This is a genomic window from Janthinobacterium sp. GW823-FHT03B06 (assembly GCF_058796955.1).
In genome coordinates this window covers 527,040-584,232 of the sequence record NZ_JBXAJE010000004.1, presented here as the reverse complement: position 1 = coordinate 584,232, position 57,193 = coordinate 527,040, and the positions used below count along the sequence as shown (strand labels likewise).

Genomic DNA, 57,193 nt, shown 5'->3' with positions numbered 1-57,193 from the left:
CGGCATCACTGACGGCAGCGTCAGCGAAGGGCAGATCGCGGCGCTCGGCATGGCCGTCTATTTCAACGACATGAACATGGACGAGCGCGTGGCGTTCACCCTGGCCATGCGCGATTCCGGCCAGGTGCTGGACTGGCGCTCGCTGAACCTGTCGGGCCCCATCGTCGACAAGCATTCGACGGGCGGCGTGGGCGACGTGGTCTCCTTGCTGCTGGGCCCCATGGTCGCCGCGTGCGGCGGTTACGTGCCGATGATCTCGGGCCGCGGCCTGGGCCACACGGGCGGCACCCTCGACAAGTTCGACGCCATTCCCGGCTACTGCACGGTGCCGGACAATGCACTGTTCCGCAAGGTAGTGCAGGAGATCGGCGTGGCCATCATCGGCCAGACGGCGCAGCTGGCGCCGGCTGACAAGCGCTTCTACAGCATCCGCGACGTCACCGCCACGGTGGAATCGGTGGCGATGATCACCGGCTCCATCCTGTCGAAGAAACTCTCGGCCGGCCTGGACGCGCTGGTGATGGACGTGAAAGTGGGTTCCGGTGCCTTCATGCCCACCTACGACAAGTCGGTGGAACTGGCCGAGAGCATCGTCGCCGTCGGCAATGGCGCGGGCATGCAGACGTCGGCGATCCTGACGGACATGAACGAGGCGCTGGCGCCATACGCCGGCAATGCGCTGGAAGTGCGCGGCGCCATGGATTACCTGACGGGCCGTTCGCGTCCCGCGCGCCTGCACGAAGTCACCCTGGCGCTGTGCGCCGAGATGCTGGTGCTGGGCGGCCTGGCCGCCACCGAAGAGGAAGCGCGCGTGAAATTGATCGCGGCCCTCGATTCGGGCGAAGCGGCAGAGCGCTTTGCGCGCATGGTGTCGGCCCTGGGCGGCCCGGCCGATCTGGTCGAGCATCCTGATAAACACCTGGAACAGGCGCCGTTCGTCGTGCCGGCGCCAGCGCTGTCGGCCGGCTTTGCCAACGTGCGCGATTGCCGCGCCATCGGCCTGGCAGTCGTGGCATTGGGCGGTGGCCGCCGCCGTCCGAGCGACAGCATCGATTTTGCCGTCGGCCTGACGGACCTCGTGGGCCTGGGCGAGCAAGTGGCCGTTGGCCAGCCGCTGGCCATGGTGCACGCGCGCACGGAAGCGGCGGCGCAGCAAGCCGTCAAGGAAATCCAGGACGCGTATGCAATCAGCGCCGTGGCGCTGGCGGGCAATCCGGTGATTTATCGTACCATTCGACCGTAGTTGAAAACTGGGGTCAGACCCCCGTTTGTGATGGCGCTGAGCTATGTGTGAGCGGTGTTGAGGGTCTGACCCCGGCCTTAATGATTTCAAAGGTATAACAGAAAAAATGAACAACCAAGAACTGATCGCCGAAGCCAATGCCGGCCGTGAACTGGCCTACGCGCCATACTCGCGTTTCAAGGTGGGCGCGGCGCTGCTGTGCAAGGATGGCCGCGTCTTCCGCGGCTGCAACGTGGAAAACGCCGCGTATGGCCTGTGCAACTGCGCCGAGCGCACGGCGTTTTTCAGCGCCATCGCGCATGGCTGCAAACCGGGCGACTTCGCCAGGCTGGCCGTTACGGGCGACACGGCTGAACCGATTTCGCCATGCGGCGCCTGCCGCCAGGTGATCTTCGAGATGGGCGGCGCCGACCTGCCCGTGATCCTGACGAACCTGAAAAACGATGTCATGGAAGTGACGGCCGGCTGGCTGCTGCCGCACGGCTTCGGCAATTCCGACCTGGACATGAAGTAACAGGATCCGCTTGAACAAGACGATCGACATCCAGGCCGCCGTGGCGATAGCCGCGGCCGAAGCCATGGCGGCGAAGACGCAGGGTACCTTTGGCGTGGGCGGCGTGCTGCTCGACGGCGCCGGCAACGTGCTGCAATCGATGCATAACAACGTCGTGCGCCAGGGGCTGGTGTTCGACCCCACGGCGCATGGCGAGCGCCAGCTGGTGGACTGGTATTTCGCCGAGCGGGCCAAGGGCGCGCTCTTGCCGCCGCCGGGCGAACTGACCATCGTCACTTCGCTCGACCCCTGCTGCATGTGCACGGGGGCGATTCTGGCGGCAGGCTTCAACGTGGTGGTGGCCGCGCCCGACGTCAAGGCGGGCATCAATTACGATGGCAGCGCCACGTTTACGGCCTTGCCGGCGCCGCTGCAGGCGCAGGCCGGCCGCAGTTTTTGCTATCCGGCCGTGCGCGGCGCCACCGAGTATGCGCGCGCCCCGTCCGGCGCCGCGCCCAAATCTTTTTTTATCGGCAAGAGCATCCATGAGGCGACGCAGGCACTGTGCTCGCTCGTGTTCGAAGCGACATCGGCGCAGGTGATGCAGCTGCTGAACGCCGGCGACGACGTGCCCCTGCGCGATCCCGCCGCCTTGCCGCCCGAGCATGTCGTGGTGCGCGCCTTGCGCCGCCGCTATCCCGACGCCCTGACTTACCGCTGCGACCCGCACGCGCCCGACGCGGGCCTGGCGCCATTCCTGCAGGCGGCCATGGAGCAGGACGCGCGTGATGGCGGCCAGGGCGATGCGGCCGCCTTGCTCGATTCCTTCGGCAACCTGCTGCTATGCATGCCGGGTAAGTTGAGCCAGTCGGCCATACGCACGCCGTTCATGGAATGCACGCGCCAGTACGCGCAGCTGCGTTTTGAATTGATGGCGAATGCGGTGCCGGCGCTGCAGGAGGAAATCAAAAGCTACCTGGGCCACCCCAAGCACGGCACCTTCGTGCTGGCCATCGGCCCGGACGACAGCGCCGCCAGTTTCATGACCCTGGGTGCCTACGGCTCCACCATGGAAGGGGCGCTGCCGGAGAATAATCCCGCACAGTTCCAGTACGTGCGCCCGGCCATGGCGCAAGACGCGCTGCTGGCGCTGTGCGAGTCGATGCCGCCGCTGTACCGCAAGTTGATACGCATCCGGCCGCGCCAGGTGGCGGACCAGGCCCTGGTTCAGGCGCTAGGCTAGTCTAGGCGTCATCGTCCGGCAGGTTCTTCAGCAGGAAGTCGCGCACGTTTTCGCCTGCCACGCGGCGGATCTGCGCTTCCGACAGGCCAGCATCCAGCAGCGCCTGCGTCAAGCGCGGCAAGCCGGCCGCGTCGATGGCCGTGGTGACGGCGCCGTCGAAGTCCGAACCATAGGCCACGTGTTCGGCGCCGATCAGCTTGACCGTGTACTTGATGGCGCGCGCGATCGAGGCCACGTCCTTGCCGCAGACGGCCGTATTCCAGAAGCCGATACCCACCAGGCCGCCCTGGGCGGCGATGCGTTTCAGCTGGGCGTCGCTCAGGTTGCGCCCGTTGGCGCAGGTGCCGCGCACGCCCGTGTGCGACACCATCACGGGGCGTTTCGCCAACGTCAGTACGTCGTCGATGGTGGCCGGCGAGGCGTGCGCCAGGTCGACGATCATCTTGCGCTGCTCCATGGCGCGCAGCCATTGCTTGCCCAGCGGCGTCAGGCCGCCTTTTTTCAGGCCGTGCTGGGAGCCGGAAAGTTCCGTGTCGAAGAAATGCGTGGGCGCGGCCATGCGGTAGCCGGACTGGTACAGGGTGTCGAGATTGTCCAGCTTGCCTTCGAGCGCATGCGCGCCTTCCAGTGTCAGCCAGCCGGCCAGCAGGGCGGGGTCTTTTTCGCGCGCGGCGATGAAGCTGCGCAACTGGGCGCGGCTGCCGATGACGCGCACCTTGCCATGGCTCTTGCCCGCTTGCTGGCGCAGCTCGTCGGCCTGCCAGGTGGCGCGCGCCAGCAGGCTGTTCCACGTGGCGGGCGGCAGGCCTTGCGCCACCACCAGGGCCGTGATGTTGTCCGTGTCGCTGCCATTGCGCTCGATATTCATCTTGCGCGGCGTCTTGGTGACGACGGAAAAGGCTTGCAGCGCCACGTTGGCCCGCTGCAGGCGGGGAAAGTCGACGTGGCCGCGCTGGCTGTCGCGGTTCAGGTCGCGTTGCCACAGCAGGCTGTCGGCGTGCAGGTCGGCGATCCACAGGCTCTGGTGCAGGGCCACAGTGGCTGCCGACGGCGCCTTGCCGGACGGGGGATGAATGCGGTTGAGATGTTCGTCGACGAGGACGGGAGCGGACAGGAAACCGCCGATCAGCGCAAGGCTGGCGGCGGTGAGGGTAGCGACAATCATTGTTCTCCGTTTTACCATGGATCGTAGGTGCCCAGGCTCCAGATGTGGCCTTCCGGGTCGCGGCAGGTAAAGCCCCGTCCGCCGTAATCTTCATCCTTGATGTCGAGCACGATCTCGGCGCCGGCTTCGCGCGCGCTGCGGTAGACGGCGTCGGCGTCGTTGACGACCAGGTAGCAGTTTTGCGTGTTGGCGCCGCCGATGTCGCTTGGCAGTTTCATCAGCCGGCCATAGTCGCTGTCGAGTGCGGGTGCCACCATGACCATGCCATTGCCAAAGCTCAGTTGCGCATGGGCGACACCACCATTGCCGTCAGGCACGATCAATTGTTTTTCGAAACCGAGTGCCTTGCACAGCCATTCGATGGCGGCGGGCGCGTCGCGGTAGCGCAGGCAGGGAATGGTCGTATTTACTGTAGCTTTTGCTGTCGTGGTCATCAGAAAACTCCTATGGCTGAGGGGGAGTAGCTTCGATCATGGATACTGCGTAGCGTTCCGTATCAAATCCCTCCATTTGGATGGTTTTGATGCCCGTCAGTGCCGCGCCCATCCATAGTGCCATAGAACCATCATTGCACTCTTGCCACGACGCAAATTTTTATTGCGGCGAATGCTGCGAAGCCGACGCTTTCTGATCTGCGCCGGCATCGTCGTTGTTGCTTGCCCATCTCAGCAGCATGACGAGGGCAAACAGCATGATGGCCAGCGGCAAGATGGTGATCAGGAACGCCAGGCCCAGGCAGCAGACCAGCAGCATGGGCCAGGACATGGTGCGCAAGGCAGCCATCCCCTGGCGCGCGTAAGCGCACAGCTCGTTCCAGAAAGCGCTGAAGGAAGTGCTGCCCGGTGCCGAATTGATGTCTTTCATGCCGTTCTCCTGTCGTGTGGGTGCCGCTGCCGTATGCATGCTGGCAATGAAACCACTATAGGCAAATCCTTGCTGCCGGGTATGGCGTATGCGACGAATGGCAGGAATGGCGGACCGAACGGCGACAGGCAACGACAAACGGTTACTCGAAGACCTTCAGTTTCAGCTGGAAACTGAGCGCGCCATACAGGCGGTCCTTGTAAGACGGCACGATGGCGATATTCACGCCCACGCGCTGGTATTCATAGCTGATGGTGGGGACCAGGGCCGGGAACCAGCCGCCATCGCGCATCTTCGGATAGCCGCTGAAGCCGCCAACGACGGCGCCGATGCGCAGCGGGCCCACCTTGATCGGCTGGTAGTACACGCCCAGGTAATTCGAGTAGGCGCGATCGCTATTGTAGAAGCGGCCGGCCGTGACCGACGCGACCGTGGAGAAGCGGTATTCGGCGCCCAGGCCCGGATTGCTGTCGTTCAGGTTCTTGTCGCGCTGAAAGTGATACGAATAAAAGCCCGCGTTGAGCCAGGTTTCGCTGAGCGGCTGGTTGTCGATCATGTTAAACACGTCGGCTTGCGCGCCGCAGGCATATGCCAGCATCAGTGCGCCTAGGGACAATCGTTTCATGCGTGCTTCATCCTTATGATTTCATACTTCGTGGGCTCGCCTGGTCTGGCGCTGCCGCGATCGTATCACCAAGTTGGCTGCGCTTCTAAGCAATATTGAAAGTGCAGAACAGACGGCTGTTTGCCCGTCTGTTTTCAGCGTTAGCCGGATGGCTGGGGCGTTCTCCGGGCAGCGCCAGGAGAATGATTCCCGCCGAGCAACTATGTTTTCATTATTGTTACAAAAGTTGTTGGTTTGCGACATATCAAAGCGAATGGATATGATATTCTGGCGTCAAGTTAATTTTCTTTTTGGAAATAAAATGTCAATCATGCCTAAATCATCATTCGTTCTCGTTTTGTCGACCGTGTTTGCCGCCGGCGCCGCGCAAGCCGGTGTTGTCGATTTGGGCATCGGTGGCGCCAATTTGTATTCCCTCAGTAACTTCAGCGCGTCCGGCAGCGATGTCGAAGGCGGCGTGCTGGTGGCCGGCAATCTGACGGCATCGAACTATTCGGTCAATGACAAGAACAAGGATGCCTACGTCACGCATGGCAACACCGGCTATGCGCTGGTCGTTGGCGGCAACCTGAACTACAGCTCCGGCTCGATCAAGAACGGCAATTACTATGTGGGCGGCAGCACGACGACGAGCAGCGTGGGCCTGAACACGGCTAGCAAGACCACGGTGTCGCCCGTGTCGTTCGCCACGACGTCGGCGCAGCTGAAAAACACCTCGACCTCGCTGGCCAACGTGGCAGCGACGGGCAGCAGCTCGGTGGCCTATGGCGGCATGACCCTGAAGGGCGGCACGGGCAATGTGCAAGTGTTCGACCTGACTTCCGCGGCGCTGGGCTCGGTGAACAACTTCAAGTTCAGCAATCTGCACACGAACGACACCCTGATCCTCAATATCAGCGGCACGAACGTGAACCTGTCCGGCGGCTACGGCGATTTCAGCAAATACAATGTGCTGTACAACTTCTATGAAGCGCAAACCATCACCTTGAACGGCGTGGGCCTGTACGGCAGCGTCCTGGCGCCGCTGGCGACCCTGGCCGGCGGCAATGGCCAGATCAACGGCAGCGTCGTGGTGGGGAACTGGGCCTCGAACATCCAGGTCAATGCGAACCATTATTTCAATGCTACCAACGTGTCCGGTTATGTGTCGGCCGTGCCGGAACCGGAAACCTATGCGATGCTGCTGGCAGGCCTGGGCATGATCGGCTTCATGGCGCGCCGCCGCAAGAACAAGACGGCTGCGTAAGCGTTCGCGCTGTTCAGAAAACCGCCTGTCGAGGCGGTTTTTTTTCGTCCGCTGGCGGCATGGCCACCGCCGCCAGCACCATGTGCGCGATCAGGGCTTCCGCATCCTCATAGTCCTTGCGCGTGAGCTGCTTGCGTTCCAGCACCAGGGCCATCTGCGCCGAAAAATCCGCATACGATTGGGTCATGGCCCAGATGGCGAACATCAGGTGCGTGGCGTTGACGGGAGCGATCCGGCCTGCGGCGATCCACGCTTCGAAGACGGCGATATCCTTGCGCAGCAGGGGCACGACCCGGTCGCGTATCTGCGTGCCGTACAGGGGCGCGCCATTGATCACTTCCAGCGCATACACGCGCGAGGCCCACGGCTGTTCGCGCGAAAAACGCAGCTTGGCGCCGATATACGCGCGCAGCACGTCGCGCGGCTCGTCGTCTTCATTGGCCAGCATGTCCATGCGCGCCAGCCAGTCGTCGAGCACGTCGTCGAGCACGCGCTGGTACAGCAGCTGCTTGGACGGGAAGTAATACATCAGGTTTTGCTTCGACAGGCCGGCCCGCTCGGCGATGGTGGCGATCGACGCGCCCTCATAGCCGCATTCGGCGAACGCGCGCACGGCTTGCTCCAGGATGTCCGCTTCCAGGCGGTCGCGGTTTTGCAAACGCCGGCCGCCGGCATTTTTCACGGGAAGGGCAGGGGATTTGTCGCTGGCCATGGCGGGTTCTTTAGCGTGGGCGGATCGATTGCAGGAATGCCTGCAGCACGGGGGTATCGGTGTAGGCCACGTTGAAGCGGAACCACACCGTCTCGGGCGCGCGCAGCATGAAAAATTCGTTCGGCGACAGCAGGATGCCCGCCTTCAAGGCCATGTCGGCGATGACCTTGCCATTCCATTCCGGCGTTTGTACGTCGGGCCAGCCGGCGCTGACGAACATGCCGCCGCGGGGCCGCGCCACGGGCGCCATGCCCGCCTGCGCCAGGCAGTCGATGCTGCGCTCGCGGGCCGCATCGAGCTGCGCCACGAGCCGTTCGACCATGCGCTTGTAGGGCCGCGCGCAGATGGCGTGGTAGACGGCGCGCTCGTTGATTTCCGACGTCGTCAACCCTGCCAGCATTTTGACGCGCACCAGTTCGGCCACCAGCGGCGGCGAGGCGCAAATCGACCCCACGCGCAGCACGGGCGACAGAGTCTTGGAAAAACTGCCCACGCGGATCACGCGGCGCAAGCCGTCCATCGCCGCCAGCGACGCTTCGCCGCGCGCCGCCAGTTCGCGGTAGATATCGTCTTCCACCAGCCAGAAATCGAATTGCTCGGCCAGTGCCAGCAGGCGGTGCGCCTGCGCCTGGGTGAGCGATGTACCGAGCGGATTTTGCAGCACCGTGTTGACGAACATGAGCTTCGGCTGGGTGCGCGCGGCTTCAACGGCCAGCGCATCGAGATCGAGGCCCGCTTCGCCGCGGTGGACGCCCACGGGGATGCAGCCGTGGTGGCGTATCAGCGACTGCAGGTTGCTGTAGCCGGGGTCTTCCACCAGCACCGTGTCGCCCGGCTTGGTCAGGCTGCGCAGGATCAAGTCAAAAGCATGCGTGGCGCCGTGCGTCAGCAGGACCTGGTCCGGCTCAACCTGGAACAGCTCTTCCGACAGGCTGCTTGCCAGGTGCTGGCGCAGCGAGGGAAAGCCGAGAGGGTGGCCATAGCCGCGCAGGCGGCTGGCGGGAATGCGCATGGCCTGGCGCACGGCGTCGAGCACGGTCGCTTCGCCATACATCTCGGGCGGCAGCCAGCCCGCCCCCACGGGCAGCGCGTCGGACACGCCCGAATACAGGTCCGGCGTGAGGGCGTCGATGGCCGTGGGGCTGGCATGCACAGCCAATTGCGGCGAGGCGGCGATATCGTGGCGCGCGACGAAATAGCCGGAACCGCGTCGCGACGACAGCAAACCGAGGTTGACCAGGCGGTCATACGATTCGACGACGGTAAACGTCGACACGCCATTGCAGCGGGCGAACTGGCGCACGGACGGCATGCGCGTGCCGATGCGCAGGGCGCGGCTGCCCACCATGACGCTGATGGCGATGACGATCTGCTCGACGAGGCCGCCCTTCTTCTGGCGGTCGATGTCCAGCACGGGCCAGCCGCTTGCTTGCTCGGGGGCATCGTCTGTGCTGTCGCTGTGCTTCACGGTGGCTCCTTATGCTGCCTTGCACAAAACTGTAGTGTTTTTCCGACCTGTACGGTTGGGATACTTTGCCGTTTGTGTATCTGTGCCATTGGGGATGGCCTGTCTATTATTACATCAGCTTTTTGCCAACTGGTAAATTATTTTACGCTTCGTCAAAAACGATCCTGGCCCCGCGCCAGCCCATTCCAAGGAGAAGGTCATGAACGAAACAAGGCCGGAATCGATGTCGGCATTCTGGATGCCGTTTACGAACAACCGCGATTTCAAGGCCAACCCGCGCCTGCTGGTATCGGCCGAAGGCATGTATTACAAGGATGTCGATGGCAACGCCATCCTCGATGGCACGGCGGGCCTGTGGTGCGTGCCGTGCGGCCATGCGCAGCCGAAAATCGTCGGCGCCATCCGCGAGATGGTGGGCCAGCTCGACTTCGCTCCCACCTTCCAGATGGGCCATCCGGCCGCCTTCGACCTGGCGGAAAAACTGATGGACTACACGGGCCACAAGTTCGGCCACGTGTTCTATACGAATTCCGGTTCCGAAGCCGTCGATACGGCGTTGAAGATCGCGCTGGCCTACCACCGGGCGCGCGGCGAGGGTGCACGCACGCGCCTGATCGGCCGCGAACGCGGCTACCACGGCGTGGGCTTCGGCGGCATTTCCGTGGGCGGCATCGGCGGCAACCGCAAGACCTTCGGCCCCCTGCTGCCGGGCGTGGACCACCTGCCGCACACGCACAACCTGGACAAGAACGCCTACACGGTGGGCGAACCCGAATACGGCACCCACCTGGCCGACGAGATCGAGCGCATTGTCGCCCTGCACGACGCCTCGACGATCGCCGCCGTCATCGTCGAACCGGTGGCCGGTTCCACGGGCGTGCTGATCCCGCCGAAAGGCTATCTGAAACGCTTGCGCGAACTGTGCACCAAGCACGGCATCCTGTTGATTTTCGATGAAGTGATCACGGGTTTCGGCCGCATGACGACGCCGTTCGCCGCCGACTATTTCGACGTCGAGCCGGACCTGATGACGACGGCGAAGGGCCTGACCAACGGCATGGTGCCGATGGGCGCCGTATTCAGCAAAAAGTATATCCACGATGCCTTCATGGATGCGCCACCCGGTATCGAACTGTTCCACGGTTATACGTATTCCGGCCACCCGCTGGCCTGCGCCGCCTCGCTGGCCACCTTGCAGGTGTTCGAGGAGCAGGACATCCTGGGCCACGCGAAAGCGATGCAGGCGTACTGGAGCGACGCCGTGCACTCGCTGAAAGGCTTGCCGCACGTGATCGACCTGCGCAGCATCGGCCTGATCGCCGGCATCGAACTCGATCCCATCGCCGGCAAGCCGGGCACGCGCGCCTTCAACGCCTTCAAGCAGGCCTTCGCCGACGGTGTGCTGATACGCACGACGGGCGACATCATCGCGCTGTCGCCACCGCTGGTGCTGGAAAAACAGCACGTCGACGAGCTGTTCGGCAAGCTGGCCAAGGTGCTGAAGAACCTTGATTAAGCCCCGGGGTCAGACCCGCCGGGTCTGACCCCAGAATTTGCCCTTGGGGTAAAGAGAGGAAATAACGTGAACCAAATTAACACACAGCTCGACACCATCACCCACTACATCAACGGCGCCAAAATCGACACCCAAAGCGGCCGCTACGGCGACGTCTACAACCCGGCCCTGGGCGAGCCTGTGGCGCGCGTGGCGCTGGGCACCGTGGAAGACGTGGACGCGGCCGTGCAGGCGGCGGCCACCGCCTTTCCCTCGTGGTCGGCCACGCCGCCGCTGACGCGCGCCAGGGTCCTGTTCCGCTACCTGCAGCTGTGCCAGCAGCACACGGACGAATTTGCCGCCATGCTCACGCGCGAGCATGGCAAGACCTTTGCCGATGCGCAGGGCGAAGTGGCGCGCGGCATCGAGATGGTGGAATTTGCCGTCGGCATACCGCAATTGCTGAAGGGCGAATTCACGGACCAGATTTCGCGCGGCATCGACGCCTGGTCCATGCGCCAGGCACTCGGCGTGGTGGCCGGCATCACGCCATTCAATTTTCCCGTGATGGTGCCGATGTGGATGTTCCCCGTCGCCATCGCTTGCGGCAATACCTTCGTCTTGAAACCGTCCGAGCGCGATCCGTCCGCGTCGCTGCTGCACGCGAAATTGCTCAAGGATGCAGGTTTACCCGACGGCGTCTTCAACGTGGTACAGGGAGATAAAGTGACCGTTGACGCCTTGCTCGACCACCCCGTCGTGCAGGCGATCAGCTTTGTCGGCTCCACGCCGATCGCCGAATACATCTATGCGCGCGGCAGCGCCAGCGGCAAGCGCGTGCAAGCCCTGGGCGGCGCGAAAAACCACATGGTGGTGATGCCCGACGCGGACATGGAGATGACGGTCGACGCGCTGATCGGCGCGGCCTACGGATCGGCGGGCGAGCGTTGCATGGCCATCTCCGTCGTCGTGGCCGTGGGCGACGCGGGCGACAAGTTGATCGATGCACTGGCAACGCGCACGGCCGCACTGAAAGTGCGCGACGGTATGGAAGATGGTGCGGAAATGGGACCGGTGGTGTCCTTGGCCGCCAAGCAGCGCATCGAAAAACTGATCGCCTCCGGCGTGGAGCAGGGCGCCACCTTGGTCGTCGATGGCCGCAACCACGTAGTGCCGGGCCGCGAGAACGGCTTCTTTGTCGGCGGCACCTTGTTCGATCACGTCACGCGTGACATGAATATCTACAAGGAAGAGATTTTCGGCCCCGTGCTGTGCGTGCTGCGCTGTCCAGACGTGGTGCAGGCGGTGGAGCTGATCAACGCCAACGAGTATGGCAACGGCGTGGCCATCTACACGCGCGACGGCGGCGTGGCGCGCGAATTCGTGCGCCAGATCCAGGTCGGCATGGTGGGCGTCAACATCCCCTTGCCCGTGCCGATGGCCTTCAACAGTTTCGGCGGCTGGAAGCGCAGCATGTTCGGCGACCACCACGCGTATGGCCCCGAAGGCGTGCGCTTCTACACGCGCCACAAGGCCGTGATGCAGCGCTGGCCGAACACGGCAAGCGCTGGTGTGGAATTTGCTTTTCCCCAGATGAAGTAAGGGTTTCAGACGACAAATTGGCCGCACAGAAAAAGAGGAATACGCGATGATCGAGTCCTTGAGTTATTTACCGCATCCCGCCCTGCCCAACGAGGAATTGGCTGGCCATTTCACGGACCTGGCGCCGCCCCTGACGGCGCGCCAGGCCGCCATCGAAAGCGCCCGCTGCCTGTATTGCTACGACGCGCCGTGCAGCCGTATCTGTCCGTCGGAAATCGACGTGGCCAGCTTCATCCGCAACATCCACGACAAGAACATCAACGGCGCCGCCGCCGGCATCCTGAAGCAGAACATCCTGGGCGGCAGCTGCGCGCGCGTCTGCCCGACGGAGATTCTGTGCGAAGACGTCTGCGTGCGCAACCACGACGCCGAAGGCCAGCCCGTCAAGATTGGCCTCTTGCAGCGCTATGCCGTCGACCACATGCATTTTACGGCGCACCCTTTCAAACGGGCGGCCGCCACGGGCAAGACGATCGCCATCGTCGGCGCGGGACCGGCGGGACTGTCGTGCGCGCACCGCCTGGCCATGCTGGGCCACGACGTGGTGATCTTTGAAAAAGAGGGCAAGGCGGGCGGCCTGAATGAATACGGCATCGCCAAGTACAAGCTGACGGACGATTTCGCGCAAAAGGAAATCGACTTCCTGCTCGATATCGGCGGCATCGCCATCCGATGTCGCCAGGCGCTGGGTGAAAACGTGCAGCTGCGCGACTTGCATGCGCAGTACGACGCCGTCTTCTTGGGCCTGGGCCTGGGCGCCAGCCGCAAACTGGGCTTGACGGGCGAGGACGCACCGGGCTTGCTGGCGGCCGTCGATTACATCGCCGCGTTGCGCCAGGCGGACGACCTGGCCGCGCTGCCCGTGCCGAAACGCGCCATCGTCATTGGCGCCGGCAATACGGCCATCGACATGGCCGTCCAGATTCAAAGGCTGGGCGCCGAGGAAGTCACCCTGGTCTACCGGCGCGGTTTCGACGCCATGACGGCCACCCATCATGAACAGGAGATCGCCAAGGCGAACCAGGTGCGCATGCTGACGTGGGCCCAGCCGCAGCAGGTGCTGCTCGATACTGCCGGCAAGGTGGCCGGCATGCGTTTCGAGAAAACGCGCATGCAGGGCACGCGCCTGGCGGGCACGGGCGAAACGTTCGACGTGGCGGCCGACGCCATCTTCAAGGCCATCGGCCAGAGCCTCGACACCGAGGTGCTGATTGACCCGATGGCGTCGTTGCTGAAACGCGAAGGCGACAAGATCGCCGTCGACGCGGGTTTCCGCACGGTGCTGCCGGGGATCTACGCGGGCGGCGACTGCGTGGCGCCGGGGCAGGACCTGACGGTGCAGGCCGTCCAGCATGGCAAGCTGGCCGCACTGGCCATCCATTCCGATCTGTTCAATAAAGTGGAGGCTGCATAATGGCTGATCTCAGCATCGAATTTTGCGGCATCAAGGCGCCGAATCCCTTCTGGCTGGCGTCCGCACCGCCGACCGACAAGGCGTATAACGTGGTGCGCGCCTTCGAGGCGGGGTGGGGCGGCGTCGTGTGGAAAACGCTCGGTGAAGACCCGGCCGCCGTCAACGTCTCGTCGCGCTATTCCGCCCTGTACGGCAAGAACCGCGAAGTGGTCGGTTTCAATAACATCGAGCTGATTACCGACCGCTCTTTGGCAATCAACCTGCGCGAAATCACGCAGGTGAAAAAGGACTGGCCGGACCGCGCCATGATCGTCTCCCTGATGCTGCCCTGCGAAGAGCATTACTGGGCCGACATCCTGCCCAAGGTCGAGGCGACGGGGGCGGACGGCATCGAGCTCAATTTCGGCTGCCCGCACGGCATGCCGGAGCGCGGCATGGGCGCGGCCGTGGGCCAGGTGCCCGAGTACGTGCAGATGGTGACCGCCTGGTGCAAGAAGCACAGCCGGCTGCCCGTCATCGTCAAGCTCACGCCCAACATCACGGACGTGCGCATGCCGGCGCGCGCGGCCAAGACGGGCGGCGCGGACGCCGTCTCGCTGATCAACACCATCAATTCGATCACCTCGCTGGACCTGGACCGCATGGTGGCCTTGCCCATCGTGGGCGGCGCCAGTACGCACGGCGGCTATTGCGGCTCTGCCGTGAAACCCATCGCCCTGAACATGGTGGCGGAAATCGCCCGCGATCCGCAGACGCGGGGCTTGCCCATTTCCGGCATCGGCGGCATCGGCAACTGGCGCGACGCGGCCGAATTCCTCGCCCTGGGCGCCGGCTGCGTGCAGGTGTGCACGGCCGCCATGCTGCATGGTTTTCGCATCGTCGACGAGATGAAGGATGGCCTGTCGCGCTGGATGGACGAGAAGGGCTATGCACGCATCAGCGATTTTTCCGGCAAGGCCGTGGCCAACACGACGGACTGGAAATACCTGGACATGAATTACCAGGTGATCGCGCAGATCAACCAGGACGACTGCATCAAATGCGGCAAGTGCTACGTGGCTTGCGAAGACACCTCGCACCAGTCGATTGCGCAGTTGATCGACGCGGCCGGTACGCGCACGTATGAGGTGATCAAGGAGGAATGCGTGGGCTGCAACCTGTGCGAAATCACCTGTCCGGTGCAGGGCTGCATCACGATGGTGCCGCAGGCCACGGGCAAGCCTTACATGAACTGGACGCAGGATCCGCGCAACCCTCGGGCATTGGCGGAATCGGTATAGGGCACGTTTTTTGCGTACGCATATTTTATAAACAGTTGCCCAACTTTGCAGTAAGCTAGGCCGCAGCCGTTTTTAAAACGCCCAACCTCCCAACCGATGGAGCATACCTGTGAACCACGACTATTCAGGCAACACGCAACTCTGGAATGAAGACCTGGCGCCCACCACGGCGGCGCAGCGCACCTGGCGCTGGTATCACTTCGCCGCGCTGTGGGTGGGCATGGTGATGTGCATTCCCGCCTACACCCTGTCGGCCAGCCTGATCGACAGCGGCATGTCCGGTTACCAGGCCGTGCTCACGGTCTTTCTCGCCAACGCCATCGTGCTCTTGCCCATGCTGCTGATCGGCCATGCGGGCACCAAGTACGGCATCCCGTATGCCGTGCTGGCGCGCGCCTCGTTCGGCACCATGGGCGCGCGCCTGCCGGCCCTGATGCGCGCCATCGTCGCCTGCGGCTGGTACGGCATCCAGACCTGGTTCGGCGGGCAGATGATTTACACGCTGATGGGCGTGCTGATGGGGCATGAGCTGGGCGGCGAGAAGATCGCTGGCCTGGGCATCAACGGCAGCCAGCTGCTGTGCTTCCTGGCCTTCTGGGCCATCCAGTTCTATTACATCCTGCATGGCATGGAATCGATCCGCAAGCTCGAAACCTACACGGCGCCCCTGAAAATCCTGATCTGCTTCGTGCTGCTGTACTGGGTGCACAGCAAGGCCGGCGGCGTGGCCAGCCTGCTGGACCAGCCATCGCAATTCATCCCCGGCGGCAAAAAGGCGGGCCAGTTCTGGAGCGTCTTCTGGCCGTCGCTCACCGCCATGGTGGGCTTCTGGGCCACCTTGGCATTGAACATTCCCGACTTCACGCGCTTTGCCAAGACGCAGCGCGACCAGATCGTGGGCCAGTCGGTCGGCTTGCCCGTGCCCATGGGTTTGCTGGCCATGCTGGCCGTGATCGTCACTGCCGGTTCGGTCGTCATGTACGGCAAGGCCATCTGGGACCCCGTCGACCTGGCCAGCCGCATGACGGGTGCCGCTGTGCTGATCGCCCTGATCATCCTCCTGATCGACACGGTCAGCGTCAACCTGGCGGCCAACCTGGTGGGGCCGGCCTATGACTTTTCCTCGCTGGCGCCGAAGCAGATTTCGTACAAGATGGGCGGCTACATCACGGCCTTCATCGCCATCGTCATGATGCCGTGGAAGGTGCTCGAGTCGACGCAAGGCTATATCTTCACGTGGCTGATCGGCTACTCGGCCCTGCTGGGCCCCATCGCCGGCATCCTCATCGTCGACTATTACTTTGTGCGCAAGACGCAGCTCGACGTCAGGCAGTTGTACCGCGACGACGGCGTCTACTCGTATGGCAATGGCTGGAACATGGCGGCGCTGATCGCCTTTGTCATCGCCGTGCTGCCGAATATCCCGGGCTTTCTGAATGCGGCCTTTCCCACGGCGTTTCCCGGCGTGGGCGAAGGCTTCAAAACCATCTATACCTACGCCTGGTTCGTGGGCGTGGCCATCGCCGCCGTCGTCTACGGCGTCATGATGAAGGGCAAGGTGGCGGCGCACGTGCAGCAGGCGCCGCAGTCGTAATCACTCAAGGAGAGAAGATGACTACACTGATACGTGGCGGTAACGTCGTCAACGCCGACCGCGCGTTTCGCGCCGATGTGCTGATCGAGGGCGACGTGATCGCCGCCGTCGGCGAGAACCTGCCCGTGCCGGCTGGCGCCACCGTGATCGACGCGGGCGGCCTGTACGTGATGCCGGGCGGGATAGATACGCACACGCACATGAACCTCCCTTTCATGGGCACCGTGACGGCCGACGATTTTTTCACGGGCACGGCGGCGGGACTGGCGGGCGGCACCACCACCATTATGGACTTCGTCATCCCCGCGCCGAAGCAGTCGCTGATCGAGGCCTATCACCAGTGGCGCGAGTGGTCGGCCAAGGCGGCTGGCGACTACACCTTCCACGTGGCGATCACCTGGTGGAGCGAACAGGTACATGAAGAGATGGGAGTGCTGGTGCGCGAGCATGGCGTGAACAGCTTCAAGCATTTCATGGCCTATAAAAACGCCATCATGGCCGACGATGAAACCCTGGTGAAAAGCTTTACCCGCTCGCTGGAACTGGGGGCGCTGCCCACCGTCCATGCGGAAAACGGCGAACTGGTTTTCCAGTTGCAGCAAGCCCTGCTCAAAAAAGACATCACCGGGCCGCAGGCGCACCCGCTGTCGCGCCCTCCCGCCGTGGAAGCCGAGGCGGCCAACCGCGCCATCGCGATCGCCAACGTTTTGAATACGCCCGTGTACATCGTGCACGTCTCGTGCGCGGAGTCGCTCGACGCGATCACGCGGGCACGCGCCAACGGCCAGCGCGTGTATGGCGAAGCGCTGGCGGGCCACCTGGTGATCGACGACAGCGTCTACCAGAGCGACGATTTCGACTACGTGGCGGGCCACGTCATGAGCCCGCCGTTCCGCGGCAAGCACCATCAATCGGCCTTGTGGCACGGCCTGCAAAGCGGCAACCTGCACACGACGGCCACCGACCACTGCACTTTCTGCGCAGAGCAGAAGGCGGCAGGCAGACAGGACTTCACGCGCATCCCGAACGGCTGCGGCGGCGTCGAGGAACGCATGGCCGTGGTGTGGGACGCTGGCGTCAATTCCGGCATGCTCACGCCCTCCGAATTCGTCAAGGTGTCATCGACCAATGCGGCGCAGATCTTCAATATGTATCCACGCAAGGGCGTCATCGCCGCAGGCAGCGATGCCGACATCGTGCTGTGGGACCCGCAAGGCACGCGCACCATTTCCGCCGCCACCCAGTTCGCCAAAGGGGGCTTCAATGTCTTCGAAGGGCGCACCGTGCGCGGCATCCCCCGCACCACGATTGCCGCCGGCAAGGTGGTGTTCCACCAGGGCGAACTGACGGCCGTCGAAGGGGCAGGGCGCTATATCGAACGCCCCGCCTTTTCCGCCACGACCGCATAAGGAGTTGACGATGGATGCATTGCGTATCAATGGCGAGCGCCTGTGGGCGGCCCTGATGGAACTGGCGCGTATCGGCGCGACAGTGAAGGGTGGCGTCAAGCGCCTGGCCCTGACTGACCTCGACAAAGAAGGCCGCGACCTGGTCGTGCGCTGGGGCCGCGAGGCGGGCATGAGCATCACGATCGACCAGATCGGCAATGTCTTCATGCGCCGCGACGGCACCGACAATACCTTGCCGCCCGTGATGACGGGCAGCCACATCGATACGCAGCCCACGGGCGGCAAGTTCGATGGCAATTACGGCGTGCTGGCGGGCCTGGAAGTGGTGCGCACCCTGAACGATCTGAAGATCAAGACGCAGGCACCGATCGAAGTGGCCTTCTGGACCAACGAGGAAGGCTCGCGCTTCGTGCCCGTGATGATGGGCTCGGGCGTGTTTTGCGGCGCCTTCTCGCTCGAAACCGCGTATGCGGCCAAGGACACGGAAGGCAAGACCGTGGGCGAGGAGCTGGCGCGCATCGGATACAAGGGCGAGCAGGTGCCGGGCGACCATCCGATCGGCGCCTATTTTGAGACGCATATCGAACAGGGCCCCGTGCTGGAAGACGCGGACAAGGTTATCGGCGTGGTGCCGGCCGTGATGGGGCTGTCCTGGTACGACTGCGTGGTGACGGGCATGGAAGCGCATGCGGGCCCCACGCCCATGGGCTTGCGCAAGGATGCGCTGCAGGTTGCCACCACCATCATGCAGGAAGTGGTGGCGATTGCCAACCGCTACCCGCCGTACGGGCGCGGCACGGTGGGCATGGTGCAGGTCTTCCCGAACAGCCGCAACGTGATCCCCGGCGAAGTCAAATTCAGCATCGACCTGCGCAACGTGAACGACGAGCTGCTCAACACCATGCACGGCGAGATCACGGCTTTCATCGATGCCACGCGCGAAAAAACAGGCTTGGGCATTTCACTGGAAAGAGTCTCCTACTACCCGCCATGTCCGTTCCACCCCGACTGCGTGGGCGCCGTGCGCAACGCCACGGCCAAACTCGGCTACTCCGTGATGGACGTGGTGTCCGGCGCCGGCCACGACGCCATCTACGCGGCCCGGCTGGCGCCGGCCGGCATGATCTTCGTGCCGTGCAAGGACGGCATCAGCCACAATGAAATCGAGGACGCCAGGCCCGAGCACCTGGAAGCGGGCTGCAACGTGCTGCTGCATGCGATGCTGGAGCGGGCCGTGGCCGTGTAGCCACGACCGCTATCCCTGCGGCTTGGGCTGGAAGTTGCGCAAAAACGCCAGCAGCGCGCGCGCCGCGATGTCGGCGTCGTCGGCCGTCATGGTTTCCAGCGGGTTGTGGCTGATGCCGCCATTGCCGCAGCGGGTAAACAGCATGGCCACGTCGGTGATGGCGGCCATGGCCATGGCGTCGTGGCCGGCGCCCGACAGCAGCGCGTACGGTGCGATGCCGACGGATTCCACGGCTTGCGCCAGCTGCGCCATCAGCCACGGCGCGCATGGCGCCGCCCGCGCCGACAGCAGCAGTTCCAGCTGGTAGTCGATCTGGCGCCGCGCGCAGATGGCGGCGATACCATCCAGAATATCGTCGACGGCAGCCTGGCGCACGGCATCAACGGCCGCGCGGATATCGAGCGACAGGGTGCAGGCGCCGGCGATCACGTTGACGGAGCCGTTGGGCACCTGCAGCTGGCCCACGGTGCCCACCAGCGCTTCGCCCTGGCTGCAGCGCCGTTCCACCAGCAGGATGATTTCCGCGGCCGCGCTGGCCGCATCCTTGCGCATGGTCATGGGCGTGGTGCCCGCATGGCTGGCCACGCCGCCAAGATTGACCAGGTAGCGCGAGCTGCCGGCGATCGCCGTGACGATGCCCAGCGGCAGGTCGCGTTCGAGCAGCACGGGGCCCTGTTCGATGTGCACTTCCACATAGCCGAGCAAGTCTTCGGGATCGCGCGCGATGGCGCCGATGGCGCTCGCCTCGTGGCCGGCGGCGGCCAGCGCGTCGCGCATGCTCACGCCATCCGCATCCAGCTGCTCCAGCAGCGACACGTCGAACTTGCCCGTCACGGCCGTGCTGCACAAAAATGTGCTCTTGAAGCGCACGCCTTCCTCTTCCGCGAAGCCGACAACCTCGAAATGAAACGGCAGCTTTTCGCCCCGCTCATGCAGGTGGCGCACGACGGCGATCGGCAGCACGATACCCAGGCGGCCATCGTACTTGCCGCCGTTGCGCACGGTGTCGTAGTGCGATCCCGTCATCAGGGTCTTCGCGCCCGGTGCGTCGGACAGATAGCGGCCGACGACATTGCCGACGGCGTCGATGTGCACCTGCATGCCCGCGTCCCGCATCCAGTCGGCCAGCTGCGCGGCCGTTTTGCGGTGCGCCGGCGTCAGGTAAGCGCAGGTCAGGTTGTAATCGCTGTCGCTCCAGCCGGCCAGCGTTTCCGCCTGCTGCATGATGGCGGGGCCGAAGTCCAGGCGCACGTCGAACAGGTCGTTCAGGCGCAGTTCGGCGATGCGCTTGATCTGCCGCAGCGATTCGGCCAGTTCATCGGCGCGCCGGTTTTTCAGGCGCCGCGCAAACGTGGCGATGATGTCCTGGCGCGTCAGGCCCTCGCCCGTCGGACCCTTGACGGCGAGGATGAAGGGAAAGCCGAACTTGGCGTTGTATTCGCTGTTGAGGCGCTGCAGGGTGGCGAATTCATCAGGGCTGCACAGGTTCAGGCCCGACTTGGCCTGTTCGCGCGTCGATTCCGCCGTCAGCTGCCCGGCGATGGCGGCCTTGCCGGCCAGTTCCGGGTGGGCGCGTATCAGTCCCAGCTGCTCTTCGGGCGAGGCTTGCGCCAGCACGCGCTGCAGCTCCGTCTTGAGGGCCGTCAGGCTGGCAAACGGCCGGGCGGCGGCCGCGCGCTGGGCGATCCAGGGCGAGTGTTCGTAGATGCCATGCAGGTGCGCGATAAAATCGGCCTGGCTGCCGGCGTTCAGGTCTGAAAGGGTGGTCATGGTTTTCCGATCATGCAAGCGGTGATGATAGCGCCCCGTTCCTGCCTCCATTATATGCGCGCGTTGATAGCGGCTATCGCTGCACCAGCGCCTTGGCCGCTGCGCTGACCTGGTCGCGCAGCCATTTGTGTTCGGGCGCCTGGTGCACGCGCTGGTGCCACAGCTGGTAAAAGCGCATCGGCGGGAATTTCAAGGGCACGGTGTACGTTTTCAGCGGCAGGGTCTTTTCATAGAAGCGCATGAATTGCCGGCCCGTGGTGAGCACCAGATCCGTCTGCGTCAGCATGTAGGGGATCAGGCCGAAATACGCCGACTCCACCACCACGTTGCGCTGCAGGTTTTGCCGTTCGAGGAAGGAATCGATCACGCCGTGGTAGCCGGGCATCATCTGCGACGGCGCCACGTGGGGCAGGCTCAGGTAGTCGTCGAGCGTCATGGCGTCGCTGGCGGTGCGGCGCGCATAGGCGTTTTCCGCATGCATGGCGCAGATGATGGGGTCTTCGAACAGCTTCGAGATGTGCAGGTGGGCGGGTGGTTCGTCCCAGTTGGCGATGACCAGGTCCAGGCCACCATCGGACAGCTGGCGGATATGGTCGATGCCCGGCCCCAGGCTGTGCAGCACGACGCGGCTTTTCGGCGAGCCGCGGCGCAGCAGGGCCACCACGTTGGGCAGGAACTGGCTGTCCAGGTAGTCGGGCGCGGCGATATGGAAGGTGCGCGCCTCTTCCTGCGCCACGAACGGCGTCTTCTTGACGAACAGGCTTTCCGTCTGGTCGAGGATGCGCTTGGCCGGATTGAGCAGGCTTTCGCCATGCTGGGTCGGCACCATGCCGCGCGCGCCGCGCACGAGCAGCGGGTCGCCCGTCAGTTCGCGCAGCTTGCGCAGGGAGGCGGAAATCGAAGGCTGCGGCTGATTGAGCTTGAGCGCCACGCGCGAGACATTCTTTTCCACCAGCAGCAGGTAGAGGATGCGGATCAGGTGCAGGTCGAGGTGTTGCGGCAGGCTGGACATGTGGCGGCGGCTCTGTTGTATATCGATTTGAATATGTCAAATATACGATATTTTTCATGTGATGGGCGGTAAATCCGTTTATCTTGTGTAGATTGGCACGAATATGGGTTCGGTCTGACTAGAGGAAATTTATGGAAGTATTTGCCTACCTGATTCCGTACGGCCTTGAGTGGCTGAACCTGATCGTCCGCTGGCTGCACGTCATCACGGGCATCGCCTGGATCGGTGCTTCCTTTTATTTCGTCTGGCTCGACAATTCCATACGTCCGCCCGCGCCCGGCTCCGAGCTGGCGAAGAAGGGCGTGTCGGGGGAATTGTGGGCCGTGCATGGCGGCGGCTTCTATAACCCGCAAAAATACCTGGTGGCGCCCGCGGAACTGCCGAAGGAACTGCACTGGTTCAAGTGGGAAGCGTATTCCACCTGGCTGTCCGGCTTTGCGCTGCTCACCATCGCGTATTACTTCAATGCCCAGGCCATGATGATCGACAAGGCCGTGGCCGATATCTCCAGCGGCCAGGCCGTCGGCATCGGTATCGCCACCCTCGTCATCGGCTGGACCGTGTACGACCTGCTGTGCCGCTCGAAGCTGGCGCAATATGAACTGTGGTTCGGCGTGACGGTGTTCGCGCTGATCGTCGGCGCCGCCTACGTGCTCACGCATTTGCTCAGCGGGCGCGCCGCCTACATCCACGTGGGCGCCATGATCGGCACCATCATGGTGGCCAATGTGCTGATGCTGATCATTCCCGGCCAGCGCAAGATGGTCGAGGCCATGGCTGCCGGCAAGCTGCCCGATCCCAAACATGGCCTGAAAGCCAAGCAGCGCAGCGTGCATAACAATTATTTTACGTTACCCGTGCTGTTCATCATGATCAGCAACCACTACGCGATGACTTACCGCAACGATCACGCGTGGCTGGTGCTGGCACTGATCATGGCGGCCGGCGTCTTCATCCGCCACTTCTTCAACCTGCGCCACAAGGGCCGCGTCGAGTGGCGTTATCCTGCCCTCGGCGTGGCCCTGCTGGTGGCCGTGGCCGTGGCCATCGCGCCGAAAGCGCCCGTGGCCTTGGCGGCCGCACCGGCGGTGGACCCGGCGGCGCAGTTCACGAGCGTGCACGCCATCATCGCCCAGCGCTGCGCCACCTGCCATTCGGCCCAGCCCACGCAGCCGGGCTTCGCCACGGCGCCGGCCGGCATGATGCTGGATAATGAGACGCAAATCCGCCAGCACGCGGCGCAAATCTACAAGCAGGCCATCGAGCTGAAGGCCATGCCGATCGGGAACCTGACCAATATGACGGAGGCCGAGCGCAGCGAACTGGGCGCCTGGCTGCAACAGACCATGCAAGGAGCAAAATGACTACGCACGCAGAAAAAATCACGGCCTGGATCGACGAGCACTTCGACGAAGAAGTCGCCTTTTTACAGAAGGTGGTGCAGCAGCCGACGGATACCCCGCCCGGCAATAACGCGCCGCACGCGGACCTGGTGGCGCAGCTGCTGCAGGCGTATGGCTGGAACGCGGAAAAACACGCCGTGCCGGCGGACCAGGTCGAGGCGTATGGCATGCAGAGCATCACCAACCTGATCGTGCGCCGGCCATACGGCGCAGGCGGGCCGACCGTGGCCCTGAATGCGCATGGCGACGTGGTGCCGCCCGGCGACAACTGGACGTATCCGCCGTACGGCGGCCAGATCGACGGCGGCTATATCTACGGCCGCGCGACGGCCGTCTCGAAAGGCGATTTCGCCACCTATGTGTTTGCCGCGCGCGCGCTCGAAGCGCTGGGCATTCCCCTGAAGGGGCAGCTGGAACTGCATTTTACCTACGACGAGGAATTCGGCGGCTTGCTGGGGCCGGGCTGGCTGCTGGAACAGCAGCTGACGAAGCCCGATTTCGTCATCGCCGCCGGTTTCAGCTACGGCATCGTCACGGCGCACAACGCCTGCCTGCAGCTGGAAATCACCGTGCACGGCAAGTCGGGCCACGGCTCCATGCCGGAAACGGGCCACGATGCGCTGCAGGCGGCCAACAAGATCCTCAACGCCATTTACGGCCAGCTGCCGGAACTGAAAAAGATCAAATCGAAAGTGGCCGGCATCGACTCGCCCACCATGCTGGTGGGCCGCATTGACGGCGGCACGAATACCAATGTGGTGCCGGGCAAGGTCGTCATGAAGATGGACCGCCGCATGATTCCCGAAGAAGACCCGGTGGCGGTGGAAGCGCAGGTGCGCGCGCTGATCGAAGACGCGGTGCGCGGCGAGCCTGGCATCCGCATCGAGATCCGCCGCCTGCTGCTGTCGCATGCGCTGCGGCCCTTGCCCGGCTCCGAGCAGCTGGTCGGCAGCCTGCAGAAAAACGCGCAAGCGATTCTGGGCGAGACCATTCCCGCCGTCGGCACGCCGCTGTATGCGGATGCGCGCCTGTATGGCGAACGGGGCATTCCCGCCGTGCTGTATGGCGCCGGCCCGCGCACGGTGCCCGAATCGAATGCGAAGAAGGCCGACGAGCGCCTGGCGCTCGACGACTTGCGCAAGGCCAGCAAGATCGTGGCCCTGACCTTGCTCGATTTCCTGGCGCAGAAATAGGGCGGGGCGCTTTGGCTTACAATGGGGCGACCACACTCTAGGTGAAGAAGAGCTCCATTGAATACCCGTTTTCTCGAAGCGTTTGTCTGGGCTGCGCGGCTGGGCAGCTTCCGCACGGCGGCCGACAAGCTGCACATCACGCAGGCGGCCATTTCCAACCGCATCGCCTCGCTGGAGCAGGACTTCGGCACGCGGCTGTTCGACCGCGATGCGCGTGACATCCGCCTGACCTTCGCCGGGCGCAACCTGCTCGTGTACGCCGAGCGCATGCTGGAGCTGTGCCGCGACATGTATGCGGCCAATTCCTCGCCCGCGCAGATCACGGGCGAAGTGCGCATCGGCGTCATCGAAACCATCGTGCATACCTGGCTGATCCCGTTCCTGCAGCGCGTGCAGGAGCGCTATCCGGGCATCGAGATTCAATTGACGTCGGAATCGACGCGCCGCCTGCACGAACAGCTGCAGCAGGGCGAACTCGATATCGCGCTGCAGACGGACATGCTGACGGGCGACCATATCCGCAGCACGGGCAGCGGCGCCATCGCCATGGGCTGGGCCGGCAGGGCCGCCGACTGGCCCGATACGGGCGTGCCGTTCACGGTGGCGCAACTGGCGCAGCACCCGATCATCACCATGAACCGCGGCTCGCAGCCGCATTCAGCATTGAAAGCGCTGTGCCAGGACGAGGGCGTGCAGCTGGGAAGGGTCCATTGCGTCAGCTCGATTTCCGCCATCGTGCGCCTGGTCAAAGCGGGCTTCGGCATCGCCGTGCTGCCGCTGGCGCCCCTGCGCGAGGAAATCGAGCAGGGCCACATCGCGCTGATTCCCTGCGCCAGCAGCCTGGCGCCGCAGCGTATCGTCATCAGTTACAGCGAAGACATCACGACGGAAGCGATTCAATTGGTCGCTATGCTGGCGTGCGAGGAGGCGGCCAGGTTCACGCTGGCGCTGGGCGAGGAATATGGTGCCGGGTGATGTCGGCTTACGCTGATGCTAAGCCGACCTACGATGCATATTAGTCGGGTAGGTAGGATTAGCGGCGGGACGCCGCGTAATCCGACAACATTGTTGGCCCGTCCCCAACGCGACCCACAAGAAAAACTTATCAGTCGCGTTCAGAATAACCCGTTTGCCAAGTGATGGCGTGCCACCTATTCTGGGTTGGCACTCCACTTACAACGCAAACGGAACCCTCATGACGACGTCCACCACCTTGCCCGGCATCCTGTTCGTCTGGACCAGCGCCGACCCGGAACACGAGCTTGATTTCAACCGCTGGTATGACCGCGAGCACGTGGAAGAGCGCGTGCGCATTCCCGGCTTCGTCAGCGGCACGCGCTACCAGAGCGTGCGCGGTCCGCGCAAATACCTGGGCCTGTACCGCACCGTGTCGCTCGCCGCCTTCCAGACGCCCGATTACTTCAAGGCCTTCGGCCAGCAGACGCCTTGGTCGCAGACGAATCTGCAGCGCATGGTCGACCCGATGCGCCGTGTCTGTGCCATCGAGGCGGAAACGGGCATGGGCACGGGCGCCTGGCTGGCCGTGCTGCGTATGGGCGCGCCGGCCATCGGCCAGGACGCGCAAGCGGTGGCCGGCTTGGCCACGCTGGGAACGACGCTGCTGCAGATCGACGGCGTCATTGCCACGCGCTTGCTCACGCCCGACGCCAGCCTGTCCGGCCCCCTGCCGGCGGAACGGACGGAGGCCCGCGTGCTCGATCCGATCTTCCTGATCGACGCATCGTCCGAAAGCGCCGCCATGGCGGCCGCGAATGCCGCCAGCGCGGCGCTGGGCCTGGACGCCGAACAGGCAGCCATCCTGCAACTGTCCTGGCAGCTGCGCGAGGCGGACCTGCACGCTGCCTGACGCGCCGCAAGCGCATCTTGCCGGCACTGATAACACGAGACACGGGCCACGGCGCAGGGCAAAGCATCCTGCGCCGGGCCTGCAATAAAACTGACGAGAGAGGTAGGCTATGACCACATATACGAACGCCGCGCATCCGGCAGCCCAGGCACCGGGCGAGAAGGCCACGACGGCCAAGACGGGCCGCCTGGCCACGGCCAGCATGGTCGGCACGACCCTGGAATGGTATGACTTCACCGTCTACAACACCATGGCCGCGCTGATCTTCAATCACCTGTTCTTCCCTTCCTTCGATCCGCTGACGGGCACCATCCTGGCCTTTTCCACGTATGCCGTCGGCTATATCTCGCGTCCGATCGGCGGCGTGATCTTCGGCCACCTGGGCGACAAGCTGGGACGCCGCTGGGTGCTCGTGGTGACCCTGATGCTGATGGGCGTGACGACGGGCCTGATGGGCCTCCTGCCGACGTACGCGACGGCCGGCATCTGGAGTCCCGTCCTGCTGGTGGCGCTGCGTTTCGTGCAGGGCATCGCTTTGGGCGGCGAATGGGCCGGTGCCGTGCTGATCTCCGTCGAACACGGGGCGCCGGACAAGCGGGGCCGCAACGCTTCGTGGACGCAGGTGGGGCCGTCGTTCGGCACCTTGCTGGCGACGGGCTGCATCGGCCTGATCACCTATCTGCTGCCGCATGAAGCGTTCATGGACTGGGGCTGGCGCATGCCGTTCATCGCCAGCCTGCTGCTGGTGGCGTTCGGCATGTGGATACGCAGCGGCATCGAGGAAACTCCGCTGTTCAAGGAACTCGACCAGCAGGATGCCAAGGCGGAAGCGCCGATCGGCGACGTGCTGCGCCTTTACTGGCGCCGTCTGCTGATCGCCGGCGGCGTGCGCATCGGCTCGGACGTGCTGTATGCGCTGGTGGTGGTGTTCACCCTGACGTATGTGACGACGGTGCTGCATTTGTCGTCGACCCTGGCACTGACCGCCATCATGATCGGCACGGCCTGCAATGCGCTGTCGGTGCCGCTGTTTGGCGCCCTGTCGGACAAGATCGGCCGCCGCCCCGTGTATGCGCTGGGCGCAGCGCTGGGTCTCGTGTGGGCGTTTGCCTTCTTCACCTTGTTAGACACGGCCAGCCCGGCCGCCATCGTCACGGCCGTCGTCGTGGGTCTGGTCATCCACGCCATCATGTACGGCCCGCAAGCGGCCTTCGTCATCGAACAGTTCCCCACCAAGGTGCGCTATGCGGGTTCCTCGCTGGCCTACACCCTGGCCGGCGTCATCGGCGGCGGCTTCGCGCCGCTCGTCATCGCCAGCCTGTACCGTTCGTACAACAGCACCGTGGCCGTCTCGCTGTACGTGGCGGCGGCCTTGCTGATCACCGGCGCGGCAGTGTTTGCCGCACGCGAAACGGGCCGCGGCCCCCTGGAGGAATAAAATCATGACGACATTGCATTTTCAACTGGCCGGCCACGGCCCCGTCACCTTCGACATCGATAACTTGATCATCGCCGGCTGGACGGGCCGCGACATGGCGATGGTGGAACACCATATCGCCGAACTGGAAGCCATCGGCGTGGCGCGTCCGAAAAGCGTGCCCACGTTTTACCGCGTGGCGGCAGCGCTGCTGTCGAGCGACGCGGCCATCGAAGTGCCGGGCGGCGATTCGTCGGGCGAGGCCGAATTCGTGCTGTTTTCCACGGAATACGGCCTGCTGGTGGGCATCGGTTCCGACCACACGGACCGCAAGGTGGAGAGCTACGGCGTGACGGTATCGAAGCAGATGTGCGGCAAGCCCGTGGGCGACACCCTGTGGCGCTATGCCGACGTGGCCGGCCACTGGGACCAGCTGCAGATGCGCTCCTGGCGCGAGCGTGCCGGCGTGCCGGCCCTGTACCAGGATGGCCCCGTGACGCGCATGCTGTCGCCGGAAGACCTGATTTTGCGCTACACGGGACAAAGCAGCCTGCCGGTGGGCAGCGCCATGTTCTGCGGCACGCAGCCGATCATCGGCGAGATGGGCCATGGCGACGCGTTTGAGCTGGAGCTGTATGATCCAGCCTTGCAGCGCCGCCTGCAGCACCGCTATGCCGTGCAAACCCTGCCCGTGGAAGGATAAGAGAATGACCGAACTGACCAAGACCATCCGCGCACTGGCGGCCGACCTGGCCGCCGGCCGCATCACCAGCGTGGCACTGACGGAGCGGATGCTGGCGCGCGCCGAGGCCCACCGGGCGCAGGGCGGCCATGCCTATGTCAGCCTCGATGGCGAACAGGCGTTGATGGAAGCGCGGGCCAGCGATGCGGCGCGCGCCGCCGGCATCATTGCCTCGCCGCTGGCCGGCATCCCCATTTCGATCAAGGACCTGTTCGACGTCAAGGGGCAAACCAGCAGCGCCGCCTCGCTGGCGCTGGCCGGCGCGCCGCCCGCCGTGGCCGATGCGCTTGCCGTGGCGCGCCTGCGCGCGGCCGGCGCCATCCTGCTGGGGCGCACCAATATGAGCGAATTCGCGTTTTCCGGCCTGGGCTTGAATCCCCATTACGGCACGCCGCGCAATCCGCACGACGGCGCGCGCGTGGCGGGCGGTTCCACCTCGGGCGGCGCCGTGACGGTGGCCTTGGACATGGCGGCCGGCGCGCTGGGCACGGATACGGGCGGCTCGATCCGCATTCCATCGGCCTTTTGCGGCCTGACGGGTTTCAAGCCGACGGCGGCGACTGTGCCGCTGGCAGGCACGGTGCCCTTGTCGCGCTCCCTCGATTCGGCCGGCCCCATCGCCCGCAGCGTCGATTGCTGCGCCATTTTGTATGCAGCGCTGTCGGGCCATGATATCGGCGCGCAGGCGCCGGCACTGAAAGGCTTGCGCTTCGGCTTTACCCTGGACTACGTCGGTACGCACGTGGCGCCGCAGGTGCAGCAGGCTTTCGACGCCGCGCTGGACAAGCTGCGGCAAGCCGGCGCCCTGGTGGAACAGTTCGATTTTCCCGAATTGCTGGCGCTGCCGACGATTAATGGCGGTGGCGGCCTGGTGGCGGCGGAAGCGTGGCACTGGCACAGGGCGTTACTGGAAGAGAAGGGCGCGCAGTATGACCAGCGCGTGGCGGCGCGCATCCGCCGCGGCCAGCAGCAGGGCGCGTTTGACTACATCGACCTGCTCGATGCGCGCGCGCGCCTGATCGCCATCGCCCGGCGGCGCCTGGCGCCGTTCGACGCCTGGCTGATGCCCAGCGTGGCCATTCTGGCGCCGCAGGTCGCGCCGCTGGAAGCGGACGACGCCACCTTCTTTGCCACGAACGGCCTGGTGCTGCGCAACGCCAGCGTCATCAACTTCCTCGACGGCTGCGCGCTGTCGCTGCCTTGCCATGCCGACGGCGGGCTGCCCGTGGGGCTGGGCATCTGCGGCCTGGCCGGCGCCGACGATACGGTGTTGCAAATCGGCCGCGCCGTGGAGGCGTTGTTGCGGGGGAGTGGAAAAGAATAGTGCCGTAGTGCAGGAAAATGCCAATTCTGTCATGATGGCTGGCATTGACATGGGATAGTCGCGCTGCGGGCGCCGGCAAACTTCACACTGTGCACCGATACGACCTGATTAGCTGTCATGACTGCGGCGTGCTGTACCGCAAACGTCCGCTGCGTCCACGCGAAAAGGCGCGCTGCATCCGTTGCCGCTCGGTGCTGTATCGCGCCGCGCCAGGCCGGGGCGCATCGGCCGAATTGAGCAAGGTGGTGGCGCTCACCCTGGGCGCCGCCTTTGTCTTCCTGATTGCCCAGTTTTTCCCTATCGTCGAACTCGACGTCAATGGCCTCACTTCCAGTGCCACCTTGCTCGGCTCCATCCGCGTGCTGTGGTACGAGCAGATGCACATCGTGGCGACGATGGTCTTCCTGTTTACCATCCTCTTTCCCGCCATCGAACTCGGTTCGCTGCTGTATGTGGCGCTGGGCTTGCGCGGCGGCGTCAAGGTGCCCGGATTTAACCGCGTGCTGCGCGCCGTGCAGACGGCGCGCGAATGGGGCATGACGGAGGTGCTGATGATCGGCATCCTGATCACCGTTGTCAAGATGACCAGCCTGGCCACGGTGCTGCCGCAACCGGGCTTGTTCGCGTTTGGCGCGCTCACCGTGCTGCTGGCCATCGTCGTCTCGTTCGACCCCAAGGCCCTGTGGAACCTGGGCGACGACCTGACCCGGCAAGCGCTGCCCGGCATCCGCTACAAGGCTTTCGCGCCCGGTGAAAAGGTGGTGCCCTGCCATGCCTGCGGCCTGGTGGCGCCGCCCGTGGGCACGGGCAGGCACCTGGCGTGCGTGCGCTGCGGCACGGCCCTGCACGTGCGCAAGCCGGACAGCATCAACCGCACCTGGGCCTTGCTGATCGCCGCCATGATCCTCTACATTCCCGCCAACCTGCTGCCCGTGATGGTGACGCAATCGCTGTTCGGCGCGCAGGACGACACCATCATGAGCGGCGTCGTGCTGTTCTGGACCAGCGGCTCGAAGGGCCTGGCCATCATCATTTTCATCGCCAGCGTGGTCGTGCCCATGCTCAAGCTGGGCGTGCTGGCGCTGCTGGCGTTTACGGCGCAGCGGCGTTCGCGCTGGCGGCCGCGCCAGCGCACCATCTTGTACCGCATGGTCGAATTCATCGGCCGCTGGTCCATGCTCGACATCTTTGTCGTCACCCTGACGGTGGCGCTGGTGCGCTTCAAGTCGCTGGCCGTGATCACGGCGGGAACCGGCGCGCTGGCCTTCGGCGCCGTGGTGGTGCTGACCATGCTGGCGGCGATGCAGTTCGACCCGCGCCTGATCTGGGACCCCGTCGACGGGCAGGTGCCTGGCGAGGAAGAGCCCGTGGTGGTGGCAAATACCGGAAACAATACAGTGATTGGAGAACAGCATGTCTGACAAAGAAGCGGGCGGTCTTGCCGAAACGGGTGGCCAGGGCATCCCCCCGTTGCCGGAACCCGATGTGGAACAGGGCAGCCGCTGGCTGCCGTCGCTGGTATGGCTCATTCCGCTGCTGGCCGCGCTGATCGGCGCCGGCCTGGCCGCCAAGTCCATCCTCGACCAGGGACCCACGGTGACGGTCAGCTTCAAGAGCGCCGAAGGCCTGGAGCCGGGCAAGACCAAGGTCAAGTACAAGGATGTCGACATCGGCCAGGTGCGCGCCATCACCCTGGGCGACGACTTGAGCAAGGTCCTCGTGACGATCGACATGAGCAAGGAAGCGCGCCGTTTCGCCACCGCCGATTCGCGCTTCTGGGTGGTGCGCCCGCAGATCGGCGCCAGCGGCGTGACGGGCCTGGGCACCTTGCTGTCGGGCGCCTACATCGGCGTCGACACGGGCAAGTCGGAGCAGAAGAAGGAGAGCTTCATCGGCATGGAGAGTCCGCCCGCCGTGGCAGGGGACCAGAAGGGCAAGCTGTACACCCTGCATGCGGACAGCCTCGGCTCCGTCGACGTGGGCTCGCCCCTGTTCTTCCACCGCCTGAGGGTGGGCAAGGTGGTCAGCTTCGCGCTGGACAAGGATGGCAACGGCATCACCATATCGGTCTTCGTGAATGCGCCGTACGACCAGTTCGTCGGCAAGGATGCGCGCTGGTGGCATGCCAGCGGCGTTGACGTGCGCCTCGATTCCAACGGCTTCAAATTGAATACGCAATCGCTGGCGGCCATGCTGGTGGGCGGCATCGCCTTCGAGGCGGAAAACGGCCGCAAGCCCGTCGAACCGGCGCCGGCCGGCACCAATTACCGCCTGGCGGCCGACGAGGCGAGCGCCATGCGCGAGCCCGATGGCGAGGCGATCACCACCGTGTTCTATTTCGACCAATCGCTGCGCGGTTTGCAGCCCGGCGCCACGGTCGATTTCCGCGGCATCGTGCTGGGCGAGGTGCGTTCGGTCGGCATCGAGTTCGATCCCGTGAAGAAGAACTTCCGCATGCCCGTCACCGTCAACCTGTACCCGGCCCGCCTGGGCATGCGCTTCAAGGCCGCCGTCGACGATGAGGAAGGCTCGGCCGGCCACCAGCTGCTCGAACGCATGGTCAGCCGCGGCTTGCGCGCGCAGCTACGCACGGGCAACCTGCTGACCAGCCAGTTGTATATCGCGCTGGACTTCTTCCCGAAAGCGCCGAAGGTGGCGCTCGATCCGAACAGGTATCCGCTGGAAGTGCCGACCGTGCCCAATACCCTCGATGAATTGCAGACGCAGATCGCCAGCATCGCCCGCAAGCTCGACCAGGTACCGTATGCGGAGATCGGTAACAACCTGAACGCCACGATCAGGCAGGCCAATACCCTGTTCAAGCAGCTCGATGGCCAGGTGGTGCCGGAAATGCGCGATACCCTGACGGCGGCGAAACAGACGTTCGGCACGGCCGAACAGGTGCTGCAAAAGGATTCGCCGCTGCAGTCGGACGTGCGCCAGGCCTTGCAGCAGCTGACGCAAACCCTGCAATCGCTCAATGCCCTGTCCGATTACCTGGAACGCCACCCCGAATCCCTGATCCGCGGTAAAAAAGGAGATGAAAAAAAATGATGAAGCCGATGTTTTCCGCGCTGCTGGCGGCCAGCCTGCTGGGCGCCTGCTCCACGCCCCAGCCCGAGCATTTCTATACGCTCAGCGGCGGCGCCGACGCGCAGCCGGCCAAGCCCGTCAAATACTATGTCGAGGTGCTGGCCGTCAGCGTGCCGCAGCAGGTGAGCCGCAACCAGTTTGTCGTGACGGCGCCGTCGGGCCGCATCGAATTGCTGGAGCAGCAGCGCTGGGCGGGGCCGCTGGCCGGCGAGATCGGACAGGCCTTGTCGACGGCCGTGACGAACGACCTGGGCGCCATCGACGTGTTCCGCACGCCGCATCCGGACAATCTGCCCGTGTACCGCATCAGCACCAATGTGCAGCGTTTCGAGTCCGTGATGGGCCAGTATGCGCTGATCGATGCCGTGTGGAGCGTGCGCCAGCTGGCCAGCAGCAAGGTGGTCACTTGCCGTACGATCGCCAATGAAAAGGTGGGCGCCGGCTATGATGAACTGGTGCTCGGTCACCGCCGCGCCGTGAACCGCATCGCCGCCGATGCGGCCAGCGTCGTGCGTGCTTTTGACAACGGCAGCGCCGCCTGCCCGGCCGCCTGAGCCGCTTTCCGCTACCCAGTCCCGGCGGCCGCTGGTAAAATGCGGCCATGGGAATGACCTTGTTCACGCGCCGCTTCGCCGCCTGGATCGCCTGTTTCGCGATCCTGCTGGCGGCGCTCGCGCCATCGATTTCCCGGGCCGTCGCCAACGCCAAGCAGGAATCCGGCTCCGGCTGGGCGGAAATCTGCTCGGTGGCCGGCATCCGTTTTGTGCAGCTTGATCAGGCCGATGACGGCGCCGCCGATGGCAAGTCCGGCGGCAAGGCCATGCAGATGGAGCATTGCGCCTTCTGTTCCACGCATGCGGGTTCCGTCGGCTTGCCGCCGGCCAGTCCCGTGCTGCCGCTGCTTGTGGCCAGCGGCACGGCCATCTTCCCGGCCCTGTACTACCAGTCCCCATCCCCGCTGTTCATCTGGTCCACCGCGCAGTCGCGCGCGCCGCCCGGTCTCATTTAAGTTTTTGCATTTTCAATGCTGGCGCTGTCCACCTTGCGGTGTGACGCCCCGCATCCGCACACTTAAACGAGAATCACATGAACAAGAAATTATTGATGCTGGCGGCAGCCATCGCCCTGGCCTATCCCTGCGCGCAGGCGCAGCAACTTGACCACGCCATCGACACGGTCGTCGTTTCCGGCTCGCGCGCGCAATCGTGGCTGTCCGAGACGCCGCAGGCGATCGGCGTCGTCAATGCCAAAACCCTGGAGCGCGACAAGCCCAGGACCATGGGCGATATCCTCAACCGCATCGCCGGCGTGTACTGGAATGACCTGGGCAACGAGCAGCACAGCATGAGCATCCGCCAGCCCATCGGCACGAATGCCGTCTACCAGTACCTGGAAGACGGCATACCCATCCGCCCGCTGGGTGTCTTCAACCACAACTCGCTCAACGAGATGAACATGGCGGGCGCCAGCGGCGTGGAAGTGGTGAAGGGCGCCGCCTCGTCGCTGTACGGCAGCAATGCCGTTGGCGGTGCCGTGAATTTCCTCACGGCCGGCGCCAGCGCCACGCCGACGGCAAGCGCGGGCGTGCGGCGCGACAACGTGGGCGGCTTCACCCGCTACGACACGGCCGCCAGCGATACCTGGGGGCCGCTGGGACTGCGCTTTTCCCATTACAGTTCGCGCCGTTCGCGCGACAACTGGCAAGAGTACAGCTATGGCGACAAGGATTCGTTCTCGCTGCGCGCCGACTATGCGCTCGGCCCCGCGTCGCAGCTGCGCGCCACCCTCGTGCACACGGATCTCGATGCGGCCATGACGGGCAGCCTGTTCGAGAACGATTACCGCAGCAATCCCGGCAAGAGCCTGAATACGTTTACCTACCGCAAGGACAAGACCACGCGCATGAACCTGGCATGGGAGGGCGCGACGACGGCCAATGGCACGAGCACCGTCACCGTGTTTACGCGCAAGAACGACCATGGGCAGCTTCCCGCGTATTCCATCGGCAGCTGCGCGGGCATGCTGTGCAAGGGCGTCATCAACAACAACCATGTCGATTCGCTGGGGCTGGACGTGAAACACCAGCAGGAATTCGCGTGGCTGCGTTCGCGCCTGGTCGCCGGCGTGTACGTGGACAAGAGCGACAATCCCTTTGTCAGCGATAACCTGTCCATCGTGCGCGATGCGGCCACGGGCCGCTATGTGCGCTACACCCTGGCCAATGCCAGCAATCCGCAGGGCGTGCGCGACTACCAGACGGACATCTTGAACACGGCCGTCTTCGCGCAGTGGGAATTTTCTCCGCTGGCGGGCACGCGCGTGGTGCTGGGTGGACGCTCGGACGCCATCCGCTACGACTATCATAACAATCTGGCGCCCGGCGGCAGCGTCAACTACGGCGCGCCCGACGAGTCGCGCAGCTTTTCTCATGTGAGCCCGAAGTTGGGCGCCACCTACGCCATCGGCCATGCGGGCAGCGCATATGCGAACGTCAGCCAGGGCTTTACCCCGCCCGAGGTCAGCCAGCTGTATGGCAAGACGGGCATCGCCGACTTGCAGCCGTCCGTCTACAACAACTATGAACTGGGCTTGCGCTGGGCCTTCCTGCAGGGCCGCTTGAAACTCGACACGGCACTGTACCGGCTCGACGGGCGCGACACCATCGTCAGCTACACGCTTTCGCCGGGCAACAGCGAAAACCGCAATGCGGGACGCACGCGCAGCGAAGGGCTGGAGCTGGGTTTGAACTACGACAGCGGGCCGTTCGACGCGCGCTTCGCCACGGCCATCGCGCGCCACCGCTACCTGCGCTACCAGGTCTCCAGTACCCTCGATTACAGCGGCCGCATCATGCCGCAGGCGCCGCGCGACATCACCTCGTTCGAGATCGGCTACAAGCCCGTGACGGGCGCGCGTATCGCCCTCGAAGCCGTGCATCAGGGCCGCTACTGGATGAACAACGCCAACACGGTGGAGTATGGCGGCCACGCCTTGCTGAACCTGCGTGCCAGCTACCAGCTCGCGCGGGGCCTGGAAGCGTGGGCACAGGTGCGCAATGTGGCCGATAAACGCTATGCCGATTCGGCCAGCAGCAGCTATGCGGGCACGGGCAGCTATGCGCCGAACAGCCAGAACCAGTACACGCCCGGTGCGCCGCGCAGCGTGATGCTGGGCCTGGCCTATACCTATGGCGGACTGTGAGGATGGCCATGGACGACGCAACTTTTCTTGTCGCACGGCGCAAAAGCCTGTACTGGCGCATCCACTTCTGGGCCGCGCTGATCGCCTCGCCATTCGCGCTGGTGGCTACCCTGACGGGCATTTTGTATGTATTCACGCCACAGATCGAGGCAAGGCTGTACCAGCACCTCGACCATGTGGCGCCGCAAGCGTCCATGCTGCCGCTGGACGCCGCCGTGGCGGCAGCGGAGCGGGTGGCCCCGCATGGCTGGACGGTGCAGCACGTGGTGCCGCCGTTTCAGCAGGACGACGCGGTGCAGGTGGCGTTCGCGCCGCCCGGCGGCGCGAACGATGAACACGCGGGCCATGGCGGACATGCCGCACCGGTCAAGCCGAAGTTCGGCCTGCCCGCGCAAGCCGTGATCGTCTACGTGAATCCGTATGACGCGCGCGTGCTGGGCAGCCTGGCCAGCAGCGAACGTTTCGGCAAATGGGCGAAAAAGCTGCATTCGCGCCTGCTGCAAAACGATGGCTGGCGCTGGATGATCGAGCTGGCCGCCAGCTGGCTGATGGTGATGCTGGTGACGGGCGTGGTGCTGTGGTGGCCGCGCGGCGCGCAATCGGGCTTGCCGAAGCGGGGCGCGCAAGGCCGCAACGGCTGGCGCCAGTGGCATGCTTTTCTCGGCGTGGCGCTCGGCATCGTCAGTGTCGTGATCCTGACGACAGGATTGACGTGGAGCCAGCAGGCGGGCGGGCGCATCCGCACGCTGCGCGACGTCAGCGGCCAGGCGCCGCCGCCCGTGCCGCGCGGCCTGCACTCAAGCGAAGAGGGCGCTCCGCTCGACTGGCAGGATGCGTGGCAAGTGGCGCGCAGTCACGCGCCCGCCATCGCCGTGCAGCTGACGGCGCCGGCCAGTCAGGACGATGTGTGGCGCGCCACCATGGCCGACCGCAGCCAGCCCACCTTGCGCTTCGACCTGCAATTCGACGCCTACAGCGGCAAGCCTTTGTACTATGCGGGCTGGGACGCGCAGACGGCGTTCGGCAAGGCAACCGCCATCGGCATCCCGTTCCACCGCGGTGAATTCGGCTGGTGGAACCAGGCCTTGCTGCTGCTGTTCGGCGCCAGCGTGCTGTTTTCGCTGGTGTCGGGCTGGGTGATGTTCTTCAAGCGGCGCCTGCCAGGCTCGCTGGGCTTGCCCAAGTTGCTGCCGGGCGCCTGGACCTCGCCGTCCGCGCTGGCCTGGCTGGTGGCGGCCGGCATGTGCGCGCTGATGCCGCTGCTGCTCGTGTCGGGCGGCATGCTGGTGCTGCTGGAATTGGGGTTGGCAAAATGTGGGCCGCGTGTCGGCCGCATGTGGCTGCGCTAGAATAAGGGATGCGGCCAGGCTCGTTGCCAAGGGCCGCGCCTTTGTAATGGCTGAACCATGGTATTCATCGATTTTCCCGCCTTGTCCACGCTGGCCGCCGCGTCGGCCGGTGTCACGCAAAAATGCAGCTGCTGCACCGTTCCGCTCGATGCCTGGCAGCGGCTGCCCACGTCGCTGGAACTTGACCGTTTCGAGGAGGTCGGCACCCTGCGCGCAGATCCGTACGAGGAACCGACGTTTGACGAGTACCACCCGCACGGCACGCGTTACGACAGCGTCGACGCGCCCATCGCGCCGCGCTACTATCCCGCGAACCTGAGCCAGGTAGCCCGCTGCCTGAACTGCGGCCGCCACTACCTGCGCTACAACGAGGCGGGCGGCTATTTCACGGAGCTGCGCATCCGCGCGCTGCGCCCGGCATTGCTGGCCGATGCACCGCTGTCAAAGTGAGGACTACAGGCTTTCCTTGACGTGCGCGATGCCGTGTTCATCGTAGATCGAGTACACGGCAGCGAGAAGGTTTTCCAGTTCCGGCGAGCGGTCCATATGCCGCATGCTGAATAAAATGGGCGAGAACGCATGCTTGTCGTCCAGCTTGCGGTACACGACGTTCCGGTGATGCATGGCCTGCACGCTTTCGGGCACGATGGAAATGCCCTGGCCGGCCGCCACCAGTCCCATGGAAATCTGCAGCTCGCGCACTTCCGTGACGGGACCGGGTGTGACATTGCCTTCGCTGAACATGGCCAGCACCTGGTCGGCAAAGCTGGGGCGCGGCGCTTTCGGATACACGAGCAGGGTCTCGTGGATCAGGTCTGTCAGGCGCAAGCCGCCTTCACCCTTGGCCAGCCGGTGGCCGGGCGGCAGGGCCACCACGAGCCGCTCTTCGCGCAGCAGGATGCGGCGGATGCTGGGGTCTTCGCTTTTCAGGCGTCCGAAACCCACGTCGATGCGGCCTTCCTTCAGGGCCTTCAACTGCTGCACCGTCGTCATTTCATGCAGGGTCACGTCGACCTCGGGATGGCGTTCGCAAAAGCGGTGCACGATGTCGGGCAATTCCCCATACAGCGTCGAGGCGACGAAGCCGATCGACAGGGTGCGTTCCAGCTTGCCCACGCGCTGCGTCATCGCCTGCAGGTCGCGCACCTGGTCGAGCAGGGGGCGCGCATGGGCGAGGAAAAACTCGCCCGCTTCCGTCAGCCGCAAGGGCCGCGACCCTTTTTCGATCAGCGCCACGCCCAAGGTTTCTTCCAGCTGCTGCATCTGCCGGCTCAGCGGCGGCTGCGCGATATGCAGGCGCGCGGCGGCCCGCGTGAAGTTCCTTTCCTCTGCGACCGCAACGAAGTAGCGCAAGTGCCGTAATTCCATCTTCATACCTTTCAGGTATAGGTTTGATACCAACTCGGTGTTGGACGCGGGGGCATTCGGGGAATATCGTGTCACCACTCCACAGAATTATACGGAATAAATATGATTCAAAATATCGAGACCTACCTGGTCGATGTGCCAACCATTCGCCCGCACCGGATGTCCGTCGCCACCATGAATACGCAAACCCTGGTGCTGGTGAGGCTGCGCTGCGCCGACGGCATCACGGGCTGGGGCGAGGCCACCACCATCGGCGGCTTGAGCTACGGCGGCGAAAGCCCGGAAAGCATCAAGACGAATATCGATACCTATATCGCCCCGCTGCTGGTCGGCATGGAAGCGAGCGAAGTGGCCAAGGCCATGGCCCTGGTGCGCAAGGTCATCCAGGGCAACCGCTTCGCCAAGTGCGCGATCGAGACGGCGCTGCTCGATGCGCAGGCGCGCCGCCTGAACGTGCCGCTGTCGGAATTGCTGGGCGGCCGCGTGCGCGATGCGCTGCCCGTGGCCTGGGTGCTGGCCAGCGGCGACACGGCGCGCGATATCGCCGAAGGGGAAAAGATGCTGGAACTGCGCCGCCACCGCATCTTCAAGCTGAAGATCGGCCTGCGCGACGTGATGGACGACGTGGCCCACGTGCTGGAGATCAAGCAGGCGCTGGGCGAACGGGCCAGCGTGCGGGTCGACGTCAACCAGGCCTGGAGCGAGACGGACGCCGTGCGCGGCATCGCCGCGCTGGAAGCGGGCGGCATCGACCTGATCGAACAACCGGTGAAGGCGGGCAACCGCGCCGCGCTGGCGCGCCTGAAGCAGCGCTTCGACGTGGCCATCATGGCCGACGAAGCCTTGCACGGCCCCGCCGATGCGCTGGCGCTGGCGCAGGCCGATGCGGCCGACGTGTTTGCCGTAAAAATCACCCAGTCGGGCGGCTTGCTGCCCGCGCTGGAAGTGGCCACCGTGGCGCGCCTGGCCGGCGTCGGCCTGTACGGCGGCACCATGCTCGAAGGCGGCGTCGGCACGGCCGCCACGGCCCATGTCTGCTCGACGTTTGCCGAACTGGCCTGGGGTACGGAATTGTTCGGCCCTTTGCTGCTGACGCAGGAAGTCTTGCGCGAACCGCTCGTGTACCGCGACTTCATGCTGCAAGTGCCGACGGGCCCGGGTTTGGGCGTCGAGATCGACCTGGACAAACTGCGTTCCATGCAACGCCAATAAGGAGAAACCATGTTATTCCATGTACGCATGAACGTGAACCTGCCGTTGAGCATGCCCGCCGAGCAGGCGGCGCAGCTGAAGCAAACGGAAAAGGAATTGGCGCAGCGCCTGCAGCACGAGGGCAAGTGGCGCCACCTGTGGCGCATCGCCGGCCAGTACGCCAACGTCAGCGTCTTCGACGTGGACAGCGTGGACGAGCTGCATAATTTGCTCACTTCGCTGCCGCTGTTTCCCTACATGCAGATCGACGTGATGCCGCTGTGCCGCCATCCTTCGTCGGTGCGCGACGACGATTCCTGAGGAGACATGCAATGACGCAGATAGGCAACGGCACTGCCGGGAAAACGTGCGAGGTCGACGGTATCGGCCTGCATTACCGCACGGATGGCGAGCGCGGCAAGCCCTGCCTCGTCCTGTCGAATTCCCTCGGCACGGATCTATCCATGTGGGATGCGCAGGCGGCCGCGCTGGCCGGCGACTTTTTTGTCGTGCGTTACGATACGCGCGGCCATGGCCAGTCCGCCAGCGGCGGCGTGCCGTTCGGCATCGAGCGCCTGGGCCTGGACATGGTGGCGCTGCTCGACCACCTCGATATCGCGCGTGCCGCCTTCTGCGGCATTTCCATGGGCGGCTTGATTGGCCAGTGGCTGGGCATACACGAGCCGCGGCGCTTGACGCGGCTGGTGCTGGCAAATACGGCGGCGCGCATCGGCGGCGCCGCGCCGTGGCAGCTGCGGGCGGAACAGGTGCGCCGCGACGGCATGGCCGCGGTGGCCGACAGCGCCGCCGCGCGCTGGTTCACGCCGCAGTTTATCGCGCGCGAAGCGGACACGGTGGCACGCCTGGTCGGCATTTTGCGCAGCCAGGATGCCGGCGGCTACGCGGCTTGCTGCGACGTGCTGGCCCAGACGGACTTGCACGCCGGCGTCGGCACGATCAGCGTGCCCACCCTGATCATCGCGGGCGAGCACGATCCCGTGACCACCGTCGACGACGGGCGCTGGCTGCAGCGGCAGATCGCGGGCGCCCGCCTGGCAAGCGTGCCCGCCTCGCATATCTCGAACGTCGAAGCGGCGGACTTGTTTGCGGCGCAGTTGCGGACCTTTTTGTTGTGAGGCTTGCTGTACCGTATAGGTATGGCAGGAATTTGACTTTCCCCTGAGCACCGCCACCGGCTCGTCCGGCATGGGGCAGGGGAAGCTTTCTTGAAAAATAATAATAAGAAAAGCAGACTTGGAGTAGACGGATGGAAAACAGATTGATCATCATCGCTGCGATCACGGTGGGCTATTTCGCCCTCATGTCGTACATTACCTACAGCGTGCGCAAGCATGCCAACAGCGCCGAGGGCATGACGGCGGGCGGGCGCAATTATCCCGCTTACCTGATCGGCGCGCTGTTATTGTCGGAATTCATCGGCAGTTCCGTCAGCATCGGCACGGCCCAGAAGGGCTATGAACTGGGCATTTCCGCCGCATGGAATCTGGTGGCGCTGTCGCTGGGCTTCTTGCTGCTGGCCATCGTGCTGGTCAAGAAATACAAGGAAAGCGGGCAGTCGACGATTTCCGGCATCCTGGCGCAAACGTATGGCGAGCCCGTGCGTTACGCGGCTTCCATCCTCACCATCGTCGCGCTGAGCATCGTTGCCGTGGCCCTGTATGCGAGCGGCGGCGCCGTGCTGGCGGCCGTGTTGCACATCAACAAAACGGTGGCCATCTTGCTGGTGGGCGCCATCACCGTGATCTATGTCAGCCTGGGCGGCATGCGCTCGGTCGTGTACACGAACTTTGCCCACTCCATCGTCAAGTACCTGGGCGTGATCCTGGCGCTGGCGTATGCGCTGGAAGCCTCCGGCGGCATCGGTGCGCTGCAGGCGCAGCTGCCCGCCAAGATGTTCAACTGGGTCGAGATCGGCTGGGGCCAGATCATCGCCTGGATGATCGGCGGCATCGGTTCCATCTTCGCCACGCAATACGTGATCCAGGCCCTGGTCAGCACGGACAACCCTGCCGTGGCCAAGCGCGCCTGTTATTACGTGTCCTCGCTGATGATTCCGTTCGGCCTGATGGCGGCCCTGATCGGCATGTGCAGCGCCGTGCTGTATCCGGGCATGAAGTCGATCGACGCCTTCCCGACCCTGATCGCCCACATGCCGGCGTTTTCTGCCAGCATCATGATCGTCGGTCTGGCCGGCGCCCTGTTCGGCGGCATTTCCGCCACCACCCTGGCATCGGCCACGCTGGCCATGAAGGATTTTTATGATCCCTGGTACAACAAGGCAAAGAATGACGCGAAATCGCTGATGTTCCTGCGCATCGCCATCGTCGTGGCCGGCCTGCTGCCGCTGGTGCTGGCGCTGTATGCGGAAAAACTGCTGATGATCGCCTTCCTCGGCAAGGCCCTGCGCGCCACCCTGGCCGTGCTGGTGCTGATGGCCTTCTATGCGCCGAAATTCGGCACGCCGCGCGGCGCCTTCGTCGGCGTGATCGTTTCCGTGATCGCCACCATCGGCTGGTTCCTGGCGGGCAATCCGTATGGCGTCGACAGTTCCTACCTGGCGCTGGCCGGCCCGCTGCTGACCATGGGCATCAGCCACCTGTTCAAGCCGGCGCACGCTGTGGCGAAGCCGGCATCGTCGTCGCGCCTGTAGTTTGCCCCGACCCTCAGACCAGCCCCGTCATGTAATAGATGGCAATGACGAGGAACACGGCCACCGTCTTGATGACGGTGATGCCGAAAATGTCGCGGTAGGACTGGCGGTGCGTGAGGCCCGTGACGGCCAGCAGGGTGATCACGGCGCCATTGTGCGGCAAGGTATCCATGCCGCCGCTGGCCATGGCCACCACGCGGTGCATGACTTCGAGCGGGATATGCGCCTGTTGCGCGGCCTGGATAAAACTGTCCGACATGGCGGCCAGCGCAATGCTCATGCCGCCCGAGGCCGAGCCCGTGATGCCGGCAAGGGTCGTGACGGAGACGGCCGCGTTGACGAGGGGATCGGGCACGCTGCGCAAGGTGTTGCTGACGGCAAGAAAGCCGGGCAGGGCGGCGATGACGCCGCCAAAGCCGTATTCGGACGCCGTATTCATGGCCGCCAGCAGGGCGCCGCCCACGGCCGCCTTGGTGCCTTCGGCAAAAGCGGCGCGGATACGCCCGAAGGCCGTTGCGCACACGAGCAAAATCCCCAGCAACAAGGCGCCTTCCACGGCCCAGATACCGGTCACGGAAGCGATCGACGTAGATACGGGCGCATGCAGGCCCGGCAGGGCCTCGGCGGTGAGCACGTAGCTGGCGCCATACCAGTGCGGGATCAGCTTGGTCAGCGCAAAGTTGGCCACGCCCACCAGCACCAGAGGCGCCACCGACAGCAGCGGATGGGGCAAGTCGCCCGCGTCGGCCGTGGCCTTTTCGGCCTCGGCCCCATAGCCTTCGCCCGTCGCCATGACGGAACGGCGGCGCCATTCCAGGAAGGCCAGCCCCATGATCACCGTCAGCACGGCGCCGATGGTGCCCAGCCACGGCGCGGCCCAGCCGGTCGTGTTGAAAAAGGTGGTGGGGATGATGTTCTGGATTTGCGGCGTGCCCGGTAAGGTGTCCATGGTGAACGAGAACGCGCCCAGGGCGATGGCGCCCGGCATCAGCCGCTTGGGGATATTGCTCTGGCGGTACAGTTCGGCTGCGAACGGATACACGGCAAACACCACCACGAACAGCGACACGCCGCCATAAGTCAAGGCGGCGCACACGGCAACGATCACGGCATTCGCGCGCGCGCTGCCGATGTAGCGGATGGCCGCCATGACGATGGACTGGGAAAAACCGGACAACTCGATTAGTTTACCGAACACGGCACCGAGCAAAAAGACGGGGAAATACAGCTTGATGAAGCCCACCATCTTTTCCATGAAGATGCCGCTGAAGACGGCCGGCACGGCCGACGGATCGGTGAGCAATACGGCACCGAGCGCGGCGACGGGCGCAAACAGGATCACGCTGTAGCCGCGATAGGCGGCCAGCATCAGGAAGGCCAGTGCGGCCAGAACTATCAGGAAAGACATCGGTCAGGCCCTTGCGCGAGAAGTGATCAGGACATTAATGATGTAATTAATATCATATTTCTCGGCAACACACCAACGCGCAGGTCAAGGTACGGGCAGCTTAAGCCGGCACAGCAAGGGGAAACGGCTGGTCGGGGTGAGAGGATTCGAACCTCCGGCCTCTGCGTCCCGAACGCAGCGCTCTACCAGGCTGAGCCACACCCCGCTTACTGTTATTACAGCAGATGGCGGGGCGGGTTTCAAGCGGCTGCGTCAAGGCCTATTTCTTTTCCTGTTGCGCCTTGTTGATGTCCGCTTCGCTGACCTTTTTCGCCGGTGCATTCGTCGCAGGCGAGCTTGGCGCCTTGCGCGTGGCGTTCGCTTGGGCCATGACGGCGGCGCAATCCGTGTCGGGGGCTTTGTCGACGTTGACCAGCGGCAGCAGGGCGGCCAGCGGGGTGACGACGGTGGCCAAGGCCACGGCGGCGCCGGCCTTTAATGCCAGCGGGCCTTTTTGCGGACCCACGTCCGGGTTCTTGAACGTGCCTTTCGCATACAGCGGCGTGCGCAGGGTGATGATGCGGGCGCCCTTGGTACGGGGGCGCACGTCGAGGTCCAGGGTTTCTGTTGCCAGGTTGACGTTGCCCGTGATATTCACCACGGCCGTGTCCGTATCGAGCACGAAGCGGCGCACGTCGGCCTGGCCATTCGTGACGGCGAAATCGCTGGCCAGGCAGTTCAAGTGCACCTGCTTGTCGCCGAAGATTTTCACGAAGACGGCGTTGGCCAGGTTCAGGCCGGCCAGTTCCAGCATGAACTGGCTGACGGAGCCTTCGCTGACGGTGGCCGCCAGTTCGCCATTCGCGCTGGCCAGCATGGCGGAAACGGAGTTGCCGTGGCCCGTCAGCGCCGCATCGCCATACACTTCACCGAAGCTCGCCTGCATCGATTGCAGCTTGGGAAATAGTTCGCGAATCTTGAGGTGGCGCGCCGCCACCTTGGCTTGCGCGGCGATGGTTTTTTGACGGCCGTCGAGTGTGATGTTCGAGGTGATGTCGCCGCCGGCCATGCCGAAATTGAGCGGCGTCAAACTCAGCACCTTGTCTTTCATGCGGATAGTGGCGACGATATCGTTGAGCGGGATATCGTGCGTGCGCACCAGTTTCTTGCCCGTGAATTTCACGTGGGCGTCGAGCGCATCCCATTTCGCCGTATTGAACTGTTCCACCGGCAAGGCTTTATTGTCGGGCTGCACGGGCGTCTTGCCGCGCGCCTGTTTCTTGGCATTGCTGTCGGCGCCGATGGCGGGGCCCAGGTCTTCCAGGCGCAGTTGCTGCGACGTCACCTCGCCGCGCAGCAAGGGGCGGGGCCGGCGCGGCAGGTATTGCAAGGTGCCGGCCAGGTCGCTCTGGCCCACCGTGCCCTTGAAGTTCTGGTAGGTCCAGTTCCAGCTGGCGCCGTCCTTCTTGCCCAGCAGGCGGCCTTTGGTGGCGTAGTCCGGCGTTTCCGGCAGCAGCACGCCCGTCAGCGGGTACAGATCGGCCATGCTGGCGCCTGCCAGGCTCAGCTGCAAATCGATGCCGGACAGCGAGCGCGGGTCCGTCAGGGTGCCATCGATGCTGGCCTTGTTCTTGCCCAGTACGGCCTGCGCCTGCACGGGATACACGGTGTTATTGTCGGTCAATGACAGCACGGCGCCCGCCTTGCCGCCGCCCGTCACGGGCGCCTTGCGGTAGCTGCCGCCCAGGGTGAAGGCGATGCCGTATTTCTGCACGGGGACGTTGCCCTGCGCGTCGCCCGGCGTGGCGTCGGGCGCCGTCGAGCTGACCTTGGCTTGCACGTCGAGCGCGATGCCTTCGTCCAGGTAGCGGATGGCGCCGTCGGCGAAGGCCATGCGCTGGATTTCCATGTCCCATGCCGAAGGACCGTTATCCTTCAAGGTCCAGCTGTTGCTGCCGTCGGCGCGCCGCTGCAAGGCGATATTGGGTGCGTCGAGCGCCAGGTCTGTCAGCACCACGCGGTGCTGCAACAGGGGCAAGGGATGGATGGCCAGGTCGATGCGTTTCGCGCTGGCCAGTTGCGGGCCGGCTGTCGCCCAGTCCGGGTTGCTCATGCGCACATCGTGGGCGCTGATGACAGGCCGCGGCACGTAGCGGCGCCAGCCCGGTTCCGTTTTCAGGCCTTGCTTCCATGTCACCTGCAGGTCGCCGCCGATGACGAAGCTGCGGCCCGTGCTTTCCGACACTTTTTCGTTGATGTAGGGACGGGCGCGGTTCCAGTCGAAGGTCAGCACGAAGATGACCACGATGGCGATGAGGGCAAGCAGGGCGGCCAGGCTCCAGCCGAGGATGTTGAGCGGGGTTGAGCGTGTCATGGGAATGCCGATCGCAGTGATTTTTCATCAAGGTAGACCGATAGGCCGGGACAGTCGGTGCGCTGGGTTACGTAAGACACCGCGCTTGAAATGATTCAATAATTCGACTATTATTGAAATATGGAAAATGAAAAGACAATAGCGAACCAGGCGACGCCGCTGACGAGCGCTTCCGCCATCGTGGCCCTGGCTGCGCTGGCGCAGGAATCGCGGCTGGCCGTATTCCGCCTGCTGGTGCAAGCGGGGCCGGAAGGCATGGCCGCGACGAAAATTGCCGACGCGCTGGCGATTGCGCCATCGTCGCTGTCATTTCACTTGAAAGAACTGGCGCACGCCAATCTGGTGACGGCGAACAAGGCAGGCCGTTCCATCATCTACGCGGCCAATTATGCGGGCATGAACGGCTTGCTCGCCTTCCTGACCGAGAACTGCTGCGCCGGCGCACCTTGCTGCGTCAGCGAACCCAATGTAAAGGACATCACACCATGACGATCACGATTTATCACAACACGGCATGCGGCACGTCGCGCAACACCCTGGCCCTGATCCGCAACACGGGCGTCGAGCCCGTCATCATCGATTACGTCAAGCATCCGCCTTCGCGCGAGGAACTGGTCGACCTGATCGAGCGTGCGGGCTTGTCCGTGCGCGCCGTCATGCGCGACAAGGGCGCCCTGTACGACAAGCTGGGCCTGGCCAATCCTGCGCTGAGCGATGCGGCCCTGCTGGACGCCATGCAAGCCCATCCTATTTTGATCAACCGCCCCATCGTCGTCACGGCACTGGGCGTGCGCCTGTGCCGGCCGTCGGAAAAGGTGCTGGAGATCCTGCCGCTGCCGCAGCAAGGGGCATTTGCCAAGGAAGATGGCCAGGCCGTCGTCGGCGCCGACGGCAAGCCGGTGAAATGAGCGGAGTATAAAAAACGGCGCCAGTGGCGCCGTTTTGTATTGCATATAAGTACAACGCGATCAGTGATTGCGGTCCACGGCAAACGAGCACAGTTGCAGCATCGATTGCTTGTAGATGCTGTCGGGCCAGCCGGCGATGGCATCGGCGGCGCGCTGGCCGGCGATTTCCGCCTGCTTGCGCGTGTAGTCGAGGGCGCCGCTGCTGGTGATGGCCGTCAGGACCGTATCGAAATGCTGTTCGTCGCCTTGCTCGATGCAGCTGCGCACCAGTTCGCGCTGTTCCGGCGTGCCGTTTTCCATCAGCCAGATCAGCGGCATGGTCGGTTTGCCTTCGCGCAAGTCGTCGCCCACGTTCTTGCCGATTTCGGCGGCGTCGCCCGCATAGTCGAGCACGTCGTCGATCAGCTGGAAAGCCGTGCCCAGCGAGCGGCCGTATTCGGCAGCCGCTTCGATATCGTCTTCGCTGGCGCCGGCGATCAGGGCGCCCAGTTGCGCCGATGCTTCGAACAGCTTGGCTGTCTTCGAGCGGATGACGTTCAGGTAGCTTTCCTGCGTCACGTCCGGATCGTGCATGTTCAGCAATTGCAGCACTTCACCTTCGGCGATCACGTTGGTGGCGTCGGAGAGGATTTGCATGACGCGCATATTATTGAGCGACACCATCAGCTGGAACGAGCGCGAGTGCAGGAAGTCGCCCACCAGCACCGAAGCGGCATTGCCGAACAGGGCATTGGCCGTCTGGCGTCCGCGGCGCATCGACGATTCGTCGACGACGTCGTCGTGCAGCAGGGTGGCCGTGTGGATGAATTCAACCACGGCGGCCAGTTCATGGTGCGCCGTGCCGCGATAGGCGTGGGCATTGGCCACCAGCAAAATCAGCACGGGACGGATGCGTTTGCCCCCTGCGCTGATGATGTACTCAGCGATCTGGTTGATCAGAATGACATCGGAGTGCAGCTTTTGGCGGATCACCGTATTGACTGCGTCCATATCGGCGGCAATCGTTTGCACGATGGTGTTTTGGTTAACGTGTTTGTTAGCGTCAGACAAGGCGAACCTGCATTAGATTGTGGGTGCCGCGATTATACGACAAGGCTTGCGCACGCGTGATGTTTGCCTATGGCTGTAAGGCAATTGTTTGATCTTGTTGGCACTGCCGCGCGTTTTCCTGTCTGCCTGGCGCGAGCCTGACATGATGGTCAGGTTGTCGACATACCACGATCGTCAAGCTTTGTGAATACTTTTTGACGCAATTTCTCAGTCCGTGTATAATCGCTGGTTCCCCCTGTTGTGTACGGCTTGCTTTGCGTGACAGTGGGACAAATTCTTTCAACATTTGATGAGGTTTCAAATCATGTACGCGGTCATAAAAACCGGTGGCAAACAATACAAAGTTGTCGCTGGCGAAAAACTTAAAGTAGAACAGATACCGGCAGACATTGGTTCCGAAATCACCATCGATCAAGTTCTCGCAGTAGGCGCGGGCGACAGCATCAAGTTTGGTGCTCCATTGGTCGAAGGTGCAACGGTACTGGTTACGGTTGTGGCGCATGGTCGCCATGATAAGGTCAAAATTTTCAAGATGCGTCGTCGTAAGCACTACCAAAAGCATCAAGGCCATCGCCAGAATTTTACCGAAATCCAAATCGTTTCGATCAACGGCTAATCGCCGCTGTTTGACGCAGTTTGTCTACATAATCAGCTATCAAGGAGTCTTAAATGGCACATAAAAAAGGCGGCGGCACAACGCGAAACGGCCGTGATTCAGAATCAAAGCGTCTGGGCGTTAAAGTCTACGGCGGCCAAGCTATCAATGCTGGCGGCATCATCATTCGTCAACGCGGCACCCCAGTGCGCGCCGGCGAAGGCGTAGGCATGGGCAAGGACCACACGTTGTTCGCGCTGATCGCGGGCAAAGTGAAGTTCGTTGTCAAAGGTGCCGGCTCGAAGCAATTCGTGACCGTTGTACCAAACGAAGCAGTACCAGCGTAATTCATTGGCGGAGCGCCAGTTCGCTCCGCAATGATCGCATGATGTAAGGCGCAAGCCTTCAATCGAAAGGCTCTGCCCAAGGTAGAGCCTTTTTAGTTTTATGGCGGCAAAATTATGAAGTTTATCGACGAAGCAAAAATCGAAGTCATCGCGGGCGATGGCGGCAACGGCTGCGCCTCTTTCTGCCGTGAAAAATTCCGGCCTTTCGGCGGTCCCGATGGCGGCGATGGCGGCAAGGGCGGCACCATTTGGGCAGTCGCCGATCGCAATATCAACACGCTCGTCGATTTCCGCTTCTCCAAAATGCACAAGGCTCGCAATGGCGAGCCTGGCCGTGGCGCAGATTGCTATGGCAAGGGCGCCGATGACATCCACCTGCGCATGCCGGTTGGCACCTTGATCATCGACAACGCGAGCGGCGAAATCCTGGCCGATCTGACCGAACACGGCCAGACCGAAATGCTGGCCAAGGGCGGCGAAGGCGGCTGGGGCAATATCCACTTCAAGTCCTCGACCAACCGCGCACCGCGCCAAAAAGGCGAGGGCAAGGAAGGCGAACGCCGCGAATTGCGCCTGGAACTGAAAGTCCTGGCCGACGTGGGCCTGCTGGGCATGCCGAACGCCGGCAAATCGACGTTCATTTCGGCCGTCTCGAACGCGCGTCCGAAAATTGCCGATTATCCATTTACCACCCTGCACCCGAACCTGGGTGTGGTGCGCGTGTCGCACGAGAAGAGCTTTGTGATCGCCGATATTCCTGGCTTGATCGAAGGCGCTTCCGAAGGCGCGGGCCTGGGCCATCAATTCCTGCGCCACTTGCAGCGCACGGGTCTGCTGTTGCACATCGTCGACCTGGCGCCGTTTGAAACCAACGTCGATCCTGTCAAGGAAGCCAAGGCGCTGGTCAAGGAATTGAAGAAGTACGACGAGTCGCTGGTCGACAAGCCGCGCTGGCTGGTGCTGAACAAGCTCGACATGGTGCCGGAAGAAGAGCGCAAGAAGATCGTCAAGGACTTCCTCAAGCGTTTCGCCTGGAAAGGTCCCGTCTTCGAGATTTCCGCGCTGAACCATCAGGGTTGCCCGGAACTGGTCAATGCGATTTATCAACATCTGGAAGAGAAGAAACACAGCGAAAGCCGTGCCGAAGAAACGCAGATGACCGAAGAAGCACGCGGTATCTCGTCGATCGACCCGGATGATCCGCGTTTCAAGATCCTCGACTAAGCGCCTTACCCTGATGTCGGTACAGACAGTCGCTGCCGCGTTCGCACGCAAGCAAGCGTGGCAGCGCCGTGTATTGCATCTGATCGCGTATGCTTACGGGCTGAGCGCGGTCGCCTGTCTGCTGTTCGCCGATGAAATGGCGGCCGGCATGGGCATCTTCCTCAACGGCGTCGATGGCTACAGCCAGTTCTACGCTTCCCATGTCGGTGTCTGGGGCGCTACCGCGCTCCTGGCGCTGTTCGCGGCACGGCAGGGCGAACTGCCCGTCCTCGGCGATATCACTGCAATGTTGGTCCTGGCGCAGCCCGCCGGCCGCCTGTTCGCGGCCATCAGCTTCGGCTTGCCCCAGGGTTTTGTGTTGTTCATGTGCGCAATGGAGTTGACGGCGGGGCTGGCCTTGCTGCTGCTGCGTCCTGCGCGCTGACGTCTATTAAGTGAAGAGCGCCGCCCCATGGATTCCGTGATTCAAAAAGCTACCCGCATCATCATCAAAGTCGGCTCCTCGCTGGTCACCAACGATGGCCGCGGACTCGACCATGCTGCCATCGCGCGCTGGGCTGCGCAGATTTCCGGCTTGCGTGCCCTCGGCAAGGAAGTGGTGTTAGTGAGCTCCGGCGCCATCGCCGAAGGCATGCTGCGCCTCGGTTTCGAGCAGCGCCCCACCGATATCCACGAATTGCAGGCGTGCGCCGCCGTCGGCCAGATGGGCCTGGCGCAAATCTATGAAAGCAGCTTCCGCGCCCACAGCCTTGGCACGGCGCAAGTGCTGCTCACGCACGCCGACCTGGCCGACCGCGAACGCTACCTGAACGCCCGCTCCACCCTGACGACCCTGCTGCGCCTGGGCGTGGTGCCGATCATCAATGAAAACGATACCGTCGTCACCGATGAAATCAAGTTCGGCGACAACGATACCCTGGGCGCCCTGGTCGCCAACCTGATCGAGGCCGATGCGCTGGTCATTCTGACGGACCAGCACGGCCTGTTTTCGGCCGACCCGCGCAAGGACCCGAACGCCTACCTGATCACGCAAGGCATCGCCGGCGATCCGGCACTGGAAGCGATGGCCGGCGGCGCCGGTTCCAGTCTGGGGCGTGGCGGCATGCTGACGAAAATCCTCGCCGCCAAGCGCGCCGCCAAGTCCGGCGCCCATACCATCATCGCCTGGGGGCGCGACAGCGACGTGCTCAGCCGCCTGGCACAGGGCGAAGCGATCGGCACGCAGTTGCTGGCGCAAACGGGCCAATTGACGGCGCGCAAGCAGTGGATGGCCGATCATCTGCATACGGCCGGCGCCGTCGTGCTCGATGCGGGCGCCGTACAAAAGCTGCGCCAGGAAGGCAAATCCTTGCTGCCGATCGGCGTGACGGGCGTGAACGGCGAATTTGGCCGCGGCGCCGTCATCACCTGCGTTGACGCGCACGGCGTGCCCGTGGCGCGCGGCCTGTCGAACTACACGAGCGGCGAAGCGCGCCGCATCATGCGCAAGCCGTCCACCGAGATCGAAGCGATACTCGGCTACATGGAAGGCCATGAGCTGATTCATCGCGACAATATGGTGTTGTTGTAGGTTGGATTAGCGGCGAACGCCGCGTAATCCGACGCCACCACCGGCCAACAAGGTCGTCGGATTACGGCGCCTTGCGCCTAATCCGACCTACGCAGCAACGACATCGGCCCTATTCGGACCGTTGCTTTACGCCACGGCCGGCACCGGCGATTTTTCCTTGTAATCGCACAGGTCGGCGATCATGCAGTTCCAGCATTGCGGCTTGCGCGCCGTGCAGGTGTAGCGGCCGTGCAGGATGAGCCAGTGGTGGGCGTCGTGCAGGAATTCCTTGGGCACGAATTTGAGGAGCTTTTGCTCGACGATATCGACATTCTTGCCCGGCGCAATGCCGGTGCGGTTCGAGACGCGGAAGATATGCGTGTCGACCGCCATGGTCGGTTCGCCAAACGCCGTGTTCATGACCACATTGGCCGTCTTGCGGCCCACGCCGGGCAAGGCTTCCAGCGAAGCGCGGTCGCGCGGCACTTCGCCGCCGTGCTGATCCAGCAGGATCTGGCAGGTGGCGATGACATTCTTGGCCTTGGTTCGGAACAGGCCGATGGTGCGGATGTAGCTGGCCAGCTCGTCGACGCCCAGGGCCAGTATCTGGGCCGGGGTATTGGCGACCGGATACAGCAGGCGCGTGGCCTTGTTGACGGACACGTCTGTTGCCTGCGCCGACAGCAGCACGGCGATCAGCAGCTCGAACGGCGTCGTGTATTCGAGTTCCGTTTTCGGGGAAGGATTGGCGGCGCGGAAGCGCGTAAAGATTTCCAGGCGTTTGGCGGCGTTCATGCGTCTTTTTTCGGTGTCGTGGGGGCGAGCGGGGCGGTGTCCGTGCTGGCGGCGGCGGCCTTGGCGCGCGCGCGCTCCATGGCGGCGGCGATGATGGCGCGCTTGCGCTCCTTTTCCGCCAGTTCATCTGGCGTGACCGGCACTTCCTGCGTCACTTCCTGCATCTTGGCGACGGCCTTGGCTGCCAGGCGCGCATCGTTGGCCTCGGCTTCGCGGCGCAGCCGCTGCGTGCGGAAATCGTGGCGCGCGCGCGCGTCGTCCGCATCCATCTGGCTCCAGGCATCCCAGCCCGTGGCGTCACCGCTGACCGGGTACATGACGATGCAGTCGACGGGGCAAGGCGCCACGCACAGGTCGCAGCCCGTGCACAGGCTGGTCACTACCGTATGCATCTGCTTGGCGGCGCCGACGATGGCGTCCACAGGACAGGCCTGGATGCACAGGGTACAGCCGATACACAGCGATTCGTCGATATAGGCGACAGATCGCGGACGTTCGAGGCCGTTGACGGGATTGAGCGGAATAACTTTTTTGCCCAGCAAGCCGGCCAGGCGCACGATGCCCTGCGCGCCGCCCGGTGGGCACTGATTGATGTCGGCGCTGCCTGCGGCTATCGCTTCCGCATACGGGCGGCAGCCGTTGTAGCCGCATTTGGTGCATTGTGTTTGCGGCAGCAAGTCTTCGATCTGGTCGGCAAGTGAGGCAGGGGCAGGGTGCGGCACGGTCATCTTCCACGGTAAAACGTCATTATCGGCCATCTGGGCCGCGCACAAGTAAAAACCTGTTTTGTAGGAGGGGATAGCGGGTGCCAGGGCCAGCTGTTGCAGGCGCGCCGCAATCGTATTTTATTTCCCTTGGGAATGTCAAAGTGCAAATAAACAACTTTGCAATTCCTTTTTTTTGTGGGAGCATGATTTTCATCAAGCTACTAATTAAAAAGCCGACCGCCAGTCCTGTTGTCGCCCCCTGTGAGGCGTACCAGGTCATAGGAGCAAAACATGCGTTTCCTCCGGACAGTTGGTTTGCCCTTCTGTTTATTCATGTACTCTGCGCTTGCCCTTGCACAGCAGGCTGGCTCCGCCATGGTGCCGCCGGGCGCTGCCAGCTCGCGCATCGTCCGCTTCGCGGCGGAAGACTGGCCTCCCTTTATTTCCCGCAGCCTGCCTGCCGACGGCATGTCGGGCGCCATGGTCAGCGCCGTCTTCGAACGCATGGGCTATATCGTCAAATATGAGTATTTTCCCTGGAAGCGCGCCATGCAGTTTGGCCTGGCCAGTCCCCGCTACGCCGGTTTCCTGGCCGTCTGGCGCACGCCCGAACGGGAAAAACTCTGTCATTTTTCTGTTCCGGTTGGTAACACGCAAGGTGTGCTGGCCTACCTGAAGGAGGATGGCGTGCCCGGCGCCGCCCTGACTGATCTGGGCAAGCTGCGCATCGGCACCGTGGCCGGTTATTCGAATGGGGAGCAATTCGATGGCATGGTGGCGCGCGGCGAGCTGAGGACGGAAGAGGGCTTGAACGACGCGACGAATCTGAAGAAACTGTTGATCAAGCGTTATCGCGTGATCGTCATCGAGCGCCATGTGCTGCAGCACTTGCTGATGGGACGCAACTTCAGCAAAGCTGAACGGGAGCGCATCGCCGTCATCGATACCGTCTTCAAGGAGCGCCCCGTGCATGTGTGCTTCCAGCGCGATGCCGAGGGGGCAGCCCGGCAAAAGCGCTTCAATGAGGCGGCGCGCGATATCGACACGGCCCGCCTCGAACGCGATTATTGGAAGCGGCTCGATTAGAGCCTGGCGGCGGCGACAGCCCATCCCTGACACTGCGCGCCGTTGTTGTTCGTTGCCAAAACGAAATATCTAAATACGAAACCATTCGTTCTTGTTTGTTTGTCCATCCTTTAGTCTGCAGCCACTGTGTTGACGACTTTGAAAGGATGTTTTCGTATGCCGGAATTGATTCACAAGCAAGAGCCCGTCCCCCGTTTGCTGCAATTGGCGCACGCCGTCTCGTTGGCCGTGCTCGTGCTGGGAGCGCCTGGCGCGGCTCATGCGCAAGCGCCGCTGGACACCGTCATCGTCACGGGTGCGCGCGGCACGGGCCGCACAGTGGCCAACAGCGCCGCGCCGATCGACGTGATCAGCGCGCAGCAATTGCAGGCCACGGGCAAGTTGAACCTGCTCGACGCGCTCGATACGGCCTTGCCATCGTTTAACTTGCCGGCCCGCGTGCAGCCCGACCTGGGCAGCATCGTGCGCGCGGGCCAGTTGCGCAACCTGGACCCCTCGCATACCCTGGTGCTGGTCAACGGCAAGCGCCGGCATACGACGGCCATCGTCAATGAGGATGGTTTTCCCGGTTCCGTCGCCACCGACCTGGCTCTGATCCCCACGGGCGCCATTGCCCGCGTGGAAATCCTGCGCGACGGCGCCTCGGCCATCTACGGTTCCGACGCCATCGCCGGCGTCATCAACATCATCCTGAAATCGGACGACAAGGGCAGCTTCAGCACGCAGCTCGGTTCCACCTACGCCGGCGACGGCACGAACGGTTCCGCGCGCATCGATGGCGGCACGCGCCTGGGCGAGCACGGCTTTGCCCACTTCGGCGCCGAAGTCCAGCGCCAGGGCATTGCCGTGCGCAATTTCGGACTGAATCCCGGCTACCTGTCGTATCCGGCCGTGCGCAACAGCGATGGCCAACTGGTCAAATTGGGGCCGAACAACAGCTTGCCGGCCGGCGCCTCGCCGAACCCGGCTGAAGCGACGCGCAACAGCAATCCGTGGCGCAATACGGGTGTGCCGCAAAGCACGACCGCCTCGCTCAGCGCCAATCTCGGCTATGACGTGTCGAACGAGGTACAACTGTACGGTTTCGGTACCTACGCGCACCGCAATGCCCGCTCGGCGCAGAATTTCCGCCTGCCCAATACCATTTTCAATAACAACAAGGGCTTGCTGGCCGTGTATCCCGACGGCTTCACGCCGTATGAAACGACGAACGAAAACGATTTTTCCTTGACGGGCGGCATCAAGGGCGAGACGGCCGGTTGGAGCTGGGATATCAGCAGCACCTATGGCCGCGACGATATCGACGTGGGCGTGGAAAACTCGGCCAACTACTCGCTGACCTATCCGGGCGGCAAGACGGATTTTGACATCGGCAATCAGCGCTACAGCCGCTCAACCACCAACGCCGATCTGCGCCGTCCCGTGCAGCTGGGCTTGAGCGAGCCAGCCGATCTCAGCATCGGTCTCGAGTACTCGCATGAAACCCAGCAGCGCAGCCCGGGCGAACCCGCTTCCTGGCAGGGCAGCGGTTCGTCGGCATTGGCCGGCTACCTGCCCGTCGATGCGTCCGACACGGCGCGCCACAGCTATGCGGCGTACGTTGGCCTGGGCGCGAAGCTGACGCCGCAATGGCTGCTCGACACGGCCTTGCGCGCCGAGAAATATTCCGATTTCGGCAGCAAGACGACGGGCCGTTTGTCCGCCCGTTATGACATCACGCCCGCCGTGGCTGTGCGCGGCACCGTCAGCAACGGTTTCCATGCACCTAGCCTGGTGACGCAGTCGTATTCGAACACGTCGGACCATGCGGGCGTGCCCTACACCCTGGCACAGCCCAATTCCGTTGCCGCGCGGGCCCTGGGCGCGCAAGCGTTAAAACCGGAAAAATCGACGAATCTGTCGGCCGGGCTGACCTTCAACCCCATGCCGACCCTGCGCCTGGCCGTTGACGCGTATCAAATCAAGGTCAGCGACCGCCTGGGCGTGTCGTCGAATATCGGCATCGACCGCAGCTCGGGCGCGGCGCTCGATGGCAGCGGCCGGCCGCTGACGGCGGCGCAAGCGGGCGTCATTGAAAACCTGCTGCGCTCGGCGGGTTTGACGGTGGGCAATGGCCTCGTCGCGCATTACTTTGCCAACGTGGGTGATACGCGCACGCGCGGCGTCGACTTCACGGCCGAGGATGTGCTGCGCGTGGCCGACGGCAAGCTGCGCTGGACGGCGGCCGCGAATCTCAACCATACGAGCCTGGTGGCCAAGGCGGAACTTCCCGCCGTGCTGCAAGGCTTGCCGAACATCGGCACCCTGAGCAAATCGGCCGAGTACGACTTGCTGTACCGCGCGCCGCGCGACAAGGAAATCCTCACGCTGGCGTATGAAAAAGCCGGCTGGACATTCAATGTACGCGAGACGCGCTACGGCAAGCTCAAGCGCCTGAACGCCATCACGGGCGGCGACTACCAGCTGAAAGC

At 63.8% G+C, this 57,193-nt stretch carries 52 protein-coding genes and 1 tRNA gene (2 of these 53 only partly in view); 38 read left to right on the top strand and 15 right to left on the bottom strand.

The window, feature by feature from the left end; all coding sequences use genetic code 11:
- The 3 genes from deoA to AC1RBA_RS17225 form a co-directional block, all read left to right on the top strand.
- Positions 1-1,243 carry the 3' portion of a thymidine phosphorylase gene (gene deoA / locus AC1RBA_RS17235; protein ID WP_492419282.1) on the top strand. It extends 80 nt beyond the left edge of the window, so only the last 1,243 of its 1,323 coding nucleotides appear in the window; its start codon lies beyond the left edge, outside the window; the stop codon is at positions 1,241-1,243.
- 106 nt (positions 1,244-1,349) lie between these two features.
- Positions 1,350-1,757 carry a cytidine deaminase gene (locus tag AC1RBA_RS17230; RefSeq protein ID WP_034785574.1) on the top strand — a complete coding sequence of 136 codons (408 nt, stop codon included), beginning with the start codon at positions 1,350-1,352 and terminating at the stop codon, positions 1,755-1,757.
- A gap of 4 nt (positions 1,758-1,761) precedes the next feature.
- The gene (locus AC1RBA_RS17225; protein ID WP_162995812.1) at positions 1,762-2,979 is read left to right on the top strand and encodes a nucleoside deaminase; all 1,218 of its coding nucleotides are present in this window, start codon (positions 1,762-1,764) and stop codon (positions 2,977-2,979) included.
- Position 2,980: 1 nt separating this feature from the next.
- On the opposite strand, the gene AC1RBA_RS17220 is transcribed toward AC1RBA_RS17225, so the two are convergent.
- The 4 genes from AC1RBA_RS17220 to AC1RBA_RS17205 all read right to left on the bottom strand — a co-directional run bounded on the left by AC1RBA_RS17220 (position 2,981) and on the right by AC1RBA_RS17205 (position 5,633).
- Positions 2,981-4,144, bottom strand: a complete 1,164-nt coding sequence (locus AC1RBA_RS17220; RefSeq protein WP_492419280.1) for a dipeptidase — start codon at positions 4,142-4,144, stop codon at positions 2,981-2,983.
- Between the two features lie 11 nt (positions 4,145-4,155).
- Complete coding sequence (locus AC1RBA_RS17215) at positions 4,156-4,578, bottom strand: VOC family protein (protein WP_230506668.1); 423 nt, start codon at positions 4,576-4,578, stop codon at positions 4,156-4,158.
- Positions 4,579-4,738: 160 nt separating this feature from the next.
- Positions 4,739-5,008: a hypothetical protein gene (locus AC1RBA_RS17210; protein ID WP_070219312.1), complete on the bottom strand. Its 270-nt coding sequence runs from the start codon at positions 5,006-5,008 to the stop codon at positions 4,739-4,741.
- A gap of 142 nt (positions 5,009-5,150) precedes the next feature.
- On the bottom strand, positions 5,151-5,633 hold the full coding sequence (locus tag AC1RBA_RS17205) for a hypothetical protein (RefSeq protein ID WP_070219311.1): 483 nt from the start codon (positions 5,631-5,633) through the stop codon (positions 5,151-5,153).
- 310 nt (positions 5,634-5,943) lie between these two features.
- On the opposite strand from AC1RBA_RS17205, the gene AC1RBA_RS17200 reads away from it, so the two are divergent.
- The gene (locus AC1RBA_RS17200) at positions 5,944-6,879 is read left to right on the top strand and encodes a choice-of-anchor A family protein (protein WP_070291200.1); all 936 of its coding nucleotides are present in this window, start codon (positions 5,944-5,946) and stop codon (positions 6,877-6,879) included.
- Between the two features lie 13 nt (positions 6,880-6,892).
- Here AC1RBA_RS17200 and AC1RBA_RS17195 read toward each other — a convergent pair whose 3' ends face one another.
- Entirely contained in the window at positions 6,893-7,591 is a 699-nt protein-coding gene (locus AC1RBA_RS17195; protein ID WP_070219310.1) for a TetR/AcrR family transcriptional regulator, read from the bottom strand.
- A gap of 10 nt (positions 7,592-7,601) precedes the next feature.
- The gene (locus AC1RBA_RS17190) at positions 7,602-9,059 is read right to left on the bottom strand and encodes an aminotransferase-like domain-containing protein (protein WP_409027176.1); all 1,458 of its coding nucleotides are present in this window, start codon (positions 9,057-9,059) and stop codon (positions 7,602-7,604) included.
- A 199-nt stretch (positions 9,060-9,258) separates the two neighbouring features.
- On the opposite strand from AC1RBA_RS17190, the gene aptA reads away from it, so the two are divergent.
- From aptA to AC1RBA_RS17155, 7 genes are all read left to right on the top strand, one after another.
- Entirely contained in the window at positions 9,259-10,575 is a 1,317-nt protein-coding gene (gene aptA, locus AC1RBA_RS17185) for an omega-aminotransferase AptA (RefSeq protein ID WP_492419277.1), read from the top strand.
- A 75-nt stretch (positions 10,576-10,650) separates the two neighbouring features.
- Positions 10,651-12,156 (top strand): CoA-acylating methylmalonate-semialdehyde dehydrogenase, encoded by a 1,506-nt coding sequence (locus AC1RBA_RS17180; RefSeq protein ID WP_492419309.1) that lies wholly within the window; start codon positions 10,651-10,653, stop codon positions 12,154-12,156.
- 46 nt (positions 12,157-12,202) lie between these two features.
- Entirely contained in the window at positions 12,203-13,570 is a 1,368-nt protein-coding gene (locus tag AC1RBA_RS17175; protein ID WP_492419275.1) for an NAD(P)-dependent oxidoreductase, read from the top strand.
- A complete protein-coding gene (gene preA, locus AC1RBA_RS17170; RefSeq protein ID WP_492419273.1) occupies positions 13,570-14,850 on the top strand; it encodes an NAD-dependent dihydropyrimidine dehydrogenase subunit PreA in 1,281 nt (426 codons plus the stop codon). The genes AC1RBA_RS17175 and preA overlap by 1 nt, the downstream gene beginning before the upstream one ends.
- A 109-nt stretch (positions 14,851-14,959) precedes the next feature.
- On the top strand, positions 14,960-16,444 hold the full coding sequence (locus tag AC1RBA_RS17165; protein WP_492419271.1) for an NCS1 family nucleobase:cation symporter-1: 1,485 nt from the start codon (positions 14,960-14,962) through the stop codon (positions 16,442-16,444).
- 17 nt (positions 16,445-16,461) lie between these two features.
- Positions 16,462-17,853: a dihydropyrimidinase gene (hydA, locus tag AC1RBA_RS17160; protein ID WP_492419269.1), complete on the top strand. Its 1,392-nt coding sequence runs from the start codon at positions 16,462-16,464 to the stop codon at positions 17,851-17,853.
- Positions 17,854-17,863: 10 nt separating this feature from the next.
- On the top strand, positions 17,864-19,099 hold the full coding sequence (locus tag AC1RBA_RS17155) for a Zn-dependent hydrolase (RefSeq protein WP_492419267.1): 1,236 nt from the start codon (positions 17,864-17,866) through the stop codon (positions 19,097-19,099).
- 9 nt (positions 19,100-19,108) lie between these two features.
- Here AC1RBA_RS17155 and AC1RBA_RS17150 read toward each other — a convergent pair whose 3' ends face one another.
- Positions 19,109-20,869: an allantoate amidohydrolase gene (locus AC1RBA_RS17150; RefSeq protein ID WP_492419265.1), complete on the bottom strand. Its 1,761-nt coding sequence runs from the start codon at positions 20,867-20,869 to the stop codon at positions 19,109-19,111.
- A 73-nt stretch (positions 20,870-20,942) separates the two neighbouring features.
- Positions 20,943-21,881: a LysR family transcriptional regulator gene (locus AC1RBA_RS17145; RefSeq protein WP_034754583.1), complete on the bottom strand. Its 939-nt coding sequence runs from the start codon at positions 21,879-21,881 to the stop codon at positions 20,943-20,945.
- 131 nt (positions 21,882-22,012) lie between these two features.
- Here AC1RBA_RS17145 and AC1RBA_RS17140 point away from each other — a divergent pair, with 131 nt between their 5' ends.
- The 14 genes from AC1RBA_RS17140 (at position 22,013) to AC1RBA_RS17075 (ending at position 37,920) form a co-directional block, all read left to right on the top strand.
- A complete protein-coding gene (locus AC1RBA_RS17140; RefSeq protein WP_492404557.1) occupies positions 22,013-23,245 on the top strand; it encodes a urate hydroxylase PuuD in 1,233 nt (410 codons plus the stop codon).
- Positions 23,242-24,477: a M20/M25/M40 family metallo-hydrolase gene (locus AC1RBA_RS17135; RefSeq protein WP_070312753.1), complete on the top strand. Its 1,236-nt coding sequence runs from the start codon at positions 23,242-23,244 to the stop codon at positions 24,475-24,477. Before AC1RBA_RS17140 ends, AC1RBA_RS17135 begins: the two co-directional genes overlap by 4 nt.
- 57 nt (positions 24,478-24,534) lie before the next feature.
- A complete protein-coding gene (locus tag AC1RBA_RS17130) occupies positions 24,535-25,452 on the top strand; it encodes a LysR family transcriptional regulator (RefSeq protein ID WP_070312754.1) in 918 nt (305 codons plus the stop codon).
- A gap of 220 nt (positions 25,453-25,672) precedes the next feature.
- Complete coding sequence (locus tag AC1RBA_RS17125; RefSeq protein ID WP_492419263.1) at positions 25,673-26,344, top strand: hypothetical protein; 672 nt, start codon at positions 25,673-25,675, stop codon at positions 26,342-26,344.
- A 109-nt stretch (positions 26,345-26,453) separates the two neighbouring features.
- Positions 26,454-27,782, top strand: a complete 1,329-nt coding sequence (locus AC1RBA_RS17120) for an MFS transporter (RefSeq protein WP_492404551.1) — start codon at positions 26,454-26,456, stop codon at positions 27,780-27,782.
- Positions 27,783-27,786: 4 nt separating this feature from the next.
- Positions 27,787-28,464, top strand: coding sequence for a DUF2848 domain-containing protein (locus AC1RBA_RS17115; protein WP_492419262.1), 678 nt, complete (start codon positions 27,787-27,789; stop codon positions 28,462-28,464).
- A 4-nt stretch (positions 28,465-28,468) separates the two neighbouring features.
- Positions 28,469-29,827, top strand: coding sequence for an amidase (locus AC1RBA_RS17110; RefSeq protein ID WP_492419261.1), 1,359 nt, complete (start codon positions 28,469-28,471; stop codon positions 29,825-29,827).
- Between the two features lie 128 nt (positions 29,828-29,955).
- Positions 29,956-31,248, top strand: coding sequence for a paraquat-inducible protein A (locus tag AC1RBA_RS17105; RefSeq protein ID WP_492419259.1), 1,293 nt, complete (start codon positions 29,956-29,958; stop codon positions 31,246-31,248).
- Positions 31,241-32,881: a PqiB family protein gene (locus AC1RBA_RS17100; RefSeq protein ID WP_492419257.1), complete on the top strand. Its 1,641-nt coding sequence runs from the start codon at positions 31,241-31,243 to the stop codon at positions 32,879-32,881. The genes AC1RBA_RS17105 and AC1RBA_RS17100 overlap by 8 nt, the downstream gene beginning before the upstream one ends.
- A complete protein-coding gene (locus AC1RBA_RS17095; protein ID WP_492419255.1) occupies positions 32,878-33,474 on the top strand; it encodes a PqiC family protein in 597 nt (198 codons plus the stop codon). The genes AC1RBA_RS17100 and AC1RBA_RS17095 overlap by 4 nt, the downstream gene beginning before the upstream one ends.
- A 47-nt stretch (positions 33,475-33,521) precedes the next feature.
- The gene (locus tag AC1RBA_RS17090) at positions 33,522-33,929 is read left to right on the top strand and encodes a DUF2946 domain-containing protein (RefSeq protein ID WP_227742105.1); all 408 of its coding nucleotides are present in this window, start codon (positions 33,522-33,524) and stop codon (positions 33,927-33,929) included.
- Positions 33,930-34,006: 77 nt separating this feature from the next.
- Positions 34,007-36,121, top strand: coding sequence for a TonB-dependent receptor family protein (locus AC1RBA_RS17085; protein ID WP_492419253.1), 2,115 nt, complete (start codon positions 34,007-34,009; stop codon positions 36,119-36,121).
- An 8-nt stretch (positions 36,122-36,129) separates the two neighbouring features.
- Positions 36,130-37,470, top strand: coding sequence for a PepSY-associated TM helix domain-containing protein (locus AC1RBA_RS17080; protein WP_492419251.1), 1,341 nt, complete (start codon positions 36,130-36,132; stop codon positions 37,468-37,470).
- Between the two features lie 57 nt (positions 37,471-37,527).
- Entirely contained in the window at positions 37,528-37,920 is a 393-nt protein-coding gene (locus AC1RBA_RS17075) for a hypothetical protein (RefSeq protein ID WP_492419250.1), read from the top strand.
- Between the two features lie 3 nt (positions 37,921-37,923).
- Here the strand turns inward: AC1RBA_RS17075 and AC1RBA_RS17070 are convergent, their stop codons facing one another.
- A complete protein-coding gene (locus AC1RBA_RS17070; RefSeq protein ID WP_070291203.1) occupies positions 37,924-38,838 on the bottom strand; it encodes a LysR family transcriptional regulator in 915 nt (304 codons plus the stop codon).
- Positions 38,839-38,940: 102 nt separating this feature from the next.
- Here AC1RBA_RS17070 and AC1RBA_RS17065 point away from each other — a divergent pair, with 102 nt between their 5' ends.
- The 4 genes from AC1RBA_RS17065 to AC1RBA_RS17050 all read left to right on the top strand — a co-directional run bounded on the left by AC1RBA_RS17065 (position 38,941) and on the right by AC1RBA_RS17050 (position 42,700).
- Positions 38,941-40,050 carry a muconate/chloromuconate family cycloisomerase gene (locus AC1RBA_RS17065; protein WP_492419248.1) on the top strand — a complete coding sequence of 370 codons (1,110 nt, stop codon included), beginning with the start codon at positions 38,941-38,943 and terminating at the stop codon, positions 40,048-40,050.
- A gap of 9 nt (positions 40,051-40,059) precedes the next feature.
- Positions 40,060-40,350 (top strand): muconolactone Delta-isomerase, encoded by a 291-nt coding sequence (catC, locus tag AC1RBA_RS17060; protein WP_070303391.1) that lies wholly within the window; start codon positions 40,060-40,062, stop codon positions 40,348-40,350.
- Positions 40,351-40,361: 11 nt separating this feature from the next.
- Positions 40,362-41,165: a 3-oxoadipate enol-lactonase gene (gene pcaD, locus AC1RBA_RS17055; RefSeq protein ID WP_492419246.1), complete on the top strand. Its 804-nt coding sequence runs from the start codon at positions 40,362-40,364 to the stop codon at positions 41,163-41,165.
- A gap of 131 nt (positions 41,166-41,296) precedes the next feature.
- On the top strand, positions 41,297-42,700 hold the full coding sequence (locus tag AC1RBA_RS17050; RefSeq protein WP_070219286.1) for a sodium:solute symporter family protein: 1,404 nt from the start codon (positions 41,297-41,299) through the stop codon (positions 42,698-42,700).
- 13 nt (positions 42,701-42,713) lie between these two features.
- Here the strand turns inward: AC1RBA_RS17050 and AC1RBA_RS17045 are convergent, their stop codons facing one another.
- The 3 genes from AC1RBA_RS17045 to AC1RBA_RS17035 all read right to left on the bottom strand — a co-directional run bounded on the left by AC1RBA_RS17045 (position 42,714) and on the right by AC1RBA_RS17035 (position 46,461).
- Positions 42,714-44,108 carry a GntP family permease gene (locus tag AC1RBA_RS17045; RefSeq protein ID WP_492419244.1) on the bottom strand — a complete coding sequence of 465 codons (1,395 nt, stop codon included), beginning with the start codon at positions 44,106-44,108 and terminating at the stop codon, positions 42,714-42,716.
- 128 nt (positions 44,109-44,236) lie between these two features.
- Positions 44,237-44,313, bottom strand: a tRNA-Pro gene (locus AC1RBA_RS17040).
- Positions 44,314-44,367: 54 nt separating this feature from the next.
- Complete coding sequence (locus tag AC1RBA_RS17035; protein ID WP_492419242.1) at positions 44,368-46,461, bottom strand: AsmA family protein; 2,094 nt, start codon at positions 46,459-46,461, stop codon at positions 44,368-44,370.
- 120 nt (positions 46,462-46,581) lie between these two features.
- On the opposite strand from AC1RBA_RS17035, the gene AC1RBA_RS17030 reads away from it, so the two are divergent.
- Together AC1RBA_RS17030 and arsC are read left to right on the top strand one after the other, a co-directional pair.
- Positions 46,582-46,950 carry an ArsR/SmtB family transcription factor gene (locus tag AC1RBA_RS17030; RefSeq protein ID WP_227742107.1) on the top strand — a complete coding sequence of 123 codons (369 nt, stop codon included), beginning with the start codon at positions 46,582-46,584 and terminating at the stop codon, positions 46,948-46,950.
- Positions 46,947-47,369 carry an arsenate reductase (glutaredoxin) gene (gene arsC / locus AC1RBA_RS17025; RefSeq protein ID WP_070219283.1) on the top strand — a complete coding sequence of 141 codons (423 nt, stop codon included), beginning with the start codon at positions 46,947-46,949 and terminating at the stop codon, positions 47,367-47,369. Before AC1RBA_RS17030 ends, arsC begins: the two co-directional genes overlap by 4 nt.
- 60 nt (positions 47,370-47,429) lie before the next feature.
- Here arsC and ispB read toward each other — a convergent pair whose 3' ends face one another.
- Positions 47,430-48,419, bottom strand: a complete 990-nt coding sequence (gene ispB / locus AC1RBA_RS17020) for an octaprenyl diphosphate synthase (RefSeq protein WP_070219282.1) — start codon at positions 48,417-48,419, stop codon at positions 47,430-47,432.
- 304 nt (positions 48,420-48,723) lie between these two features.
- Here ispB and rplU point away from each other — a divergent pair, with 304 nt between their 5' ends.
- From rplU to proB, 5 genes are all read left to right on the top strand, one after another.
- On the top strand, positions 48,724-49,035 hold the full coding sequence (gene rplU / locus AC1RBA_RS17015) for a 50S ribosomal protein L21 (protein WP_034754730.1): 312 nt from the start codon (positions 48,724-48,726) through the stop codon (positions 49,033-49,035).
- A gap of 53 nt (positions 49,036-49,088) precedes the next feature.
- On the top strand, positions 49,089-49,361 hold the full coding sequence (gene rpmA, locus AC1RBA_RS17010) for a 50S ribosomal protein L27 (RefSeq protein WP_070219281.1): 273 nt from the start codon (positions 49,089-49,091) through the stop codon (positions 49,359-49,361).
- A gap of 114 nt (positions 49,362-49,475) precedes the next feature.
- Positions 49,476-50,585, top strand: a complete 1,110-nt coding sequence (obgE, locus tag AC1RBA_RS17005) for a GTPase ObgE (protein WP_034754647.1) — start codon at positions 49,476-49,478, stop codon at positions 50,583-50,585.
- 13 nt (positions 50,586-50,598) lie between these two features.
- Complete coding sequence (locus AC1RBA_RS17000) at positions 50,599-51,009, top strand: hypothetical protein (RefSeq protein WP_070219280.1); 411 nt, start codon at positions 50,599-50,601, stop codon at positions 51,007-51,009.
- Between the two features lie 27 nt (positions 51,010-51,036).
- Positions 51,037-52,155 carry a glutamate 5-kinase gene (proB, locus tag AC1RBA_RS16995; protein WP_099410303.1) on the top strand — a complete coding sequence of 373 codons (1,119 nt, stop codon included), beginning with the start codon at positions 51,037-51,039 and terminating at the stop codon, positions 52,153-52,155.
- Between the two features lie 126 nt (positions 52,156-52,281).
- Here the strand turns inward: proB and nth are convergent, their stop codons facing one another.
- A complete protein-coding gene (gene nth / locus AC1RBA_RS16990; RefSeq protein WP_230506634.1) occupies positions 52,282-52,929 on the bottom strand; it encodes an endonuclease III in 648 nt (215 codons plus the stop codon).
- On the bottom strand, positions 52,926-53,657 hold the full coding sequence (rsxB, locus tag AC1RBA_RS16985) for an electron transport complex subunit RsxB (protein WP_492419308.1): 732 nt from the start codon (positions 53,655-53,657) through the stop codon (positions 52,926-52,928). Before rsxB ends, nth begins: the two co-directional genes overlap by 4 nt.
- A gap of 312 nt (positions 53,658-53,969) precedes the next feature.
- Between rsxB and AC1RBA_RS16980 the strand changes: the two genes are divergently transcribed.
- Together AC1RBA_RS16980 and AC1RBA_RS16975 are read left to right on the top strand one after the other, a co-directional pair.
- Positions 53,970-54,722, top strand: a complete 753-nt coding sequence (locus AC1RBA_RS16980; RefSeq protein ID WP_492419238.1) for a substrate-binding periplasmic protein — start codon at positions 53,970-53,972, stop codon at positions 54,720-54,722.
- A gap of 156 nt (positions 54,723-54,878) precedes the next feature.
- Positions 54,879-57,193: the 5' portion of a TonB-dependent receptor plug domain-containing protein gene (locus tag AC1RBA_RS16975; RefSeq protein ID WP_492419236.1), read on the top strand. The gene runs 217 nt beyond the window's last position; only the first 2,315 of its 2,532 coding nucleotides appear in the window; it begins with the start codon at positions 54,879-54,881; the stop codon falls past the right edge of the window.

Excerpts from the sequence above, each read along its gene's own strand:
- AC1RBA_RS17045 (WP_492419244.1), bottom strand. The coding sequence starts at position 44,108 with ATGTCTTTCCTGATAGTTCTGGCCGCACTGGCCTTCCTGATGCTGGCC.
- pcaD (WP_492419246.1), top strand. The coding sequence starts at position 40,362 with ATGACGCAGATAGGCAACGGCACTGCCGGGAAAACGTGCGAGGTCGAC.
- AC1RBA_RS17120 (WP_492404551.1), top strand. The coding sequence starts at position 26,454 with ATGACCACATATACGAACGCCGCGCATCCGGCAGCCCAGGCACCGGGC.
- AC1RBA_RS17155 (WP_492419267.1), top strand. The coding sequence starts at position 17,864 with ATGGATGCATTGCGTATCAATGGCGAGCGCCTGTGGGCGGCCCTGATG.
- aptA (WP_492419277.1), top strand. The coding sequence starts at position 9,259 with ATGAACGAAACAAGGCCGGAATCGATGTCGGCATTCTGGATGCCGTTT.
- hydA (WP_492419269.1), top strand. The coding sequence starts at position 16,462 with ATGACTACACTGATACGTGGCGGTAACGTCGTCAACGCCGACCGCGCG.
- AC1RBA_RS17050 (WP_070219286.1), top strand. The coding sequence starts at position 41,297 with ATGGAAAACAGATTGATCATCATCGCTGCGATCACGGTGGGCTATTTC.
- AC1RBA_RS17035 (WP_492419242.1), bottom strand. The coding sequence starts at position 46,461 with ATGACACGCTCAACCCCGCTCAACATCCTCGGCTGGAGCCTGGCCGCC.
- AC1RBA_RS17090 (WP_227742105.1), top strand. The coding sequence starts at position 33,522 with ATGGGAATGACCTTGTTCACGCGCCGCTTCGCCGCCTGGATCGCCTGT.
- catC (WP_070303391.1), top strand. The coding sequence starts at position 40,060 with ATGTTATTCCATGTACGCATGAACGTGAACCTGCCGTTGAGCATGCCC.
- AC1RBA_RS17125 (WP_492419263.1), top strand. The coding sequence starts at position 25,673 with ATGACGACGTCCACCACCTTGCCCGGCATCCTGTTCGTCTGGACCAGC.
- AC1RBA_RS17095 (WP_492419255.1), top strand. The coding sequence starts at position 32,878 with ATGATGAAGCCGATGTTTTCCGCGCTGCTGGCGGCCAGCCTGCTGGGC.
- AC1RBA_RS17145 (WP_034754583.1), bottom strand. The coding sequence starts at position 21,881 with ATGTCCAGCCTGCCGCAACACCTCGACCTGCACCTGATCCGCATCCTC.
- AC1RBA_RS17205 (WP_070219311.1), bottom strand. The coding sequence starts at position 5,633 with ATGAAACGATTGTCCCTAGGCGCACTGATGCTGGCATATGCCTGCGGC.
- AC1RBA_RS17070 (WP_070291203.1), bottom strand. The coding sequence starts at position 38,838 with ATGGAATTACGGCACTTGCGCTACTTCGTTGCGGTCGCAGAGGAAAGG.
- AC1RBA_RS16980 (WP_492419238.1), top strand. The coding sequence starts at position 53,970 with ATGTACTCTGCGCTTGCCCTTGCACAGCAGGCTGGCTCCGCCATGGTG.
- nth (WP_230506634.1), bottom strand. The coding sequence starts at position 52,929 with ATGAACGCCGCCAAACGCCTGGAAATCTTTACGCGCTTCCGCGCCGCC.
- AC1RBA_RS17230 (WP_034785574.1), top strand. The coding sequence starts at position 1,350 with ATGAACAACCAAGAACTGATCGCCGAAGCCAATGCCGGCCGTGAACTG.
- AC1RBA_RS17065 (WP_492419248.1), top strand. The coding sequence starts at position 38,941 with ATGATTCAAAATATCGAGACCTACCTGGTCGATGTGCCAACCATTCGC.
- AC1RBA_RS17175 (WP_492419275.1), top strand. The coding sequence starts at position 12,203 with ATGATCGAGTCCTTGAGTTATTTACCGCATCCCGCCCTGCCCAACGAG.
- rpmA (WP_070219281.1), top strand. The coding sequence starts at position 49,089 with ATGGCACATAAAAAAGGCGGCGGCACAACGCGAAACGGCCGTGATTCA.
- AC1RBA_RS17195 (WP_070219310.1), bottom strand. The coding sequence starts at position 7,591 with ATGGCCAGCGACAAATCCCCTGCCCTTCCCGTGAAAAATGCCGGCGGC.
- preA (WP_492419273.1), top strand. The coding sequence starts at position 13,570 with ATGGCTGATCTCAGCATCGAATTTTGCGGCATCAAGGCGCCGAATCCC.
- AC1RBA_RS17220 (WP_492419280.1), bottom strand. The coding sequence starts at position 4,144 with ATGATTGTCGCTACCCTCACCGCCGCCAGCCTTGCGCTGATCGGCGGT.
- arsC (WP_070219283.1), top strand. The coding sequence starts at position 46,947 with ATGACGATCACGATTTATCACAACACGGCATGCGGCACGTCGCGCAAC.
- AC1RBA_RS17140 (WP_492404557.1), top strand. The coding sequence starts at position 22,013 with ATGGAAGTATTTGCCTACCTGATTCCGTACGGCCTTGAGTGGCTGAAC.
- AC1RBA_RS17135 (WP_070312753.1), top strand. The coding sequence starts at position 23,242 with ATGACTACGCACGCAGAAAAAATCACGGCCTGGATCGACGAGCACTTC.
- AC1RBA_RS17115 (WP_492419262.1), top strand. The coding sequence starts at position 27,787 with ATGACGACATTGCATTTTCAACTGGCCGGCCACGGCCCCGTCACCTTC.
- obgE (WP_034754647.1), top strand. The coding sequence starts at position 49,476 with ATGAAGTTTATCGACGAAGCAAAAATCGAAGTCATCGCGGGCGATGGC.
- AC1RBA_RS17000 (WP_070219280.1), top strand. The coding sequence starts at position 50,599 with ATGTCGGTACAGACAGTCGCTGCCGCGTTCGCACGCAAGCAAGCGTGG.
- AC1RBA_RS17085 (WP_492419253.1), top strand. The coding sequence starts at position 34,007 with ATGAACAAGAAATTATTGATGCTGGCGGCAGCCATCGCCCTGGCCTAT.
- AC1RBA_RS17200 (WP_070291200.1), top strand. The coding sequence starts at position 5,944 with ATGCCTAAATCATCATTCGTTCTCGTTTTGTCGACCGTGTTTGCCGCC.
- AC1RBA_RS17100 (WP_492419257.1), top strand. The coding sequence starts at position 31,241 with ATGTCTGACAAAGAAGCGGGCGGTCTTGCCGAAACGGGTGGCCAGGGC.
- AC1RBA_RS17210 (WP_070219312.1), bottom strand. The coding sequence starts at position 5,008 with ATGAAAGACATCAATTCGGCACCGGGCAGCACTTCCTTCAGCGCTTTC.
- AC1RBA_RS17030 (WP_227742107.1), top strand. The coding sequence starts at position 46,582 with ATGGAAAATGAAAAGACAATAGCGAACCAGGCGACGCCGCTGACGAGC.
- proB (WP_099410303.1), top strand. The coding sequence starts at position 51,037 with ATGGATTCCGTGATTCAAAAAGCTACCCGCATCATCATCAAAGTCGGC.
- rplU (WP_034754730.1), top strand. The coding sequence starts at position 48,724 with ATGTACGCGGTCATAAAAACCGGTGGCAAACAATACAAAGTTGTCGCT.
- AC1RBA_RS17215 (WP_230506668.1), bottom strand. The coding sequence starts at position 4,578 with ATGACCACGACAGCAAAAGCTACAGTAAATACGACCATTCCCTGCCTG.
- AC1RBA_RS17110 (WP_492419261.1), top strand. The coding sequence starts at position 28,469 with ATGACCGAACTGACCAAGACCATCCGCGCACTGGCGGCCGACCTGGCC.
- rsxB (WP_492419308.1), bottom strand. The coding sequence starts at position 53,657 with ATGACCGTGCCGCACCCTGCCCCTGCCTCACTTGCCGACCAGATCGAA.
- AC1RBA_RS17150 (WP_492419265.1), bottom strand. The coding sequence starts at position 20,869 with ATGACCACCCTTTCAGACCTGAACGCCGGCAGCCAGGCCGATTTTATC.
- AC1RBA_RS17080 (WP_492419251.1), top strand. The coding sequence starts at position 36,130 with ATGGACGACGCAACTTTTCTTGTCGCACGGCGCAAAAGCCTGTACTGG.
- AC1RBA_RS17075 (WP_492419250.1), top strand. The coding sequence starts at position 37,528 with ATGGTATTCATCGATTTTCCCGCCTTGTCCACGCTGGCCGCCGCGTCG.